Below are 57,671 nucleotides of genomic sequence, written 5' to 3' on the forward strand. Positions count from 1 at the left end.
TAAGCTTCCTGGTTTTTAGTTTCTTTTTCTGTTTAAAAAACTAATTTACAAAACTTAGGAAGCTTATGCTTTTACAAACATACAGCCTAAAGGGGACTTTAAGCCGCCCCTTTAGGGGAGGTTTGGAGGGGTAAAACAGAACGCCAATTGCAATTTGTAAGTTTTAAATTTCGCTGTGAGCCTTTTGGACAACCTCTTGAATGTGCCGGTTTGAGACGCAAAGCATTGCGTCTCTACAGGGCCGGTTCTGCCTGTGGACTGCTCCAACGTTTGTTCAGCCAGCGCCAGGTGAGGATGAAGAAGCCCAACGCTACCAGGAGGACAACACCGTAAATTAGATTATCACCGATACTGTCGCTAAGCGATTCATTCGTGTCAGTCGCATTTATCATGGCAATATAACCTATCAGGTTGTTGACGAAATGTATGAGCATTCCGGGTATGATCGAATTGGACTTCCAGTAAACCCAGCCAATGACCAATCCCAGTAAAAGCGCTCCAACTCCCTGCCACGGATTTAGGTGAGCAACGGCAAAAATAGCAGCTGACCAGATGATAGCTTTTGCCGGGGAATAGTTCTTTAACAAACCTTCCAATATCACGCCACGGAAAAGAATCTCTTCCAATAACGGCGCCGCAACGACTATCGACAAGAAGAGAAAGAAGTTAGGTTGGTGAACCCCCGACATATATCTGTTAAACCAGTCGGAGCCGGGAATTAACGAGGAAACTGCTGAAATAACAGTAGAGGCAGCTATCGTCATCACGGCAATAACCAGGATGACCTGAAACGGCTCCCTGTTGAATTTCACCCGGTATTCCGGTATATCAAACTTTCGAATGCGTTTCAATCCCAATCGAACAACGATGTATAAACTTGCAACCTGGACTAACAATAAGAGAAACGATATCAAAAGCTGACCATGGGGTATCCCATATCGCTCGTTTAAAATCAAGACAATTCCAAAAGGAATGGAAAATAAAATGGTAATTAAAATCAGCCGGATAAGTAACCGGAACGACTGCCCGATGTTGGGATAAAAGCTTTGAGGAACTTCGGGTTGGGGGCTTTCTCTAAACATGACAATCAATCATTTTAGGAGGTTAGGTTGTCGAGAAGTTATCTGCAACGTCCCGACTGTTCTCGTAATGTTCTTTCAGTATTGCTTCACTTCGCTGTATTAAAACACCATGGTCAGCCCGACGCCGTTGCTGTTGACGCCAATTCTGAGTTCGGGATAGTATCCTACGGGTTTTAATCCGTCGTTATAAATCTTCACTGCTTTTTTAGCATGCCGGTTAAAAGCAGCGGAAAACGGAATGGATATAGCGGTTAGCCCGGCTCCTACTGCCGCCAGGTTCCAGTCAAAATCCCGGCCGCCAATCGCACCTCCAATGGACCATCCAATCAGAAAGCCTCCGGCAAAGCCGAATATCGCTCCTGCATCGTAATTGCTCCTGGCAATCTTCATTTCATTGTAGGCATCCGGATTAGAATAGGTGATATCCAGGAGCTGATTGGGTCGAAGTCTTTTCCCATGATGAAGATAGATGGTTCCCAACGCCTTTTTTACCTGAATTGAATCGGATTGATACTGCCCAAAAGAATTCAGGGCAACTAACATGAATAACAGCGGAATCAGTAGTTTTTTCATCATAGGGGTAGCTTTATTGGGGTAGAGACGTTGCATGCAACGTCTCTAATTATTTATTCAATGTTCATTCACAGCCGTCACGTATGTCTTACTGAGGATACGTTTCCTAATCCTTACATAGGCCCAGGGACGATAGAACCCCAGGGTAACGATGGTCAGCAACCACTGTCCCCAGATGAACAGGAAATCAGCGCCCGGCTCGATATCGTATCCGAACACATAGGCTCCATCTTCCTTTTGAGCAGTGGTCCTTGCTGAAAAATAAGTGTATAACCGCAGGAAAGCCATCGGCAAATAGATTCCCAGCGTGATGACCGTCAGGAGTACCTCCAGTGCAATTTTGCCAATCGAGTGATGCCATTCCGTATTCCACTGAATATGGTAATCTTTATAATTGATGTTTACCAGCCAGTTGTAATACAAATAGTAGTAAGGAATGGCCAATATGAGCATGAATAAGATCGGGGTAATGTTCAGGACGAGTGGTCCATCTTTGACGGTATAAAGGAGCGCCGCAAATATAAAAAATAGAATAACCGGGATGATTATTACCAGGAGAACGATGACAAACAAGGTACTGCCGCTCCCCTTGAACCTGAATTCGTTTCCGTTGTGCGAACTGTTATCGATAAAAAAGCGGCTGATGTCCCGCGCGAACCAGGCACCGTAAATACCAAAGGTGATAACTGTTAAAAACAATCCCAGCAACACCTTTCCGGCGAACGTCCAGAACCTTCCATCAAAGCGAAAACCGGTCTCGCCATACCGAACATGCTCAATAGTGAGCCGGGCGATAAGATAATAGATGAGTAACCCGGAAATCACTGAAAACCACAATAGGAGTCCAAGATAAGGGTCTTGAATTCGATGGGTGCCAGGTGCATATTTTTCATAGTAATAAACGCCCATCGGAATAATAGCAACCAGATAGTACAATAGCCAAATGGGCAGGAACTTCTTTCCGGTTAGGGTAAATTCGAAATAGTTCTTCATTCAATTAAGTTTTGTAATATATATTGATTGTTGGTTAATCTGTCTGTCTAATCGATAGCTAAGCAATTCGTCTTTTCTCTGTTAAATTGGCTATTGGTTTCCCAAATTAGCAAAAAGGTGCAAATCTTATTGTTCATCAGCCCGGGTAAATCGGTCATACCAATTAGCCCTATTTCCGTTCATCAGAAAATTTGATACGTTCACCATCAAAAATTGAACGTTCACCATTAAAATCGAACTATTAAGAATGGATATAAATTAGAAAGGAGACACCAGATGTTAGAGGAAAGCTGAAGAGGGTTTTTGTTGTTGCTATCGTTAGAAAGGTTTCAGGTTACAGATTCCAGGTTTCAGGTTTGGCTTCGAGGTTACTGTGGTTACTGTGGTTAATGTGGTTGAAAGAAGACCGTTGTGTAAACCTTAACGTATACTCTGATTAATCCAAATTTTCAGGCTACTTTTTTGTCAGCTATTCTGGGATCAAGACACAAGTAGTTTATATCATACTTTTGTCCGGATTCCAGGATCGCATAAATTATTCTCAGTAGTTTGTTGGCTACATTATTTAGTACTAAATAAGAAGGTTTCCCTTCTGCTTTCTTTCTGATATAATAGTTTTTCATCTCTTTGTTGTAAGTGATCGCAGATGTTGAACATAAATACAGAAGTGTTTTTAATGATCGATCACCCATTGAACTTATTCTGTGCTTTTTTACCATCTTGCCACTACTGTTAGGGAAGGGACAAATTCCTGCAAAAGAAGCAGCCTGGCGGGCTGTTCGGATCTTTGTAAAGTTATGTGTCTTTATGATTAGCTCATTGGCTGTAACAGGTCCTATTCCCTTTATACTGCAAATAAGTTCACTGTTCTGAGCATATTCCTGGTTGGCGTTGATTATTTTCTGTATTTCTTGCTCAACTGAACTGATTTGTTCACTTAGATCAGCGATCACCTCAGTTGCGATATAGTGAGCTCTTAATGACTTGAACGGAAGCCTGCCTTTGTCTTTCCCTTGCGTTAAAAGTATCTTTCTGTTTTTCACCAACACTTGCCGTAAGTTGTGTAACTCACGAAGTTCATGGATGGTCTCATCTGCATATTCAGCCGGTCTTAGTTTATCAGAAAACCGTTCCCCATACTCTCTTATCCTGGCTGCATCTACCGGATCACTTTTCCCTTTTTGAAGACCAATGAGTGCTTAATCTCATAGCCAGAAACAGCACTGATGCTTACTTCAAAACAGTTAGCAAGAAAAATAAGTAAGTCACCATAAATGCCTGTATGTTCGATGCATAAGGTTGAACTTGAAGGTAAATCAGATAAAAACTCACAAATAGAATTGTAGTTGTTTTTAACTTCCAATTCTTTAATAATTCCCTCTTCAGAAAGAAAATTCACATTAAACTTTTCCTTTGAAAGATCGATACCATAAATTTGTCTCATAGTGTTTTATTTATAGAGGCTCCAATTGAGTGGCAAAAACCGTGATAATGGGTTATACCCTAAATACTCTCTGGCTTTAACTCAAACGTATGTAGTTCTTAATACGCAAATTAGGTTTAAAACCTGGTCCTTTGCTAAAGGTAACGCTACATACGGGAGTCTCTTATTTATGCTATGAGTATAACCAAACTTACTCCTCTATTAAAATGCAAGTCTAACGGTCCTTTGTGGTAAAAATGTAAACCACAATGAATACAAAGGAGGCACAGAGGTTGACAATGGTTCTCCAATTCCCCTTTGACTGTTCTATATCCGTGGTTATCTGTCAATTTCATCTCGGTCCATCTGTAGATGATTCTCCCACTCTCCATTTCTCCCCCTCTCACCTTGGTTACACCGGAGACGGGAAATCAACGACTACGCGGGTTCCGACATCGACGGTGCTTTCGACCTGAATGGTTCCGTTGTTCTTCCGGACGAACTCCTTGCACAACGCCAGTCCTAGTCCGGAACCGCTTTCACCGTCGGTTCCTTTTTCTGAACGACTATTTTCCAGTTCAAAAATTTGCTTCAACCGATCGGGCTTGATACCAACACCTGTGTCCTCAACGACCAGACGGACGCCGTGCAGGTTGTTTTGGGTCGTGATGGAGATCGTGCCTCCGCGGGGTGTATACTTGATAGCATTGGAAACCAGGTTGCGGATAACCGTTTCGACCATCTTGGCATTCCCGCCGATATACGCCGCTTCTCCGTTATGAAACTCGAGTCCGATGGATTTCATCCGGGTCAGGCTTTGGAAGAATTCGATATTGGAAGTAACCAACTGATTCAGTTCAATCAGCTCTTTCTCAAAGGAGGTCAGATTTTGGGATGTATGGGCCCATTCCAGCAGATTCTGCAACAGATGATAGGTTGACTGGCTCAACGCCTCCATCTTCTCCATAAAAATGAGCTTCTCCTCCTCCTCTAAATCCTTCTCGGTATTCATCAAATTCAGGAAGTTCATGATGGTTCCCACCGGCCCTCTTAGGTCATGAGCAATAATCGAAAAGAATTTGGTCTTCGATTTCAGCTGTCCTTCCAATTCCGTGTACAATTGCATGTTAACGGCCGACAGGAAGCCAAAGGTCAGCGCGGTCATAATTCCCCCCGAAATTCCAAAGGCAATTATCCAGAGATTGCCCACCTGGATATCGTTGAACGAACTGCGATGTACCACCAGGAAGATGCCGGCAACCAGAACCACCAGGAATGTACCGAAGAATATAGCGTTTAGCTGGAAAATCCGCTTAAGGTGGCGGCTTTGCTCGTCTACTTTGAGCATTTCGTAAATGGAAAAGACATTGCACAAAGCCAGAATGAAAAGGTGCATGCCAACCCGGGGGAGTTGCAGGCGAAACACATAAAAGAATACCAACGACTGCACAATATCCAGTGCCGGGAAGCCTATAACGATCCATCGGATAACGGGCTTGTCTTTAAATATCCGAATGCCGGCCAAATAAATATACAAACCAACGGTAATCAACAACATGGGCACAACAGCTGCCAAAAAACCATTGGCGGGTGGAACTAACCGGAAAAGAAACCCGATGCCAATTAGCAGGTTTCCTGCGGCCCAGAACACTGGCCCCTTCACCCGGGCTGTATTCCAGTGAATCAGCAACATGTAGAAGCCCATGATAAGGCTTATTCCTGCCGCAATGACAACAATTATTTTGAGACTGAACGGTTCCATTTTCGATGTTGCTTACAGCCTCGCAATTTAATTATGAAAATCATTTATCCTATGGCCTTCGTCAAATTTTAAGAAATGCGACGATAGGCCAAATTCAGCCGGTTCCTTCATTGAATTAACTTCCGGAGCTGACTTTCAGTTATCGTGCTGCCGGGCTCAAAAGCATCAGACTGCATGTAATCAACAATCGAATGGTAGAGTTGCGTTGCTGCCGGATCATCCGGGAGCTCATCCAATCTTGACATGCAAACCAGTAATTTCCCTTTACCCACTTTGTATTCGAATATCAATCCAAACTTGTCGTTGCGCTGCAGGTTGTCGATGACCTGAACGATGGGCCGGTAGTCTTTGTCGGGTTGATTCAGATTCAACGGATGGCTGTGCTTGATGATGGAAAACCACTGCCAATCGGTATGAAACTCCGTCGGGAAATGGTTGAACAGCGGATGGTCCGGATTGGTCAATATCCCCAACGTACCCGGCGAAACCGGTTTCTTATTCCCTTCGCTAATCTGCTTAAACATTTCGTAGTTCCAGAAATCGGGCGGGAACAGACCATCCACGCTGTTTTTCTTCACCTCCTCCTTTGAAGGGAAGAGCAATACTTTTTCTCCCTTGTCGAGTTTATCGAACAGTTCTTTGTTCAGCCCCGAAGTGACGTAAATATCCGCTGCCGGCTGTACCTTTTGGGGTTCCGGATACACCCACACCGGATAGCTGTTCCGGTAACCGGTTCCTTCGATGCTTAAGGCAACGGTTAATTTCTGAGGCACGGTTATCTCCGAAAGCGGAATATGAATCTCTCCAACGCTGTCGACTCCTCCCATGGAGATAGCCGGCTGTTCGAAGCGACCCGATTTGACGATCTGCCCTTGCTGGTTCAATACTTTCCAACTTAACGGCTGTTCCAAATCCCGGTTCGAATAGTTGGCCACTTCCACTCCGGCCGAGAACGTTTCGTTAACCGTCCAGCAATACTTTTTAAACTCCAGTAACGGAACCACATCATTGCAGAAATTCCGCCACTCGTTGCGGTCAATTACATGCTTACTGTCCATAAAGGCGTCCAGAATACCCACCAAAGCCGTTCCCTGTCCGGGATAATCCTGCAGATCGAGTAGCTGGAAGCCGGCCAGTCCCTTGGTGCGCAGTGCTGCTTCAATTTCATCGCGGTAGCACAATGCCGACCAGGCACCGGAAGCCATTGTGAACAGACTATCCTGATCCAACATGCCGGCTTTCTTTAACCGGTTTCGGAAAACTTCCAGGTTGCGGGGTTTCAAAATGCCCGTGTATTTCTTGATCTCACTATAGTTGGGATAAATCTGGTATTGCCCCACTTCATGGCTAATCAACGGAATCTTTATCTGTGACACCGGATAGTCGAAGTTCACCATCGTCGACGGCTTTTCGGTATTCAGGATTCCGCCGTCGCGGGAATCGACAAAAGCCTGTGTTAGTCGCACATGCGTCAGGGTCGTATCGTGGGCATAAGGTGTACGGGCTGCTACGTGGAAATCCTCAACGGGCAGTGGCCCCGAATAACCAATGTTATCATTCGAGCCTTGCGTGTATAACGGACGACCGTCCGCCTTCTTCAGGTCAGCAATCAGTTTGCCTACTTTGTCGAGGTTGCCCCACAGCTCGTTTCCGGGCGACAGCATCACAAACGACGGATGGTTAGCAAAGTTCTTCAGCAAGGCTAAACCTTCTGCTTTGAGCCGGTCGGCGAGCGTATCCGATTCCAAACCGCCCCAGAAAGGCAGTTCCGGCTCCATGTAAATTCCCAACCGATCGGCTGCCTCGAAAGCGGCTTCCGGCGGTGACCAGGTATGAAAGCGGTAGTGATTAATGCCATACGATTTGGCGATCTTCATCACGTGCATCCAGCCTTCCACATCCATGGGCGGATATCCGGTTAACGGAAAAACACAGGCATCATGTTTTCCCCGCAAAAACGTAATCCGACCGTTGATGGCAAACTTAGTTCCCTCGGTCGTAAACTTCCGCATCCCGAAAGGAACCTCCTTGTTGTCTTTGATATCGTTCTGGCTGATAATGGCATTGAGATGATAAATCGGCTGATGGTACTCATCCCATAAATCCATCTTATCGCCCAGCGTGTATTCCAGGTTGATGACCGAATCACAACTCACCTGAAAGTGTGCTGTTTTCAGTCGGGTCTCCTTCCCGTCCAGCGTTTTGGTCACCTGCAAGGCAACATCTACTTTATCCAGGTTCAATCCGTTATGGATGCCCATCTTCACCTTGATCTTCTTATCCTTGATATCGGGATACACCTGCAGGTCGGAGATATACGTTTTCGGGGAAGCTTCGAGATAAATCTTCCCAATGATGCCGTTCCAGTTGGTCTGGGTGTCATCTGCATAGGCATGCACATTCCCGTAAGGCGTCAGCTTCCGATCATTATCAACCCGAACGGTGATTATGTGTTTTCCGGGAGTCAGAAATGCCGACACATTATACTTCTGCGGCGATTCCAACAGCAATGAACTACCAACGTAATGGTCATCAATCCACACCTTCGAAGGCTTGGTCCGCTCCATCACAAAACGGATATGCTTCTCATTCCAGTTCTCCGGAATATTGACCGTCTTCCGGTACCAGGCCGGCCCTTCGTAACGGTATACCCGGCTCAAATGCATCGTAGTGGAATCGGTGTTAAGAAATCCTTTGTGGTTGGTATCGGTCGTACCCGGAAGTTGAACAGAGTCGTTTAACGCCGTGGCATACCACTTCCCTTCCACTCCCCGATTAGCTGAATCCAATCGGAACTGCCACGTTCCTGACAAATCGATGTCCAAACTGTAGTTTTTGGTTGACGTGGAGCATGAAGAAAGAATGCTAACAAAAAGAGCAAAGATGAATGCGCTAAAGAGACCTTTCATGGGATTGATGATTTTTGGTTTGGAAGTCAGATATCCGGATACCATCAGACCTTCCTGTCAGTTTTACAAAATGCATCCAAATATAGGGAAAAGATACCAAACCAAGTAGAGACAAGACAATGCCTTGTCTCTACAAACTCATCATATCATTCAGCTGCTTGTTTCTTTAATTGAATGGTTTTATTGGCGATTAATGGTTTGGCCCAGATACTGATGAACAACAGGTAACCAAGCGTCAGGTACAGAACAAACATTCCCTGCCGCAAACCAATCAGGTCTTTCAGCCCACCAATCAGTAACGATACCAACGCCCCGCCGGCAATACCACTCATCAGTATTCCTGAAAAGGTGCCATGATACTTCGCCACACTATTCAGCGCCAGCGAAACCGTTATCGACCACATCACCGAAAGGGTGAAACCCAGTGCCGGGAAACCATAAATGGCCATCTGTTCGCCACCAAACAAGGTCACCGTCAGGATGATCATGGCTGCAATCACAAAGATGCGCAGCACCAGTTTACTGTCGATAAACTTCAGCAACAGCATCCCCAATAAACACCCGATGGTCAGCATTCCCCAGAACCAGCCGACGGCCGCCGCACCTTCCACTTCGGGGCGCAAACCGTGATAGGTACGCAGGAATTCCGAAATCCAGTTGGCAATGCCCTGTTCCGTTCCCACATAAGCAAAGATGCCGAAGAAGAACAGGATAACCGTTTTGTCTTTTAGCAACTCTTTGTGGATGGCCCACGCTCCCGTTGTTTCATCTTCTTTCCGTTCCACCTTCGGGAAACGTGAAGCCACAATGATCACGATCATCAGCAGCGTAATGACACCAAACACCCAGTAGAGCGATACCCATGGCAAATGTTCCGGCGTGATGTTGGCCAGAATCTGCAGGAACCAGTTCGATTGTGGTCCGCTCTTGTCGAGGTTGAGCACCAGGTACGAGTAGACATACGGGCTCAGGAACGAAGCACCTCCAAAAACCAGCTGTGCGAACACCGAATAGAAAGCGAAGTGCTCCTCCCCGCCCGATACCCGCAACAACGGATTGATCACCACCTGCATCAGGGCCATGGCCGCGCCGATGAAAAACAGCGAACCGAGAAAGACCGGATAGCTGGGAAACAGGGCAAAAACAAACGCTCCGATGGTTGCTACGATCCAGCCACCACTCATACTGATTTTCTCTTTGTACTTCTCCACCAGCATCCCCGACGGGATAGACATCAAACCGTAGGCGATGAAGAAAGAAAAGGGCAACAAACCCGTCATCGCACCGCTCAGGTGAAAACTATCGGACACATTGGGATTGATGGAACCCAGGATGTTAGTAATAAAGGAGATCACAAAAAAGACGATGAACACCAGGGCCACCATGTAATAGTTCCGTTTCATAGGCATCTTTTGTCTATTGAGAATACTGTATTAATTTCGATTCTATCTGTTATAGTGTATTGTAACCTTTCATCTCAATTACCGGTTGTTCGCCGTTCAGGTCTTTGGTGTTCATCTTCACCGTCAGTTCCCGCTCTTCTCCCGGAAGGAGAGAAATGTAGTTATCATTCCAGAAAACCGGCAATACCATTTCATGCGATTCACTAGTTTTGGCTTTCAGGCCAATGAAGAACGCCAGCTTGTCCGAAGGATTCTTCAGCGTTACTTTCACCCAGGTTTGGTCGCCATGCTGTTCAACGGTCTCTGTTTTCTCCACTTTCACTTTCGGCAACTCGGTAAGAGCTGTGAAATCGGCATATTCCTTTATCGGGGTAACGTACCATTTTGTGTTTTTGAAATCGGGCACATCTTTCTTCTGCGACAGCCAGTAAAAACTGTGGGCTATCTCTTTTCCTTCCGGGGAAACGATGCGTAGATCGGCAAAGTAAACCGGCGTAGTACCGCGCATTTCCGGCAACGACAACAGTTCTTTCGACGTGTATTCATCTACCGAGAACGGAACTTTCTTATTGAGGACCACTTTCGAATGCAAATCCAGCACCTTTACTTCGGCCGTTAGATCTTTGAAACCATGCCGGTAATCGTTGGATATGTAGATGCCGTGGTTGCCGTAGTTGTATATGATGTTCAGCGGTTTTAAGGCGTTCTGTGTGCCGAAAAAAGCTCCGTTGGGTGTGAGGTAGTAATCGTACAACTGCCAGTAGAGCTTCGGCCAGGGTGCATTCAGCATCCACTGAATGACGCCACCTGCATTGGCTTTGTTTACGGCAAAGGCTTCGAACATGGGCCGGATGGCTTCGTAATTGGCCATCTGGGCTTTCATCTCGAAATCGTCAATGTTCTTCGCTTCTCCGTAACGATGATTCAATGCTTTGAGGTAGGTATCGATGTTGTGAAACTCACCGCGGCCACAGTGGTAATTCCAGATTTCGTTCACCGGCCAGAGCTTGTCAGCCGGGAACATTCTCTTCAATGTCTCAATCGGTGGAATCTGCGGACCGGGACCTGTCTCAGTATTGAACCCGAAAGCGCCGCCATTTACGGTATCGATGTACCAGTAGTTCGGCGACACGTAATCGTACGGGCCATTCATCTTCACAGCTGTCGGGCCGGTTACCTCACTCGTGCGAACCGAGCAGGCCGATAATGTTGGGCGGGTCGGATCGGAGACTTCAAGGTTCTTCAGATATGTTTTCTCCAACGCCGGGCGCGGCAGCATATCGCTTCCCAGTACCCAGACGAAGATGCTGGGATGATTGCGCAGCCAAAGCACCTGGTCATCCAACGAATTGCTGACGAGCTTTATCTCTTCCGGCGTCTGCACACCACCAAACTCATCACATTTCTTGCCTACATAATTTTCCCACTCCCACTCACAGCTCCAGCCGACCATGATGAGAATACCATTTTCGTCGCAAAGCTTGTACAGCTCATCACTTTCGCCCCAAAAGCCTTCCAGCCGGATGGTATTCAGGTTCATCAGTTTGGTATATTCTACCTGTGCTTTCAGGTTGTCCTTGTTTTCGCGCAACAACAAGTCGTCGGCCCAGCCGCCACCGCGTATCTGCAGGTCACGTCCGTTGATCTTATAGGCTCTTGAACCGGCTTTGTTGATGTAGCTGGTTACCTCGCGAATACCAAATTCCTGAGAAAGCTTATCGGATATTTGATTGTCGACCTTACTGCTTACGTTCAGTGTATAAAGATTGGGATCGCCCATGGTCAAGGGCCACCAGAGTTTGGCATTTTTGAAATTCAACGCCGGATATTCCTTCGGCGTCCAAACCACCATCCTCTTTTCAAATGGCTTTAACGCCACCTTTTTCTTCACCGTAACATCACCAATCTGCGCCTCAACCGTAGCTTCTAATTTCATTCCCGAGTGGTTCACCACCTGCGTTTCGATGGTCAATGCCGCTTCCGAGTCATTGGCCGTATTCACCTTCGATTCGACAAACGGATGCTCAATCGAAACGGGTCCGTTGAACCGGAGCTCTACACCCCGCCAGAGTCCCATGTTTTTGTCCGGTACCTTGGGCGTCCAGTCCACAAAGCCGACAGTGAAATCACCGGGCTGCGGCGGATAAACATCGACCTGCAATCGGTTGCTCTTCTTTTTCAGCTTTCCGGTCACGTCGATTTCGAATCGCTGGAATGCACCTTTCAGCGTATCGGCCGAAGCGATTTGCTTCCCGTTCAGGAAAACATCAGCACTGTAATTGATACCGCCGAAACAGAGGCGGGAATATGTGCCGAGCAGATTCTCAGGAATATCGAATGTTTTGGTATACCGCCATTTATTGTTGAACCACTTACGTGGCACCTTTTCGAGATTTTCGGAAAAGAAAGGGTCTTTATACTTCCCGTCCTTCACCATGGCGGCAAAAACAGTGGAGGGAACATCGCAGGTGAGTTCGTTTTTCGATGAATACACATCGGGCTTGATGAGTTGGCCGTCGTCACTCCATTCGCCGTATGGCTGGAGGGTCCAATTCTTGTCGAGTTTCAGCGTGGCTGACTGCTCCTGCACGTAGCCACAGCCTGACATCAAAATGAGAACCAACAGACTCATGATGGTTTTCAGATTACCTTGGAATTGCATGTTGTCTGGAATGTTAGTTTATGATTACAATGAACGATTTCATTTTCAACACATAGAGCACAAACCTACCGGAAAAGCAAGTGTACCCATTCAACGAATCGCTTAAATGTATTCATTTTTGCGGGAGAATCTAAAAGTGTTCAAAAGTATTCAACGAGATGTCAGATTTTAGAAGAGAGATGGTAGACGTGAGACGGTTTCAGGTTAGAGGATTTCAAGTTTCAGGTTGCGCTCAGAAATTGCTGTAACTGACATTGTTCCTGTCGTTACTGTGGTTACTATTGTTGTGCCCTAATCAACGGTACGACCATTGCGGTCGAAACAGCATCTGTGTTTCAATCAAATCCGGCTCGCGACCGCTCTGTCCGCGAACATCCCTATCCCGGGCTATTAAGATTATACCCCTCCGGGGCAATTTTAGTATACGTTTAATTGATTAGCCGAATACGGGAACCAGCGTCAACAGGATCGCCAGCAGAAAACCTAACCAAAAGAGTATTTTCATCAGGGTCTGGACAAGTTAATGATCGCTTTAGTTAGAAATGCATATCGGTGTAAAGACAGTTAACGATGAAAATACCCTTACTCACGACGATTTTTTTTATCGGGAGATTATGCACTCAAGCTTCCACTCTAGCTAATATCTTTCAGCTCGATGATTTTATCATCCCGGAAGGTGAAAACTGATTTTCCTGTCATGGCAATCCGGTCGCCGGCTTTCAGTTCTTCGGAGAAGTCGATGGCCAGCGTGGCGCTAAAATCGACATCCACTTCTACCTCCTGTTTATGGAATTGAAAATTCGAAATAACTTGTTCCCGTTCGCTGAAGACTTCAGCTGCTTCCCTGGCCTGTTCCCGCAAAGCAGCCTTCCCCTCTGTCGTCAAAGTCACTTCACCCTCTGATATATTTTCAAAACGAGCCTCTTCGTCAATGTCGGCCAGCATCCGATCCACATCGAAGTGATTATAGGCATCAACATAGTTCTCAATGATTTTCCGGTAATCGTCCTGCGTCATAATTGTGATGTTATTTGATGTTGTACTTCTGTACTAGCTCCCCGATTTGTTTTTCTATCTCATGCTCTTTCTCCATCCTGGTTGCAAATGATGATCACATTTCCGGTCTTCTGGCCGGTGAGCACATAACGGAAAGCTTCGGCAATGTCTTCCAGCGGATAACGACGATCGATGACCGGCCGGAACTTTCCTTCCTCCAACAGCTTTTTGATAAAGCCGATACTGCCTTTACGGTCAGTCGGCAACGGAAAGCGAACCTGCTTACCGCGTGTGACGGGTGTCCATAGAGCGAGGAACGGATTCTCTCCGTTGGGACCCAACTCCGACGAGATGTACACACCACCAGGCTTCAAGATGGATTTACACTTCCCGAACGTACTTTTTCCAACCGCATCGAAGACAAAATCGTACTGCTCGCGGTCCTGTGTGAAATCTTCCGCCGTGTAATCAATCACCCGGTCGGCTCCCATCGATTTGAGCAAATTGAGGTTGGGCGTATTGCCAACGGCCGTTACCTCGGCTCCGTAGTATTTCAACATCTGCAACGCAGCCGAGCCAATGGCACCGGTAGCACCGTTCAGCAAAACCTTCCGGCTACCTCCCAATGGCACCTTCTTGATGAAGTTGTAAGCGTAATGTGCGCCTTCGATGCTGGCAGCAGCCTGTTCATACGTAATTCCTTCCGGGATGATTTCTATCGCTTCGTTTTGCGGAACCACCATATATCCCGCATGCGAACGCAGTCCGGCATCGTTGAATCCCCAAATCTTGTCGCCGGCTTTGTAGGCCGTTACCTGACTTCCCACGGCGACCACTAGCCCGGCAAAATCGGTGCCGGTCGTTGCGTCTGAGGGTTCCAGTAAACCGGAGAACAAACGGATGACGGCGGGTTTTCCGGTCAGAATGCCACAGTCGGTGCGATTAACGGTCGCCGCATACACTTTCACCAATAGTTCGTTTTCCCGGGGAATAGGTTGCTGAATTTCCTCTACGGTTAGCACATCGGGGAAGCCATATTGCGTTCGAATCGCTGCTTTCATGAAGTCAGGTTTTGGTTACAAATGCAGTCGATAAGTTACTGAAATTTTGACAAATGGATGGCTTCGCCGGTTATAGTTGTTTCTGTTGTTAGAAGAGTTTTAAGTGTTAGGTGTTAAGAAAGAAGACTCCAGAGGAAAGACATGAGACGAAAAACATTTCAGGTTTCAGGTTTCGCAACTTGCGACTTTTTCCTTTTTCCTTTTGCCTCCTTCTGAAGCATCACAGGAGCATTATTTTCAATTCTCTCCCAATGCTTCGGGACTCCATTAACCGTTGTAACCGTCCTTAAATTCAACCTTCAACTTTATCCTTTAACCTTGTTTCATTTGTTCGGAGTTTTATCGATCCTTTACATCGCAGGTTCTGAATTGCTTCGTCCCCAACATCGCCCTTAGGCGATCAAGGCGAGGGCCGGTCAAAGTAGCCCGGGCCAGCGAAGGCGGGAATGGTTTTGTGCGGGTATTCAGGGATGTGGGTTTGAAAAGACATAACCATGACGCGGGTTGAAGGATCACTTTGACTTGACTTTTTGGTACTTTTGTGTCAAGACAAAAGGACAGATAGAATTCATTTCTTCTTATTAAACAACTGTTCCGCGGGGCATCCCAGTTCGCGCTGTTTACAATGCTTGCAGGTCAGTGTGCCGCGAATGTAGTTATTTCCGGAGGTGGTTAACACCACCAGCACCGCCAGGGCGATTAACACGGCCCAACTGAATTGCACGATAAGCAACACGATTCCTGCGACGAACGGAATCAGCGACACCAGTATGTCCGGAATCAGGTCTTTCCAAGCCATCTCCTTCCGGCAGAAGTTGGCTGCTTCTCCTTTTGGAAAAAACAAGCCACTCAAACGGCCTTTCCCGAAGCCGCACGTTCTGCCCCAGTAGTAGCAGTTAATGCAATCGTAGCGTATCAGTCGATATTCCAGAACAAGGATGTACAAGAGGTAAAGCCACGCCAGGGCCATTCCCACCCGAAACATGATGAAGAAGCCGAGTCCGTATATGCCCAGCGATACTAGGCTGGATTGTATCACAACACCCAAAGGGAAATTTTCGTAGGTTTTGATGGTCTCCATGTTGCTGACGGTTTTCTGAATGAAGTGTAATTCCCGTTTATCGTAATTCAGTTGCCACTTTTCCTCCCATTTACTGGAAAGAGGAAGTACGGAGAGAACATCGTCACCGGTAGTCCGGTGATCTATAGACAAGTTACGGAAGAATGAAACGAGTACAATGAAAAATGAGTAATGAGAAATGAAAAATAGATACTCAACGGTCCACTCTCTTGCTGCTAGTCCAAATTCCGGCAACGCCGGATACATATTCATCACCTCCAATCAATTTTAGGGCTGGGCCTTACTCCCGTTCACCACCCCATGGGTCAAATATTACAAGGTTACTGCACGGTACATCATTCATTGATGTCTTTGAGCACTTTGTGCTTTCCTCGTGTACATTGTGGTTCATGTTTTTTTACCACAAAGGCCACAATGGTTTTTCACGAAGACCACAAAGAGCCCTCATCGAAGCCGAACAATAAAAACAACAGAAACCACAGGAACTACAGTAACAAAGGCTCCCAGCATGAAACCTGAAACCTATTGTTCATTTCTCATTGTACATTGTTCATTGCCTACAGGTTCTCATCCAAACAGTACACCAAATACCATTTCTTCCCGATTAGTTCGAAACGGCACTTGTTACTGAAGCCGGTTTTGGGGAGCCAGACATGCTGGGTAAACTCCGTGGGTGTTTTGTGGTAGGTCACCTTGTATTGGGTGGTGTCGATGTCGTAAATCTCCGTTTTCATGATGTGCCAGTTCTTCTTCGTCCACGGGGTGGTACCGTCCACGTCAACGGCAGCTCCCCCGATGGGAAACTTCAGGCGTGACATCTGAAACGTACTGTCGTTATGGAAACGGTTGTAGAACTGGTCGAAGTCCTCCACGGCTTTACTTGTGCTCTTCGTGGTTGCGGTCTCTTCCGGGTTGGCTTTCGAGGTGTTCACGGCCTCTTTCTTCGTGTGACATCCCGGCAGGCTGAGCCACAGCAAGCCCACCAATATCAACAAGGTTACGGGGAGATGGTTAGCAATCTGTCTCTTCATGTAGTAAGGGTTTTTGTTGGTCTGTTAAACGTTACGGTATTTGTTTTACATAGTTACAAAAATTTTGGGCAGACTGAAAGCAATCATCTCTAATTCAACATTCAATGAATCATAAAAGCAAGCGGCCGTCATCTGATACAAAAAAGGACAGACCTTGCGACCTGTCCTTCTGTCCCGGGATACCGGTAATTATTTATCCGCAAACGGCTGTACAGGCGACCAATGAGTCTGGATGATTTTCCAATTTCCATCCTCTTCGAGCCGGTACACTTCGGTACAATTCCATCGCGAGGCCTTTTCGCCCTGATACGACACCAAGTTAAAGGTTAGTACGGCCATTTTTTCCGTCGACTGAACCAATGGATGAAGCATCTCGTACCGGTCGACATGAATTTGTCCCTTTACCGGTTCGTAATACTTCGTGAGGGCTTCAATTCCGTTCAGCCGTTGCGGGAGTGGCGGATCGAAATACACCACATCGCTTGCCGACAGAGATAAGTAACCACTCGGATCGCCACTGTTCCACTTTTCCAGCGCGGCTTTTTCCAAAGCGATAATTTTAGCCGACACACTATCGGCTGCATGTGCATAGGAACTGGTAACTAACATGATCAAAAGAAAGATTAGTGTTTGTTTTTTCATGAGAAATCGTTTTTGAATAGTTCAAAGGTAGTGAGGACCTGAACTGTTTCCCAAGAGCAAACAAAGGGCAAAATGTCACTTTTCGCGGATTTCCTTCTTCCGGAAACGGAGGGGTGTCGTATCGGTACTTTTGCTAAATGCCCGAACGAAATAGTTCGTACTCGCGTAGTTTAAGTGGGCAGCTATTTCATCGACGGTCATGGCTGTATACATTAGCAGGCGCTTTGCTTCCAGCATGGTGCGATGCAATATGTGCTGCTTGGCGCTGGTGCCCGTTTGCTTCTTCACCAAATCGTTGAGATGCCCCGGTGTGATGTGCAATTGTTCGGCGTAGTAATCGACCGAACGGCTATTGAGGTAGTGGATATTGACCAATTGGATGAAGGCATCGACATACCGGTTACCCGGTTTGGAGGCCAACAACGGGTTTTGCGCCAGGCAAATCCGGTTCAATAACATGAGCGTCTGGTACAGCAACGCCCGCAGGATATGCTGGTCTTTGGTCTGGTACCGGCTCATCTCATCTCTGATGTTCTGCATCAGCCGGGTTAACTGACTGAATTCGCCGGAGGCCGGATCCAACGCCACAGCAGCTCCACTGCAGTTGAAACATGAGAGTTTTTTCACAAACTGCGAATCGTTGAAGAACGCGCACAGGAATTCTTCTTCAAATATCAGGGCATAACCTTCCGGGATGCGGTTATACTGCCAGCTACGCACCTGTCCCGGGGCCGAAAAGAAAATGCGACCGCGTTCAACCGGTTGTGTATTGTTGTCGATGCTGAATGTTCCCTCGCCGTCCAGGATAAGTGTCACATCATAGTAGTCGAGGCGATGGGTCGGATCCTCCAAAAGATACGGCTCCAGACTTTCCAGCCGGATCAGGTCGATGAGTAACTCTTCGCCATACTTGGTCTTATGGAAATGGTATTGTTTCATCATCTCATTTGCCTCACATTCAGCATCCGAAAATTAAAAAACGGTCAGGAAATGTCCTAACCCTTTTACCGAATATCTGAATATCCTTTATCTTCTTCGTCCGAACAACCGCAGCAGGAGCAGGAACAGGTTAATGAAATCGAGATACAGGATGAGTGCCCCGACAATGGCTTCCTTCTTATCCTCTTCGGTTCCTTCGTTCCCGATGACGTTCATCTTTTTAATCTTCTGCGTATCGTAAGCCGTCAGTCCCACGAAAATCAGCACACCGGCGTAGGTGGTAAACCAGTACAGGGCCGGACTATGAAAAAACATGTTGACCACCGAGGCAATGATGACCCCGATGAGCCCCATGAACAACAGGCTGCCCCAGCGGGTCAAATCGCTTTTAGTGAAGTACCCGTAGGCGCTCATCGCCGCGAAGGTACCGGCTGTGATGAAGAACGTCGATGCGATGGAACCAGCCGTGTACAACAGGAAAATCACCGAAAAGGTCAGCCCGTTTAACACGGAATAGAGCACAAACACCAGCGTGGCGGTTTGCGCCGACATCTTCTGAATCCATCCCACCAAGTAACCGACCATCAGGAACTCGCCGATAATCAATCCGAAGAACAACATCTGGTTCTGAACAATCATCCGCACGATATCCACATGCATGGCTGTCCACATGGCGACCGCCCCGGTCACCAGCAGGGCGAATGACATCCAGCTGTATACTTTTACGAAGAACCGTTGCGTTTCGGCCAACGCCTCTTCCCTCGAAATTCCAATGTAATTGTCCATTCGTATTCTATTTGGTTAAATAATTCTCATTTGTCAATGCCGAAAATAGAAAAACGCCGGAAGAAATCTATACGTTAATCACCCTTGTTTTCGACAGCGTATCGTGCCAGCCGGTTTTACTCTCCCCTAAAAAGGAAAAAGCTTCGAAAGGAATGAAACGACACAGTGTGCGGATGAGGATGGTCTTAAAACCGGGTTGCTCCCCCTGCATATTAACGACCTTTGTCTTCGTGATGAATTTGGCAATGGACCTTCCGGTGGAATATTCAAAAATGACGTAGTAGATGGTGATCACCGTGTATGCCATGGCATAGTTTAATAGTACGTTTTCCTCTTCGAAAACAGAGAGTAATGATGGCGAAACGATGGACAAAAGGGACATAAAAAGCACGATGAATACCACACCAAAAACAATAAATAATACTGTATCCAGAAGGTAATTGGCGAACCGCTTGCTGAGACTGGCGGTGTTGAACAGGATATCTTTACGAACTTGTTCTGCCGCTCGTTTGGCTTTCAGTTCCGAATCTTCGGAATAGTGTTCGCAACTGTTTCCAAAGTTGGCGAGTTGGCTGGTCAGTCCGCAAACCAGCCCCAGCTGGCTGTCGAACTTCCGGTTTTGGCAAACCGTGCAAAATTTGAGGTGTTCTTCTCGTGTCATGATGGATGTTATTTAGTTAGATGATTCTACTGTACAGACAAACTTGTCTTAACTAAAGCGGACTAATATCTATAAATTCAATTTCTCCAATGAATTAGTTTTCACTGTACTTGCTAAAAAACCTAATCGTGAAAATTGCAAATACTGATTGAACAATAAAGTTGATTATATAGTTGATAATAGGCTTGCCGTGAATGACAGGTATCAAACCCAATAAATATTGAAACAGCCAAACTAAACCAGCAGCCAGAACAAAGATAACCATGATTCCAAGCAGCGTATTTTTATCCAAATCATCTATCCCAAATGGAGCAAACGGAAGTATCAATAATAATATCAAAAGCGCATAAGATGATGTAACAGTATGCCAAAACGGAGACCTCACCTTAATTTCATTTTTCTCGTTATCTTGTTTTGTTTTTGGTGCGATGTGGTCAAATTTTTCACTATCAACTGTTTTTCCTTTATTTTTTAATGTATCGACAGAGATCGTATTCTGACTATATTGGTTTTGAGAAAATAAATTTAAAAAGAGAACGAAAATATTCTCTCTATCAACAATTCTTTTTTCAATATTGGAGAGGTAGACATCAAGCGTCTTATCAGAAAGTCCATTCTCTTTTAAGCTTTCGATCTTTTCAATCTGACTAATCTTCTGATTAGTGGAATAATAAAAAGTAAAACCCAGTAAATTGTTTACCAAAAGAAGTACAGCAAGGATTAAGAAAATCCCCAAAACTTTGGAGCTCGTTGAATAAGTCTTATCTGTAAAAAAGTGTATTAAACCGCTGAAAAAGTCCATCAAGAAAAATTAGATAGATCAATAATGAATGAGAGTACTTAACTAAAAAATATCATATAGCGTAATCGCCTAAAATGGCAGATCTTCATCGTCATGTAATTCATTTTCATTATATACTATATATGAATCATGCCAATCAGATTTCTTCACAAATTTTAGCTTCCCTTCTTCATCAAATAGCGAGTTCGATATCTTGATTTCTATAAGATTCCGCTTAAATTCTTTGTTCCAGACCCAATACACTTCCTCCTCATCATCACTTTTCTCTAAACCATCCTTCTTAAAACCACGAGCAACTAACAAACGCCCCATATCTTCGACACCTTCGATATAAAAGTTGTATGGTATATCCAACAATGTTCTAAGATTCTCTACTAAAGGATGATTTATTGTTAATATTCGATTAATCTCTTCTGCTTGTCCTTTATTTTCATCACTTAAGTAATTAACCAATTTATTCAAAGTTTGGGCTGTTTTCTCTAGGTTTGAGATTATACTAACTTCCTTTATCCTTGTCTGTTCTTCTAAAAATCTTTGAAATAATCCAGCAAATTGTTCTTTTAAATATTTTGTTATATCTGCTGCGGTTTCGAATCCTTTAATATTATTATTTGTATTAAGTCCCTTAATTTCTTCTATAAATTTATATATTCTTTTATCATCTACATATCTAAACTTAACATCCGATTCTTTATTTAATAAGTAAGTTTCATATTCAGAAAGTACATTCTTTTCGATAAAGACATATATCTGTTTACTTTCCTTCTGTGCCGTTTTTAACTCAAGTTGGGAGATAGATGAATTATTTCTTCTTGATTCAGATCCAAAGCGACCTCCGACAATAGAAATCAAAATATCAACTCCTTTAATTTCTTTATAGCAATATTCTTCAAGTGCTTCCTCCTTTCCATATGGAATATCCCCTTCTTCATTCCTTACTGGTTCATAACCTAACCCCTCAATAAACATATCTAAGTCTGCCCGAACTTGCCTCAAATCATAAAATGTTGAACTAATAAATACTCTTGGTTTAGCCATAATTGATATCTTTAATTGTATCGAGAATCCTTTGCGATGCTCGTTCTTTCTATTTATCGATTTTTAAATCTTTATTATTTCTCATTCGAAAATAACGCTCCTATCCAAACTCTTATTGTTCAACAACATGTTTAACAAAATCCCGTCAAAGGCGATTTTCCATTCACATACCAGATCCGACCGTTCACGGAAGAAATCGGTACGTTCACGGAAGAAATCGAACTATTGAGAATGGGTATAAATTGAAAAAAGACCCTAGACGTTAGATTTTAGAGGAAAGACAAAAAAAGTTTCTGTTGTTACTGTAGTTTCTATTGTTCCTATTGTTGGTCGAGTTTCGGGTTGGCTTGATGGTGTTGGACGTACCTCCAAAGGTCATTTCGTTCGGGAGGTGTTGGACGTACCTCCACGCCTCTACTTTTTGCCGGGGAACGTTTGGACGAACCTCCAAAGCTTCACTTTTCAGTTCGGCACGGTTTGGACGTACCTCCAAGCCTTCACTTTTTGCCAGGGAGCGTTTGGACGAACCTCCAAAGCTCATTTTTCAGGTTGGCAAACGTTGGGATAACTCCCAAGGGTCCACTTTTCGTCAGGGAGGGTTTGGGACAACTCCCACGGTGCCTGCCGCCCGGAACCGGATGATGGTTTGCCCATAAATCGGTATATTCGGTACACACAGTCAAACCGCATGCAATTATCGATCGTCATACCGGCCTACAACGAGGAAGAGGTGCTTCCCCGAACCCTCGAACGGATTCAGGTGGCTGTCGGGGCGCAACACCTCCCGCAAGCGGAGTGGGAAATCATTGTGTGCGACAATAACTCCGACGACCGGACCGCGGAGCTAGCTTCGGGGCTGGGCGCCCGGGTGGTGACCGAACCGCACAACCAGATAGCGAGAGCGCGGAATACCGGCGCGGCCGCTGCTTCGGGGAAATGGCTGCTGTTTATCGATGCCGATACCTGGCCCGACGAGGCACTGATGAAGGACGTGCTGGCCATCATCGGCGAGGACCAGTTGATTGGCTGTGGATCGACGATCAGGATCGAGGGAGGCACTTTGTTCAACCGCCTCCGGATGGAACGCATCAACCCGGTGTTCCGGATCCTGAACATGAGCGGCGGCGCTTTCCTCCTCTGCCGGAGAGATGCCTTCGATGCCATCGGTGGCTTCAGCGAGAACCTCTATGCCCTGGAGGAGGTCGACCTGCAGTATCGCCTGAAGAAGTACGGGAGGTCACTACACAAAGGTTTCAAAGTACTCCACGCCCACCCGGTAGCCACCTCCGGACGCAAGGGCGAGATTCGTTTTTCGTCCATCCTGCGGATGATCGTTTCCAATTTCATGGCGATTATCCTGTTTCTGCTCTATTTCATCCTCCCGAAGAAATACATCGGAAAAGTAGGCCGGAAGATGTTGGGGTATTGGTATAAACGTTAAGAGTTTCAGGTTAGAAAGGTTACAGGTTTCAGGTTTCAGGTTACAGGTTTAGCTTCGAGGTTGCAAATGTTCCTGTGGTTCTTGTTGTTGATGTTATTTCTATTGCTGGGCTGCACTGGTGCTGTAGGGCCACGATATATCGTGGCTGTGCGTACCCCCTTATCAGGTTCGGCTTCGATGAAGGGCTTCTTCGTGTCCGCTGTGTAAAACTTAGTGTCCTTCGTGGTGAAAAATTAAACCACAATGAACACAAAGCAAGCACAAGTTCCACAAAGATATCGATGAATGAATGGCGGTCAATATGCGGTTTAGGGGACGTTCTGTTCAACGCCGGCATGTGCGGCGCAGGAACGTTTCCTTTCCAATCCTGTTTCGAACGTGCGCCTCCTTCCTATGCGGGGCATTCGCTCCCGGGGCGGCGTCGTACCTCCTTGCCCCGGGCTATGGGCTTTCAGGCCTTCAGCCTGACGAACAACAGCAAGCTTACAGCACAACCTGAAACTTGAAACCTGAAACACCGTTTCCATTGCGGGACTCATTTTTTGTCTGTAAAAAGTACAATATGTCCCTGTTTTTTGGGTGAAATGATTTATATTCATGCCGCGTTTTAAGCCTTTGGCGGAAAACATCGAGTTTAATCATCCTAATCAAAACACCACAAGCATTCAACATGAATTCAACTAACAAGCACCTATCCACCTTTTCGGATTCCAAGAGCCACTATGAGATTCTCGACGGGCTGCGCGGCGTGGCCGCGGTGATGGTGGTCATCTTCCACTTTTTCGAAACCTTTAGCGGAGGTAACCACCTGAAGCAAATCATGAACCACGGCTACCTGGCGGTGGACTTTTTCTTTGTCCTTTCGGGATTTGTAATTGGTTATGCTTACGACGACCGTTGGGGCAAAATGACGTTAAAAGACTTTTTCAAGCGACGTCTGATCCGCCTTCACCCGATGATTATCATGGGGATGATTATCGGCGCCATCGGGTTTTATTTCAGCGCATCGCCCATCCTTTTCCCGGGGATTGCGAGTGTTCCCGTATGGAAGTTACTGCTGGTAATGCTCATCGGGTTTACCCTGCTGCCCGTACCGCCGTCACTCGAAATCAGGGGCTGGGGCGAGATGCATCCGCTGGATGGCCCGGCCTGGTCGCTCTTTTTCGAATACGTCGCCAACATTCTGTATGCGCTGTTCATCCGGAAATTCTCGAAGAAGGCGCTGGCTGTGCTGGTATTTCTGGCCGGCGCTGCGCTGATTCACCTGGCAGTTACCAGTCCCAACGGCGATGTGATTGGCGGCTGGTCGGTCAACCCCGAACAGTTGCGGGTAGGTTTGACCCGTTTGATGTACCCGTTCTTTGCCGGACTGTTGTTGTCGCGCATCGCCCAACCAGGACGCATCAAATACGCGTTTCTGTGGGCCAGCCTGCTGGTTATCGTGGCCCTGTCGTTTCCGCGCGTGGGTGGAAGCGAGCACCTGTGGATGAACGGCCTGTACGATTCGCTGACCATCATCTTCGTTTTCCCGCTGATTGTGTACATCGGCGCCAGCGGTAAAGTGACCGGGAAGTTTGCGACCAAAATCACGCGGTTCCTGGGCGACCTTTCGTACCCGCTGTACATTACGCACTATCCGCTGATTTATATCTTTACCGCCTGGGTAGTCGACAACCAGGTACCCATGTCAAAAGCTTGGCCGGTGGGCGTGCTGATGATTGTTTCGGCTATTGCCATTGCCTATGGTGCGTTGAAACTGTACGACGTGCCGGTAAGAAACTGGCTGGCCAAACGGTTTATGCACAAGACGGTGAAATAAACATATTGGTAGAGACGCGCTATAGCGCGTCTCTACCATTAGTGTGGATTATGTAATTGTTTATGAATCTGACAAGGGCCTTTTATTGGGCTTCGATGAAACCGTCGACATCGTCTTTTTTGCTCTTAACTCCGCGTTTCTTCGCGTCTTCAATGGCCTTGTGGCGTTGTTGTTGCAATTCTCTCCGCTGATCGTTGCCCCACACCACCAATGCCGGCGGAATGGGTCCGAAATTGGCTTTATAGGTTTCAATCGCTTTGGTCATCTCCTTCGCTTTCTCAGGATACTTGTGAAACAGGTCGGTCGTTTCCGACGGATCGTCCTTCAGGTTGAAAAGCAACGTATCGTGCGCAGCCGTACTGGCCCGCCAGAAGTTTCCCACGATTTTGTCCTGCGGCAGGGTGATTTTCCAGTCACCTACCCGAAGACTGGTGACATCTTTATTATTGCGGAAGTAAGCGTACACATTGCCTGGACTCTTCTCACCACGCAACAATACCCCCGAGATATCGTAACCATCGAGCCGGATGCTGTCGGGAACAGCAACCCCGCAGATATCGGCCAGGGTTGGGAACCAGTCGAGGTTCCGGACCACGTCATGATCGGTGCGCGGCTTGATTTTTCCTTTCCAGTAAGCGATGAGCGGAACCCGAACGCCACCTTCGTAACTGGTGGTCTTCCCTTCCCGCAAGGGTTTCGCCTCGCCTCCCAGCGGCCCTTCCTGTAACCACGGGCCGTTATCACTCGAAAAGATGACCAGCGTATTGTCCAGCAAACCTTGCTTCTTCAGCTCGGCCATCACCTGCCCGATGCTCCAGTCGACTTCGAGCACGGCATCTCCGTAAAGGCCCGCGCCCGATTTACCGCGAAACTCGGGCGAGCAGAATATCGGAACGTGCATCATGTTGTGCGCCAACTCGAGGAAGAACGGTTGATCCTTATGTCGATCGATGAATGAGATGGCTTCTTCGGTGTATTTCTTTGTCATGTGCGACTGGTCGATGTGGTACTGCACCACATCATTTCCGCGCAAATAAACCTGTTCGGCCATATCGTTGCTGTACGGTATCCCGAAGTATTCGTCAAATCCGTTTTGCAGCGGAAGGAATTTTTCGCGGCTTCCCAGATGCCATTTCCCAATAATTCCCGTTGTATAGCCAGCTGTTTTCAGCAATTCAGAAATCAATAATTCTTTTTGTGGAATGCCTGTGTAATTTCCAGGAAAGAACACCTGCTGAATGCCCATGCGTGCCGGATAACGTCCGGTAAGCAAACCTGCCCGTGAGGGACTACAAATAGGCGAAGCAGAATAGGCATCGGTAAACCGGATTCCGTTTTCCGCCAGTTGATCGATATTGGGTGTTTTCCATTTCTTCTGGCCATAACAGCTAATGTCGGAATAGCCCATGTCGTCGATGAAAAAAATGACCACATTGGGTTTCTTCTCGACAGCCGGTGGTGTGCCGGCATGAGCCAACAAAGGCGTTGATAACGCCATGCCGAGTAAAAGATTTTTTGTTTTCATAGAACCGGATTTTATTTTACGATTTGGTTTTACAGGTTGAGCAGGTACATGGATTCCTGCAGGTTAAGGTTCTGAAATTAATGATTTTCAGCAACAATATCCTGAAATTCCACGGTTTGGCTTTTATCATTTTCTGTTAAATAACAAATCATCTCTTCCCGGCAGCTTTCCGTCGTTGACTCACTTTCTTCAGCAACATTTCCGGCGCATCGGTCGTAATGAAATCGACGCCTTGACGCAAAAGCTCATCCATCACCTCCGGCTTATCCACCGTCCAGGCATTTACTTTCAATCCGTTGCTATGAGCGACCTCCACCAATTCCGGATTCTTTTTGAAAGCGCCGTAGTAGAAATCGATGCCCCACATACCATCTGCTTTCATCTGATGGATGTTCACGCTTTTCTGCAATGGCATCAAGCGTGCACCGGGTTCCAGCTCATGAATCCGCTTCAGTATATCGTAACTAAAACTGATGTAAACTATCCAATCCTGCGCATGTAGTTTTTGAACCATTGCCACAACCTTATTGGCTAATTCGATGGACCGTTCTTTACTGATAACGGAAGGTTTCAATTCGGCGATCAGCCGGGTGCGGTGCTGCGTCATACCGGTTTTGATATATTGTTCCAATGTGGGAATCGATTCGCCGTTGGAGCGTTTGAACTTGAGTAAATCGGTGTAATTCGTCTTTTCAATGGTTAATCCGTTATAGGTGTTATCGTGGTGGATAACCAGCACACCATCGGCCGTTTCGTGAATATCAAACTCTGAGCCGGCAACACCCAGTTTCATGGCCTGCTTTAACGATGCGATGGAATTGGTCGGCAGCTTCTTTGCTTTCCAGGCTCCCCGGTGTGCTATGACACCATTCGTGGCAAAACCATCGTCGGTTTTTCGTCGCTCCTGCTTTTGCTTTCCGGCATGTTTCGTTGCCTGATTTTCACCAGTGGCAGCCCAGACATTCGATATTCCCTGCAGCATGAACACAACGAGGAATGACAAGAGTAATCGTTTCATTTTTTGATACTAGTTATGATGAGATTAGCAAATTAAGCAACTTAAATGTGGATTGTCTGTCCGATACATACCAAGGAGCCCCCACACTCTATTATACAATCCTCCATGAAAACTCACGTAAGCATCTTCATCATTTTGTTCAATTCATCCTGCCGATAAAAAAAACGGAGCCGCCTTTCGACGACTCCGCTGTGGATTTTGGGGTTAATATATTCTTTTGAACGTTACTTGTGGTAAGGATAGAGATAAAATCCGTATTGATACTGTTTATCGGAAGGCAAACGGTAAGGCGGCATAGCTCGTGCATTGCGGCTCCATGAATCGATACCACCAACGCCCATTTGCTTATCATCCAGATTGACCGTAATGAAATTGCGCACCGGCAAATCGTCGATGTGTTTGGCCTGTTCCAACTCCTGCAACGAATATGGCCACGCACTAACACTGAGTGGAGACAGGCCAACGACCATGAGTCCCTGACCATCTTTATCGGTAAACCGCACCCAACGTACTCCATCACGGTTACCGTTAGCCTGCGGACGCACATAATCGGTCCACAACGTGTCCACAAGACCGGAATACACGCCTACATTCGCCCCGGTTTGCCGGTCGGAATAATTTTCCCACGGTCCACGACCGTACCAAGTCATGGTTCCGTATTCTTTAGGAATCCTTAGGCTCATACCCACAACAGGAATGTCAGTCGGAACATCCCCAACCGGAGTCAACGTTTGATTCACCTGAACAACACCATTTTCATAAACCGTGTATTTTAGTTGCCATGTTGACTGACCAATCGGCAATGTTCCACTAATCGTCACAACAACGGGATGATTATCCGGCTGACTCAGCTTCACATCTGTTACTTTGCGTCCGGAGCCGGCGTCTTTCCAGGCATTAAGTTCTCCGCGCCAACCTGCTCTGTCGTTGTCGGTCTGTGCCCGCCAGAAATTGGGTTTCAGCGGGCCACTGATCAACGATTTCCCCTTCGAAGTATAACTTTCCAATGAACCGTTCACTTTGGATATGGTCATGGCAAAAGAAGCTCCCGTCAGCGTGATGGCATCATCCGTTTGCTTCACCTGAACGGCTGTTCCATTGGCTTTACCAGGCTTGGTGGCTGGCGCAACGGCCCATGGCATTTTGAACTGGTCCCAGGCCAATGTGAATCCTTTATCCGCCCAGAACTTGTTCTTCTTCAGTGTCAGATTCAGGTTCAGCCAGTATTCGCTGCCTGCTTCCATTTTGGGCTGCTCAATCGGCAAATGAAGCCTTGTCCAACCGTTAGCGGGTGTTGTCAGTGTATCAATCACACCCGATTGGATGGTTTTACCATTCTGTGTCAGTGTCCATTTTACATCAAACTGACTGAGATTTTGGTGGTAATATCCATTGTGAACCATGACCTCTCCGTGGTTCAAATCACCAGCTTTGAAAGTTACATACTGATATACATGTTTCACCTCATAATAAGCCGGATTGGGCTTCCGGTCGGGAGAGACGAAACCATTGATATTGAAATTCGCATCGTTGGGATCGTCACCGTAGTCGCCGCCATAGGCCCAAAACATTTTACCTTTGGCATCCTTTTTATACAGCCCCTGATCGACCCAGTCCCAGATACAACCGCCAATCAGATTTTTGTAGTGATTAATTAAATTCCAGTAGGTCGTCAATCCTCCGGTGGAGTTACCCATGGAGTGAGCGTATTCACACATGAAAATCGGTTTGTGAATATTCGGGTCCGAAGCCAGTTGCTGTAACCATTGCGGTGTTGGATACATGTGACTAATCATATCAGCCACACTATTCATTTGTTCATAGTGAATCGGCCTCGAAGGATCAACCGTTCGGGCATACGATGCCATCTGGGCAAAGTTTTCGCCATGTCCCGCTTCGTTACCCAACGACCAAATAATGACTGACGGATGATTTTTATCGCGCGCAATCATACGGGCAATCCGGTTCACACAGGCGTGTGTCCAGCGGGGATCACTTCCCGGAAGGAGTTCCCGTTCCAGCATTCCGTGTGCCTCCAGATTCGTCTCATCGAGCACATACATGCCGTATTTGTCGAACAGGTAGTAATACCTCGGATCGTGCGGGTAATGTGACATACGCACTGTATTGACATTCGCCTGTTTCAGCAACTTCAGATCCTTCTCAATCCATTTGTAGTCCATGGCCCGGCCGTTAAACGGATCGTGCTCATGCGTGTTAACTCCTTTCAACTTAACCGGCACACCATTCACCATCAACACGCCGTCTTTAATTTCGATATTCCGGAAACCAGTCGTCGAACGGGCCGCTTCGAGAACCTTGCCTTTGGAATCTTTCAGTTCCAGTACGACGGTATAGAGATTGGGCGTCTCAGCCGTCCATTTCAATACGTTTGGAACTTTGGCATAGAGTTCTGCGATTCCATCGGTACCCGCAGGAATATCAGTAATGGTTTTCGACTGTGCAATCGGACCGTCTCCCACCAATTTCCCCTGTTCATTATACAAGTAGGCCACAACTTTTGCCGGCTGGTGATTTTCATCGGAAGAGTTCCGGACTTTGGCAGTAATATGCATGATCCCCGTTTCATAGCGATCATCAAGGCTCGAGCGCACGAAGAAATCCTCGAGATGCTCCAAAGGCGTGCTGTATAAATAAACACTTCGGAAGATTCCGCTGAAACGCCACATATCCTGATCTTCCAGGTAAGAACCATCGGACCAGCGATACACCTCAACTGCCAGAACGTTTTTTCCCTTTTTCAGGAAAGGAGTAAGATTAAACTCGGCTGGCGTCATACTTCCCTGGCTATAGCCAATCTTTTTCCCGTTCAGCCAGATGTAAAATGCACTCTTTACACCTCCGAAATGGATAAAAACTTCACGACCGTCCCAGTTTTTCGGAACATCGAAGGTGGTCCGGTACGAGCCAACCGGGTCTGCATTAGCATTAACCAACGGAGGGTGCGCAGGATAATCCGGATGAAACGGATAACGGTTATTCAGATAAATGGGCTTGCCGTAGCCTTCCAGTTGCCATACTCCCGGCACTTTAACGGATGCCCACTTTCCGTCATTAAAACTCGTTTTGTAGAAATCCATAGGCCGCTCAGCTGGGTTTTTCGAGAAATGGAACTTCCACATTCCGTCCAACGACTTGTAGTACGGTGTATGAATTTCCAGTGTACTATCGGCCAATGCACTCACCCGGTCGGGATAGTGCATAAAACTCAGATAAGGCGGTTCTTTGTTAATCCCAATGACCTGGGAGTTTTCCCAGTCGGGAAGATTCCCATAACTCGTTTGAGCAAATACTGAACTGCTGGCTGCAACTAGTATTCCGAACAAAACGAGTGAGGAAATCGAGTGTTTTTGCAATTTTAAAATCCAACTCTTCATCGATTCAATTGATTTAGATATTATTTGTTCAAATTGAAATAAGTTCTGTTCACCACACAGCAGATTTCCTACTTTTTCAATTCAACAAAAAAGAGTAATCTGTTTCGTGAGACAATGAATGGTTTCCGCCACTTTTTCTGCATTAAAACGACACAGGTTCAGATGGAAGCGGTTTAACTTTCCAGCTTCGACAAACTAGTTTTTAGCAGAATAATTAAGGTTAAAAAGGTTGGCAATTTATACTAAGATAGTATCTGAAAGGACAGACATTCCCGCTTATTCCGGTTGAATGCCTGTCCTGTATCAAACTATATATTATAAGTCAATCTCATGCTGCATTAATAACCCGGATTCTGAACAAGTTTGGAGTTCTTATTCATTTCGTCCCGACTGATTGGCAGGAAATAATCCTTCGGATCCCATGCACGCTGATCAACAACTTCAACTTTGTACGCAGGAGTTCCTACACCATACGTTGACGAATAAGATGTCGGACTTCCGTAAAGGATATTTATTCCCTCCACATCGGCATATGCGCTTGGACCAATCATCCAGCGCCGGATATCATAATAGCGGAGTTCTTCGAAAGCCAGCTCTATTTTACGTTCGTAACGCAAGCTCTTAACCAAATCCGGTCCGGACGTCGTAATAGCCGGCATACCCGCTCTTTTTCGAATCATGTTTATATAAGTCCGCGCTTCCGATTCCTGTCCCAAACCGATGCATGCCTCAGCATAGTTTAGTAAAACCTCCGAATAGCGCATGAATCTCCAGGGACTTGTTTGTTTAGCAGCAACGGGATCAATAGAAGAATCGACCCCTTTCTTGAGATAATACCCAGTCCATGAGCCGTTCCATGTATCCACGCCACCATTCGTTCCTCTTGTGTCCAATCCATCTTTGATGGTATTAGCATCATAGTAATAGTGTCCTGTTTGAATATCGCCATTCGGATCGCCGGCTACATCGGAGGGTCTTGCTCTCCAATGCGCACCATCGTACAAAACGGTTGCATAAAAACGCGGATCCCTGTTTTGATAAGGTGCTGCGGCTTCCGTTGCGTTATTCCAGCTAAAAGCACTACCATCACTCATTTCGTATGAGTCCACAAATTGCTGGGTAGGCGCGTCAGTACCCCAACCGTGATAACCACAAGGATTATGAAAAACGCCTGGATTATATGTAGTCCATGAGCCTTTGAAGTTTTGTGTATAATATCTTGAAAAGATATCTTCTGAAGTACGCATCGACAAAAACAGATTATAGTAATTGTCAGCAGCTTCCTGTGCATTCGCCGGATCGGGTTTGTAAAGCGAATACACTCCCAAATCCATTACCGCCTTGGCTGCATCTTTTGCCTTTTGCCAACGAGCTTGCCGGTCGCTTGCCGAAACATTGGTATACCCAACCAGCTCTGGATGTCCATAGCTGCCCCATACTGAAGGTGTATTGTAAAGATCGCTGGCTGCATACAGCAATGCCCTCGACTTCAGCGCCAGGGCAGCACCTTTTGTCGCTCTCCCCATCTCACTTTGTGTTAATGGGAGATAATGGGCAGCACTATCGCACTGGTCCGAAATAAACTGAATACATTCAGCATACGTATTTCGGGCAACGGAAAAAGAATCGGTCAGAGTATATGCAGTAGTAATAATGGGTACTCCACCGTACATGGATACCAAATTGTGATACAAATAAGCCCTCAGGAAATACACCTCTCCCTTCAATTCATTTTTCGTATCAGCATCAACGGGTGAATCGCCAACTTTTGACAAGAACAGGTTGGCAGCTCTAACCTTTTGGTAGGCACTTGCCCAGTTATATTGGCCATAATATCCTCCGGCACCAAAAGCCGACAAGTTGCTCGGAGACAACTGACTGAGCATAATGGACGTCATACCGGCCCAACTACCTGCATTCATGTGAGCTTCATCGGTAACCGAAGCCAACATACTCCAGTTATAACCATCGGGTATGCCTTCATATATGTTATTAACGAATGCTGTCATTAATCCGGCATCGCTTGAATTAAAAACGGCCGCGTCTGTAACCGAATCCGTAGGAGACAAATCCAACACATCTTTATTACAGGATGTCCCCAGTAATAAAATGGCCAAGAAGTATATTAAGTGAGATATTAGCTTTTTCATATTTGATTATTTTACTTGATTAATTAAATGACAACCAGGGATATTAAAATCCTACTGTCAATCCCATAGATACCACTCGCTCCAAAGGATAATTATATCCAGTTATACTACTGGCCGCACCATTGGCAGAAGTGTTGGCCCCCATCTCAGGATCAAAGTTTGTCATATCGGGAGCATAGGTCAGCAAATTGTACCCGCTTAAGTATACTCTTAACTTTTGGAGACCTACTCGCTTAACCATTCTCGTAGGAAGCGTATAACCGATTTGAAGTGATTTCAAGCGCACATAATTCGTTTTATGCAACCAATAGGTATTCGGCAAAGTAGCCCAATACCAGTTTCCTCTGTTAAATGTTCTTGGACCATTCGCTGTTGGATTGTCTGGTGTCCAGCGCGCATCGGCAAAGCTCTGGAGATAATTACCAAATTGTCCGGCTTCAGAGAATATGTAGGCCACTCCACCGGTAGCTCCCTGAAGCAAAGCAGACATATCGAACCCTTTATAATTCAGGTTAATATTTGTACCAAATGTAAATGGAGGAATATTATTCTTGTATATTCTCACCTGGTCGTCAGCATTGATTACGCCATCATGGTTGTAATCAACAAACTTAACATCGCCGGGCTGTGGCGTTGAACCAATCTCGTATTTTAGATTGTCAGCATTAATTTCAGCCTGGTTGTGGTAGATTCCATCGGTAAGGTAATACAGCCCCGATCCCATTGGATGTCCGGTTGTTTGTTGCCATTTGGGAACACCGGCAGTTTCACCCCATTGTATTACTTTGTTTTTGGCATATCCTGCATTAAAGGTTACCGAGTAACTGAATTGATTTCTCGTTTTGCTTCTGTAGGAAATTGAACCATCGACTCCCTGATTGGACACTTTACCATAGTTTACACTCGGCAGGCTAAGTCCTGCAGAAGTCGGCACATTAGCACTTTGTGGCCACAAGATATTGCTTCGCTTGTAATAGAAGTAATCGGCTTCCATGCTCAACCTGTCATTTAAAAACCGGGCATCAAAGCCAATATTGGCCTGATTAGCGACTTCCCATGTGATATTTTTATTTGCCAAAACACTCTCATACAATGTTTTCATTTCCGTTAACGCTGAACCGGAATAGGTTACAAACGGGATGTTATAGGTCGTACCTGAATCATATGTCTTTCCGTATTGGTACCCCATCAGATATGACGTTAAGTACTGATATGCGTTAACCCGGTCATTACCGGTTTGCCCAACAGAACCCCTCAGCTTAAAGTAGTTGATGAACCCAAGATGGTCTTTCCAGAAATTCTCCTGTGAAACTACCCAACCTAAAGAAACGCTGGGGAAGAAACCAAAGCGATTGTTTTTGGGGAAAATGTAGGAACCATCGTACCGGCCAATCAGCTCAATCAAATATTTATTGGCAAAACTGTAATTAAACCGGCCAAAATAACTTAACCGGGAATTTGTGCTACCTGTTCCATCGGTTGTTTGGTACGTCGTTCCTCCGGCAAAAAGCTCTTGAATGGCAGTCGAAAGGAAGAGGTCTCTGTATGCACTGAAATTCTCTGTATTCCCTTTTGAAATCTGTGAACCCACCATCAATTTTAAATGGTGTTTTTCGGCAATTGTTGTCTGATAATTCAGTGTTCCATACGCCAGTTTATTGTAATCACTTCTAAAATATTCCTTCAGGCTTGGCGTATTATTATATCCACCCCCGTAGGTTTTGTAATTAAGAACCGGATCTCCATTCGTGTCTAAAGAGGTTCCGTCCCATGTATACAAATTAAACGGCTTGCTAAAGGTTTTGGTAAAGTCGAAACCCTGGTCATACGAAAGATTTCCGCTAAATGACAGGCCTTTGACCCAAGGAATATTGATATCCAATTTTAGATTGGTGTTCAATTTATAATATTTATCTCTGTTATAACCTGCAGCATCCGTACTGGTTACGACAGAGTTTCTACCGCCTTCGATGGCCGGGCCAGGTTCTCCGTTAGGCCATACAGCAACCGAAGTTGGATAAGATTGTATCAGTCCCCGAAAAATATCATAGGCACTGTAAATCGGAAAGTTTTTGTCTTCCAGACGTCCAGCGACGTCAAATCCTATTTTAATGTCCTTTGTAACCTGACCGTCAATATTGCTTCTGAAGTCATATTGATTATAGTATGTAGCGCTATTGTAATAGTTTCCATCCTGATGTTTGGTGCCGATAGAAACAAAATACCGCATGGCATCAGAACCGCCTGAAAGAGAAACGTTGTTGCTGCTTTGAGCGGACATCGGTTTGATTACTTTTTTAAACCAATCGGTGTTGGGATAATGCAACGGATCGGAACCATCTCTGAATTTTTGTATTTGATCAGAGGTGTAAACAGAATTCATTCCCAACGAATTATCATTATAATACGCAACTTCATTTAACAAGGTGGCATAAGTAGCTGCATCTGCCATCTTAGGAAGTTTTGTGGGCTGGTTAAACCCGTAATCAGCATTGAATGTCAGTTTGGGTTTTCCCAGCTTTCCTCTTTTGGTCGTAACCAGGATAACCCCATTAGCTGCTCTTGAACCATAGATAGCTGCAGAAGCATCTTTTAAGACCGTAATGCTAGCAATGCTGTTCGGATCGATCCGGTCCAGACTTCTATCAGGGACACCGTCTACGACAACCAATACGCTGTTATCATTAAAAGTATTACTACCCCTGATGCGTAATGTCGTACCATCATATCCAGGCTCACCACTACCTGTTACTGCTACCAATCCGGGTGCCCGACCAGCTAAACTGTTACTAACGTTGGTAACAGGTACTTTCACTACGTCATTGCTTTTCACGGTAGCAATGGAGCCTGTCAGTGTTTCCTTTTTTTGCGTACCGTAACCAACAGCTACCACTTCCTGAAGCCCAACAGAAGATTCCTTCATGGAAACGTTGATTTCCTTTTTGTCTCCGACTGTCACACTCTGAGGAGCCATACCTACAAACGAAAACTCCAGAACACTCCCCTCGGGAACATTCGATAAGACATAGTTTCCGTCTGAATCGGTAATCGTTCCGGTAGTTGTTCCTTTGATAACAACGGTTACTCCGGGAAGAGGCCCCCCCGAAGTATCTGTCACCTTACCTTTTATTGATTTCTTTTGTTGTGGCTGAGCCGGGGCCGATTGTTGTTTCTCCTTGACAGCCGGATTCAGTATGACTAGATTTTTATCGGTAATCACATAATCCACGCCTCTTTCTCCGAACAATTGTTTCAGTATACTTTGCACGGATTCTTTCCGAACATTGATATTCACTTTTCGATTGACGTCAAGCCGTTCGTCCTGAACCAGGAACTTGAATTCGCTCTGGGCTTCAATCTGCTTCAGAACCTGCTCGATGCTCACATCATTCAGATTCAGTGTTAGTTTTGTCTCCTGTGAGTACACACTGGCAGATACTTGCAGTGTGGTAACGAAGATCAGAAAGGTAATAAGTCGCATAATACGCAACAGTTTTTTAAGGCAAGGGACTCCTAATCCCTCAACTTTCAGGTTTTTTTTCATAGATTTGAATGTTTGAATTATACTACTTAAAGCCTTTTTAACGAGGCTTTTTCAACCACCGGATGTGCCAGCATTCGGTGGTTTTTGTTTCCATTGATCTGTAGTTTTACTGATTAAATTGTTTTCACATTAGTCATTAAAGGATTTATGTTGTTTCTGGTTGTTGCGGGTTATTGTATACAGGTTGTCTTTCTTTGAAAATTGCAGGCCACTGGCAATGGAAATGGCATCCAATACTTCTTCAATATTTTCATTGCTGAACGTTCCGGTATAATGTACTTCTTCACCCAACTTCTCCGGCTCAAACGATATCTTCACATTATATCTTCGCTCCAGCTTCCGGGAAAGATTCTCCAGTGACTCGTTGTGCATATACATCAGATTCTTCCGCCAGCCTGAATATTCATCCGGGTCTACATTTTTTTTGGAGAAACTGGCATCAGCTTTATCATAGGTAATCAACTCCCCCGGTTTGACCATGTATTCGTCATACCCTGTCCTTTGGATGCTTATCTTTCCTTTCGCTAAACAGGTTTTGATGAATAAGTCATTTTGATAGGCAGACACATTAAAGTGGGTTCCGTACACTTTGATATTAAAGGGGCCGACATTCACAACAAAAGGTTTCTTGCTGTGAGCGACTTCAAAATATCCTTCGCCTTTCAACCTGACTGTACGGTTCTTTTTGTTGAAGTCACCAGAGTACTGAAGACTGGAACTGGAGTTTAACCAAACTCTGCTGCTATCAGGGAGATAAATAACCGAACGGTTTCCCAACTGGGTGGCAAATATCACATTGCCGGGATTTTGATTCCCTTCGGAAATACCTAAAAAGTTTGAAATTCCAAGCATCAACGCCAAACCTGCAGCTACACCTGAAAAACCAATCCAGAGTTGCTGTTTTCTTCTTCGCTTCTTTTCCTGAATTTTTCGGGTCAGCTCCTGAAAGGATCGTCGGGCATCATATTTTTTGTAGGAGCGAACTGCCTTACTTTCCTCCCAAATCTTTTGAATCTGGTTGAAAAGCTGACGATTTTCCTCCTCTTCCATTAAACCTTCAAAGCGTTCCTTCTCTTCAGCAGAAGCGCTTCCTGTCAGGACAGTATAAATTATTTCAAATGTTTCTTTCATATTTAAGTTCGCTCTCCGCCCGAACTTACTTAGTCAGTATTATTTAATCCTAACCGGCGAGATTCAATATATTGAGCAAATCGCATACATTCGAAAAACGCCCTGTTATTATCTAGGACAGTTGCCAAAAACAAAAGTCCTACATCTTTTTTTAGTTTTTTTGTGAAAATTCAGGATATACCAGTTCAACACAAGTTTTAATCAGCTTTAAAGCCTTTCCAATCTGTGCCTTAACGGTTTTAACAGAAATTTCCATTACACTGGCTATTTCTTGCTGTTTCAAATCTTCAAACCGACTTTTTTCAAAAACAATCTTACAGCGGGGAGGTAGTTTTTCGATGCATTCGAACAGGTAATTTCGAAACTCTTCCAACTCCAAATCGATATCACTGATCAGCTCATTTTGATTACTCCGAAAAGCACCTGTGTGTTTCCTTCGGAGCATTTCAGCATTCAAACGATTTAAGCTCCGGTTTTTAACGGCTGTATACAGGTAACTCTTTATTGAACCGGTAAATTTGATTCGGGTTCTTTCTTCCCAAACTTTCGTAAAAAGCTCCTGAACAACGTCTTCTGCAATAAAATCATCCTGCAGACGGGAATTGGCAAAATTGCACAAGGGTGAGTAGTAACGTTCGAACAATAACCTGAACGCATCGAAGTCTCCGACACGTATCTTATTCATCAATTGAACATCAGTCAGGTCAAAGTGCATAGATGATATTTAGTTTAATTTGCACACAGTTGGTGAACGTCACCACTGTCAACATAAACCATTTGTATATAACCAGAAGGCACACTTTTCATGATTCCGGCTTTCGTCCCCTCAGTGTGCCAAAATCTCAAATTTACACTTTTATATCACTTATGAATCATTTAATCGTCAAATTTCTACCGACCAGTACCTACCAGTATGTGTTTTAAGAGCATAAAATCCGCTATTCTGCCCCTGCGTGAGCAAACAACTCAATGGCCCGGGCAATCTGTTCTGGTTTTCCGAGAACATAAGCGATGTCTCCTTCCAGGAAGGTAATATTGGCCGGCGGATGTTCGTGCAATTCTTCGCCTCTCTTTAGCGCCAGCAAAGTCACACCGAATGTGCGGCGAAACTGCACTTCTGCCAGGGATTGACCGATAAGCGGAGAGATCGGTTCTACCTTTAACGCGATGATCTCGAGGTTTGGGATCTCATTCAAAATATTGTGCCGCTTGGGTACAAACACTTCAGCTTTTTCACGAAAGATGCCATAATGGTCATCGCGAATCTGGGCGACGGTACTTCTTATCTCGTTGTCCGGAATGAGGTAGTGCTTCAGGACCCGCTGGAAAAGTTCTATAGCCGTTTCAAACTCCTCCGGAATGACCTGATCTGCGCCCAGGTGATACAATTCCTCCAAATCATCGACATAGCGGGTACGCACCAGAATCTTAGCGTGTGAGTTTAGTTGCCTTACTTTATCGATGACCGCCATGGCCGTAATCACATCGCCAATGGAAATAACAATCAAATCGGCCGTATCGATATGTGCCTTTTTCAGAATGGGCTCATTCACGGCATCTCCGTAAATCACCGTTTCGCCAATCAATTGTCGCTGGCGGGCGACAGCCGGGTCAAAAACAATGGCTACGTAGGGTAGTTTCATGTGGCTGGCCATTCTCGATAAACTCAGTGCCCGCGAATCTTTTCCAATAACGATCATATGATTCTTCAAATGTGGAATTTCCATCTGCGGAAGCGGGAAAAGTCCATCCACCAGAAAACGGGGAATTGGCCATTTCAGCAACCACTCGCCTACCGGATGAGCCATTTGAAGCGTAAACGGCGACAGCGACATAGTGACTACAGCAACCGCCAGGAACAGCTGATAATAGTAAGTGGAAAGAATACCGTAATCGACTCCTTCCTTTGCCAGGATAAATGAAAACTCTCCCACCTGACTCAATGCCACTCCGACCATAATAACTCCCCGGAATGTATGCCCCAGCAGAAATGCGGTAAAACCCGCCACACTGAATTTCAAAATCAGCACCAGCAGAACCGTCAGAATAACAACTACATAATGATTCATCACAAAGTGTAAGTCGAGGAGCATACCGATGGAGACAAAAAAGAAGCTGGTGAACATGTCTTTAAAGGGAATCAGGTTGCCGAATGCCTGGTGGCTGTATTCCGATTCCGATACCATCAATCCCCCCAAAAAGGCGCCAAATGCCAACGACAATCCCAGCCAGGATGAGAAGAGTGCAACCGACAGACAAATGAGCAAAATACTCATCAGAAACAACTCCTGGTTACGTGTCATCGCTACGGCATGAAGCAATTTCGGCATCAGCCACTTATTCCCCAAATAAACCAACGCGATGATAAGAACCGCCTTAAGCAGCAACAACATGACATCGGAACCAACATCGGTCCTTGCGCCGGATAATAAGGGCGTGAACAGTAACAATGGCACCAAAATGATATCCTGAAAAATCAGGATGCCAAGTACCGTCCGACCATAGTTGGATGATAACTCAGAACGTTCCTGCAAAACTTTAAGAACGACTGCAGTACTGCTCAGGGCAACCAGGAAACCAACAAAAAGGGAGGCCGCCCACGACAGCTGGTAGGCCATCGCCACCAACATGGTAACGCCGGAAGTGACCAGCAACTGTAGAAATCCTCCGACAAACACAATCCGGCGAATGCGCAGCAAATGCTTTAGCGAGAATTCCATGCCGATGGTAAACATCAGCAAAACAATGCCGATTTCTGCCATCAGTTCGATTTCATGAATAGACGAAATGAGCGAAAATAGATGAGGGCCGGCCAGTACTCCGGTAAGCAGGTAACCAATGATGGTAGGCACACGGATTTTAGTGAAAATAAAGTTCACCACCGTGGAAAGCGCGAAGATGATGAGTATGTCCTTCAGAATTGAGATGTCCATAACCCGCTATCGTTAAAACCGGCTTGTATACTCAATTTACTGCATTCCCGCGAGATGAACGTCATGGGAGGTAAGATTTCTGCCACCGGCGGAAAACAACAAAGGGACTGTCCGAAAAACGGAAACAGTCCCTTTTATTATGCTTTAACTGGCATGTAACCAGCGAATATTCCATCAGGCAATTTCTGCCAGAATCGCTTTCTTCGATTTTACACCGGTTATCCGCTTTTCCGCTTTTCCGTCCCGGAAGAGAATCATCGTCGGGATGTTCCGGATATTGTACTTCTGAGCCAGTTGCTGTTGTTCGTCCACATTCACCTTGGCGATTGTGACATTGCTGTTCTCTTCTGCAATTTCGTTCAGCGTAGGCGCAACCATCTTACAGGGGCCACACCAGGGAGCCCAAAAATCAACTAACACAGTGCCTTTGCGAACTACTGTTTTGAAATTCTTATTGTTCAGAATCTTAATCTTTTTGCTGGGAGGTACATTCTCCAGATTCTTCATCTTTTTAAAGCCATATATCAAATAGGCAATAAACAATACTGCAATACCTCCACCAATGTACAGAAACATCATTTTACCACATCTTTCTATTAATAACGAAAACCGCTTTCTTCAACCAGTAAATGGCATAATAACAGTTACGTCATCATTGGGTTATCACTAAATTCCCACAAATATAATACATACATAAAAACATCTATATTTTTATATATGAAAGATTCATTAAGTCGTGGGACACTAAAGTTTTTAGCTTGTGCAAACAACAAAACCGGGCAAGTGAAGTTAAAATAAATGCCCATTTATACTCTCCACTGTACCCGGTCGATTTCTGTTATCTAAATCTATACCTAAACTGACTCTGTAATATTCCAGACAAAAGCCCGAACGCCCACCTCATCATTGATGGCATCCATGCTTTTTACTTTTTCCAACAGCTGTTCCACTTTCTCTTCGGGAACAACCGTCATGACCGCCGAATTCATTTCGGGCCAGGTGTGCGTTCCCAAATGAGGAGGTCCCGAAACCGAGCCTCTTCCCCGAACGTCGACCCACTGCGTGTAGCCCCTGATTTCGAGGCGGTCGAGCATGTACTCTACCCGTTCGGTATTGGCCTGATTATAAACGATAAATACTGCTTTCACTTTGTATGCTTTTTAATTTGTTCCTTCAATCACTCATTTTTCCGGTTAAACCGGGAAGACAAATACTGCAACTACTCAGCTTTCATCTTCCCGGATAAAGGTTAACCATATGAATCGTTGGACAAACTCACTGTTACTTACAGCGAATTATTTTTTATCCATGAAGATGAATTTCTTTCTTAACGCGGTTTTCTTATCCCGCTCTCCTTTTTTGGAAACCACGGCATAAAGTACCGGCACAATAATCATGGTAATGAAGGTCGAGAAGACCAAACCACCGATTACTGAGATTCCCATGGGGCGCCAGATTTCTGCACCTTCACCGCCGCTGATAGCCATTGGCAACATACCCAAAATGGTCGTCAGGGCTGTCATCAATACCGGACGTAAACGCGATTTACCAGCTACCCGGATGGCATCATACAACTCCATATCGCGGTCACGCATGAGGTTGGTGTAGTCAACCAACACGATGGCGTTTTTCACCACAATACCAACCAGCAGAACCGCTCCAAGCGCCGCTACCAGGTTCAAATCAGTTCCGGTAATTAGCAATGCCAGCACTACTCCGGCAAAGGAGAATGGAATGGAGAACATGATAATGAACGGCATTTTAAACGACTCGAACTGCGACGCCATCACCAGGAATACGAGAACCAAACTGAGCAGCAGAAGCAGTCCCAAATCGGTAAATGATTCCTGCTGATCTTCGTACGCACCTCCAACATCAATCATCACTCCGGTTGGCACATCCAGCTTATCGATCTTCTGCTGAATTTGTCCGGCCAACTGGCCCAGTGACGTTTTGTACGGGGTAACCGAAACTTTCACCACGCGTTCGCGCTGACGGTGCTCGATGTTCGGCGGCGACCAGTATTCTTCTACCTTGCCAATCTCCTTCAGTTTAATGTATTTACCGGCCGGCGTCATGATGGAAATATTTTCCAGATCGGTAATCGAGCTGCGATACTTCGGCGAATAACGTACAATCACATCGTACTCATCGCCCTGCTCGCGATACTCGGTAGCCGTCAATCCTTCTACCCGGTTCCGAATCATCGCTGAAACCGAAGCAGTACTCAAGCCATGCAAAGCCAGCTTATCGCGGTCGAGAACCACTTTCAGCTCGGGCTTCTCTTTATCCCGACTAATTTGCACATCGGATGCCCCTTTGATTTCTTTTATCCCGCTGGCAATTACATTCGCCAGGTGCGAAGTTGTATTGAAGTCGTAACCGTAGATGTACACATCCACCGTATTCGAAGCTTCCATTCCACTGGTAAAAGTGAATGAATAGTTTTCCACTTCCGGAATTTCATCCAGCTGTTTACGAAGTGCCGCTGCGACTTCCCATACACTGCGATGCCGCTGGCTGGGTTTATCGAGCGCCATCATCATGTTGATGATGTTCGAACCGGTTTGACTGAACATGGAGATGAAGCCACCGGAATCATCAGAACCGGTAGAGGTACTGATCAACTTTACTTCCGGAGCCTTCTGATGGACAATCCCTTCCACTTCACGGGCCACTTTATCTGTCACTTCGACACGCGTACCTGACTGCAATTCGATTTTCAACTGAATCCGGCTCTCATCGGTCTGCGGCATAAAGTCAGTTCCCAGGTTTTTCGCCAGGTACATTGAGGATAAGAAAATGGCCAATGCTCCCAGAAGTATCACTTTCTTATGGTGCAAACTCCACTTGATGGCTTTTTCATAACCCCGATCCAACGCGTTGAGCGCACGGAGGAACGTATTGTCGTAACTGAAACGGGACGGCTTCTCTTTCTTCGGCTGCAGCTTCAGCAATTTCGAACTCAACATCGGCGTCAGCGTAATAGCGGCCACTGTTGATGTAACTACCGTGATGGTGACAATCCATCCCAGCTGGCGGAACATCACACCGGTCATTCCCGAAACCAATGTCAGCGGGAAGAATACGGCCACAATCACCAGCGTGGTAACGATAACCGACAGCCACACCTCGTTGGTTGCGTAAATAGATGCCTCCCGCGGGCTGCTCTTTCGCTCGATGTGCGTAGATATATTTTCCAACACCACAATGGCGTCGTCCACCACCATACCAATCGCAATGGAAAGTGACGAAAGAGAAATGACGTTGATGGAGTTCCCCGAAATGTAGAGGTAGATAAACGCGACAATCAGCGATATGGGAATTGTGAGCGCCACAATAAATGTTGCCCGCCAACGCCCCAAAAAGGCCAGCACCACCAATACCACGAAGAGCAGTGCGAACATCAGCGTTTGCGAAAGGTTCGATACCGAATCCTTGATAAAGTCGGACGAGTCGAAAATGGTTTCAATTTTCACGTCCGGCGGAAGCGTTTTTTCCAGCTCTGCCAGGTGTTTCTTGACTTCCCTCGCAACTTTCACCGTGTTGGCTCCCGACTGCTTCATGACGAACATCCGGAGTCCCCGTTGTCCGTTGATGCGTTCGTGAAGTCCTGTATCTTTCAGGGTATCTTTCACGGTAGCCACATCGCGCAGGTAAACCGGATGGCCATCACTGGTGCCCACGATAATGTTGTTCAACTGACGACTATCGGTAAACTCACCTTCCACGCGAAGCTGGTAGTCCATTTTCCCCATTTTCACGTTACCGGAAGGCGTATTTTGGTTTTCCGCCCGGATGACATTGCCAATCTGACCGATGGTCATATGATAGGCATCCAACCTACTCGGATCTACATTGACATAGATTACCCGGTTAGGCTGGCCGGCCAAACCTACCGAACCGATTCCGTCGACCCGGTTGAGCGGGTTGATGATTTTTTCGTCCAGTATTTTCTCCAATCCAGGATAACTCTCTTTCGCGTTTACAGCGTAAAAGAGAACCGGCATCATACTGGAATTAAACTTGAAAATAACCGGTTTCTCACAACCATCGGGCAACTGCTTCTCGATCAGGTCGAGAGCGTCACGTATGTTATTGGATGCCTCATCGAGGTTTGTTTCATACTGAAACTCAAGTGTTACTACGGATAGGTTTTCGTACGATACCGACGAAATATCTTTCAGCCGGTCCACCGAGTTCATCCCGTCTTCAATCACCTTCGAAACGTTCGTCTCGATATCTGAAGCACTGGCTCCCGGATAGGTGGTCATCACCGTGATGGCAGGAAACTCAATTTCCGGATATAAATCCACGGGTAAGTGCACCACCGAGTAGATCCCCATGACAATAATCGCCATGAAAATCATCAACGTCGTGATGGGGCGCTTCACCGCACTTTTATATATACTCATTGTTGTTGCTTTTTAATTGATTTCTGATTCAGGCAAATGGGATCACTTTACAACTTTGACTTCGTTGCCATCCACCAGGTTCGCCTGTCCTACCGTAATAATCTGGTCTCCGGTCTTCAACTCGTTCGAGAGCACTTCCATGTCGGCATCGAAACGCTCACCAATCTGAACATCAACACGCTTTGCTTTGCCGTTCACATATTTAAAGATGTAGCGTTGGTTGGTTCCTTCCTGCTTCAATACAGCAATGGCCGGTACCAGCTTGGCCACATCAGTTCCCACATGAATAGATACCTTGCCATACATTCCGGGACGAATTTTCTCATCCGGGTTAGGAATGGTAATTTCTACCGTGAAAGTCCGGGATGCCGGGTCGATAGCCGGATGGATGCGGAACACTTTCCCTTCGAAAACCTTACCGGGATAAACATCCACGGTCACGTCCACCTTCATTCCTTTGCGAATGCGCGGGAAATCCTTTTCGGTAACATTGATAATGGCTTTCAGCGGATTGAGCTGCATCAGCGTCACAATCGCTGCCTTGCCAACCGACGTGTTCGGTGAACCGGAATACATTTCGCCGTCTTCGAAGTACTTGTTGGTAATCACTCCGCTGAGCGGTGCCCTGAGTTCCGTATTCTGTTTCAGGAACTGAACGTTTTCTTTGGCTACCCGGTACTGTGTCGCCAGTTGGTCGTAGCTTTGCTGGGTTACTGTACCCGTCTTCTGCAGTGTGTCGAGACGACCAAAATCGGTCTTCAGATTCTCGAGTTGCAACTCGGCCTGCTTCAGCTGCGTGCGATCCATTTGCACCAGCAGCTGACCGGCTTTCACATGATCACCTACTTCTACATATATCTTCTCAATCCGGCCCGGACTGGCAGAGGTCAGGTAGTTTTCGTGGTAGGCCACAAATGAAGCTGTCTGGTTAATAGTGCGGCTAACTTGCTGCGGCTCGAGTGATATGACCTTTACCGGCCGCACTTTCACGCTATCCTGTTTCACGTCGCCGGCCTTCTCACTGCCTTTATTTCCGCATCCGGCGGCAAAAAGCGTAGTAGCGGCCAACAGCATGATTAGTTTTATTCTGAAATTCATGATTATCTGTTTAGGATTTATTTTATAGATCATTCAACAACTTTTCCCAGGCTACATATGCCTGAAGCAACTCCATGGTGGCTCCCACAAAATTGTTCTCAGCCTGTAAATAATTATCATTGGCCTGCAAACGCTCCAGACTCGATGCGACGCCATGCTCGTATTTCAAATCGAAATTCCGGTTAACCCGAAGAGCAACTTTCACATTCTGTTTCTGGCTGTTATACTTATCGAGCGCATTATGCAGGTTAAACCGCAATTGTTTTTCCTGAATCTTCAGCTGGTCTTCCAGCAAGTCCTTCTGGTTTTCGGTCTGTTCCAGACTGATATTCGCCTGACTCACTTTCGACTTCCTGAGTCCGCTGGAAAAAATCGGAATACTCAGGTTCAAACCGATGACATCTTTCGGCGATGCATCAAAGTTCGGTTTCAGAATCTTCTCGGTATGACTGTAGTAACTGCTCAGTGTCGGCAGGTAAGCTGATTTCTGTAGCGCCAGTTGCTTCTTCGACAACTCGACCTGCGTTTCCATCAGTTGATAGTCCAGATTCCTCTGAACCGACATCGAGCTATCCATCAGCGCCGTAAAATTGATGCGGTCAATGATTCCGTCGAGTGTTTGCGTCAGTTGAATTTTCTCATCACCCGGAACTCCCAGCTGAAACCGAAGCATGTTGTAAGCCATTTCCACCTGCCGGTCTGCCGAGCGAACACCGTTTTCCAGCGTCGATACCGAAACGGATAACTGATCAACATCCGTCGATTCCGCCATACCTACTTTTTCCATCTGTTTGGTTTTGGCCAATGTGCTGCGCATGTTCTCGAGGTTCTTCTTTAAGATATCGCGCGTTTGCTCACTAACCAGAATCAGGTAATAGCTATTGGCCACCTGCTCCTTGATGTCCTGTTTCGACTTCCGGTAATTGGTTTCCGACAACGACTTGTAAATTTTCGCCGTTTGCAGTCCCACGAGATAACTTCCGCTAAAAAGCAACTGCGACACCGTTGCCGATACGTTGGAAGTAGTTGCAAACGGTATTTTTGTTGGCGGGCTGTTCGGATCAAACTGAATGGTCATCGAGGCTCCCAAATAATTTGAATAGTCAGCCTTGGCATCAATCTGTGGTAAGCCCGATGCAATGGATTCCCACACTTTCTTCTGTGCCGCGTCTACATCAAGCTTCGCATTCTTCACCTGCTTGTTGTAATCCAACGCGTGATCCTGTGCCTGTTTCAGCGTAAGCTGCAATTCTTCCGGCGGAAGTGCAAATGCTGTCGTCAGACCAGCAATCAGGAAAGTCGCAATCAACACTACTTTTCTCATACACTATCTATTTTATACTCTATATTTCTGATTATTTATTCTTGAGAACTCCTTCAAAACTTTCCAGGTACTGGTCGATTAGTTTCCGGCCTTTGTCGGTACTGATTCCCCTGAGATAGGGCATGAACAAATGGAAGTGCCACTCTTTTACCGACCAGGAATCACTAATCACGTCGTTCTCCTGGGTGTTCTGGGCCAAATCGACCAGCTGCATCCACACCGAAGCTACAATGTCCATGTTGATATTCTTTTCAAAAACGCCCTCTTCAGCGCCCTGCCTGAATAACTTCAGCATGAACTTCCTGGACTTCGCTGTGTAGTCACGTGTGACCAACGCCAGGATTTCAGGATAATGCTTCTTTAAATCACTGAAGAATCGCGGATTGATTTTCTGCATTACCTGGTGATTCTCTTTTCCAATCCGGTACAGTGCATCAATCACATTCGGGGAATTATTCACGATTTCGTTCAACGTTTTCCCATGAACCTCTCCTCCCGCAATGATGCCTTCTCTCAGTAATTCTGTTTTATCCTTGAAATTCTCATAAATGCTTCGCTTGGAAACGCCTAACTCGGTAGCAATCGCATCCATTGTCACACTCCGGATACCATCCCTGGCAAACAAGTCCATCGCTCCCATCATGATTCGTTCACGTGCATTCATCTTTTCTGATTTTCTGCAAATATTGAAAACTATTTCGGTTTATTTAGTTTTCTCAATGTGATCTAATCGTTAAATTGAAAACTATATTGGTTTTTTTAGTTTTCATTTATGTACAATAACAGCTTCGCCAATCTTGTTGTTGTTTTCACAAAGAAAAGCGTCCGGTTATTTTCATAATTTAAATATGCTGCTAATTTTGTATGGGTTAAGCATAGCATGCTCAACCAATTAACTAATCATTTACCTAATCTGTTATGAAACTAAACACTCACTTGATGAAATCAGTGGGACTGCTGCTACTGGTATTCCTGCTATCCGGCCTTTCTTCCTGCAAGCAAACTCAAAAGAAACAGGAAAAATACATTGGACTTCAACTCTGGTCCGTTCGCGACCACATGAAAGATGACGTTAAAGGCACCATCGAAGCAGTTGGCAAAATTGGCTACAAGTTTATCGAGGCTGCCGGCTATGCCGATGGAAAATTCTACGGCATGGAGCCCACTGCATTTGCTGATTTGGTAAAAGCCAACGGAATGGACTTCCTTTCGTCGCACACCGGACAGGCGGTGCCCGATTCAACTAACCGGGACGAAGTAATGGCCTGGTGGGACCAGTGTATTGCGGCACACAAAGCGGCCGGCGTGAAATACATCGTTCAGCCATTCATGGATAACGTCGGTTACGAAAGCATCGAAGGCGTGCAGCGCTACTGCGATTACTTCAATGCAGTTGGTGAAAAGTGTAACGCAGCCGGTATCCGCTTCGGTTACCACAACCACGACGCCGAATTCAAGGACATCGACGGGCAAATCATTTACGACTACATGCTCCAACACACCGATCCGGCCAAGGTCTTTTTCGAAATGGATCTGTACTGGATTATGGAAGGAGGCAAAAACCCGGTGGACTATTTCAACCAATACCCCGGACGGTTCCTTTTCTGGCACGTGAAAGATAAAACCGAGCTGGGTGGCGATGACAGCGTAATGGATTTCAAACCCATTTTTGCTGACGCCGAAACAGCGGGCATGAAATATATTGTGGTGGAAGTGGAAGAGTACAACTTCGATCCGCTGAAAAGTGTGGAGAAGAGTCTCAACTTCCTTAACAATGCACCATATGTGAAATAGGTTGTTTATGAACTACATCCTGAGGGGAGATTCGCATGCCGGCTCTCCCTTCTTTTTTGCTTGTTTCTGATTATCACCTACCGGGACAAATAAAAGCTGTTCCGGAACGCTCGCGCCGAATAGCTGTACAACATGTTCGACTGATTTCTGACCCGAATTTCCTATCTTCATCGAACAGAGTAAACCAAAAAATCAGACCATAATGAAGTCAGCTACCGCCCCTCACGTGAGCGTGGTTTTTCGGGACGAAGATTTCTCCAATCAAACTTTTCGTTTCGAGGAATTTGAAGACTGTCTCTTCGAGAACTGTAATTTTTCGTCGTGCGATTTTACCCGCACTGTATTCCTCAACTGCCGGTTCGATAACTGCGACCTGAGCAGCAGCCGTTTTCAGCAGTCCAATCTCGAAGGCGTTATTTTCGACGGCTGTCGTTTAATCGGTATCGATTTCACCATGATAAGCCGCGTCAGGCTGGATATGACTTTCAACGATTCCGAGCTCGAGATGTGCAACTTTACCGGCCTTTCCCTCGAAGGAACGTCTTTTGAAAGGTGTCGCATCGATGAGTGCGAGTTTGTGGAAACCAATTTGAAAAAGGCTAAGTTCAGGGAAACCGATCTAACCGGAACGTTCTTCCGGCAATGTGACCTGACGGAAGCCGATTTCCGCGGAGCCAAGAACTATCGTTTCAATCCGTGGGAGAACCGCATGACCAATGCCCGCTTCTCTACACCGGAAGTACTGTCGTTTCTGTCGCCGCTGCAGATTTTGGTCGATTGATAAAACGGACACCTTTCTGTCTGAAAATCAAATTTAACTGGTTAGCTTCTTTTTTGTAACTTGTGGATTGTTACATCCATAAAAGGCTAAACCATGTCACATATCCTCATTATGCTGGCCCTTTTGTTCCAGGGACAACCGGCCGCCAAGACATTCGAAACCGATACGTTTCAAACCGATAAAGGAAACCTCGCTATCACATTCATCGGGCACGGCACCCTGATGATGATGTGGGACGGGAAGGTCATACACATTGACCCGGTCAGTCGCGAAGCCGATTATTCAAAGCTTCCGAAAGCCAACCTGATTCTGGTTACCCACGAACATGGCGATCATCTCGACCCGGCAACCATTGCCCAACTCCGGCAAGGAAATACACAGGTCGTTGTCAGCAAAAGTTGTGAAGGGAAAGTGCCTGACGAAACCGTTCTTACCAACGGGCAAAGCATAACGGCCGATGGTATCCAAGTGGAAGCGGTGCCGGCCTATAACCTGGTGCATAAACGCTCCAACGGACAACCATTTCACCCGAAAGGAAACGGTAACGGCTATGTGCTGACCATGGGAGGTAAACGTATTTACATTGCGGGTGATACCGAGAATATACCAGAGATAAAGAACCTGAAGAACATCGATATTGCGTTCCTGCCCATGAACCTGCCCTATACGATGACACCGGAACAAACCGCTGAGGCAGCCCGCAGTTTCATGCCGAAGATTCTTTATCCCTATCATTTCGGGCAGACCGACCCGCAAAAGCTCGTGAAGCTGCTAAAAGGAACATCCATCGATGTTCGGGTGAGGAAAATGGAATAACCACCTAAGACATTTTGCGGTGAAGTATTTCATTATGTTTTTTTGAATCCTGGAGCGCGTTCTTCCGTATAATCCGGCAGTCGACCTTTACCATACCTGGCCGAAGAACCAAAATCAGCCTGACATCTTTTCGTCATGCTTGAACCAACGCACCGGTTTGCTGTTGATCGGCAGGGGTACCGGAAGGCACCTTGACCATTGACCAAAAGACATGAGCCCGAATCAGACTGTACATAAGAACAATCCGCTAAGATTAAAGCATAACAACCCGGGAAAGGTGGTATTGCTCCTGTTGCCCATCCTGATTCTCGGGGTGATCAGCTATTGGATTACCGACAAGAATCCGCAGGAAACAGCCAAACAGAAGACATTGATCTCGGTAGGCAAATCGGCCCAGGCATCCATTGCGAAAGGATTTGCACCGACCATCAGCAATCCGACGACACCACCCGGAACGGCTCCCGACGGAATGGTGTGGGTTCCCGGCGGAACGTTCTCGATGGGGGCAACCGATCCAACCACGTTACAGGATGGCGGACAAGAGCCCATGAATGATGCGCGTCCGGTTCACCGCGTTTATGTCGATGGTTTCTGGATGGACAAAACGGAGGTTACCAATGCCGAATTCCGCAAATTCGTTGAAGCGACGGGTTACGTTACCACAGCCGAAAAGAAACCGACACCGGAAGATCTACCCGGCGTTCCGGCCGATCAACTCGTAGCTGGATCGATTGTCTTTTTCCCTCCGCAACAGCAAGTGCAGTTGAGTGATTATCGCCAGTGGTGGCGGTTCGTTCCCGGTGCCAACTGGAAACATCCCTTTGGTCCCGGAAGCGATATCAAGGGAATGGACAACTATCCGGTGGTGCATGTGACCTATGCCGATGCGGAAGCTTATGCCAAATGGGCCGGTAAGCGACTGCCCACCGAGGCGGAATGGGAATTTGCCGCCCGCGGAGGATTTTCAGGTAAACCGTACGTGTGGGGCGACCAGTTGACGCCCGATGGCAAATGGATGGCCAACATTTTCGAGGGCCATTTCCCCGAATCCGACGATGCAGCCGACGGTTACGCCGGTATTGCCCCGGTAGCCCAATATCCGGCCAACGGTTACGGGCTGTACGACATGGCCGGCAATGTGTGGGAATGGTGTCACGACTGGTACCGCGCCGACTATTACCGCCAACTGGCGATGACCAACGATGTAACGAACAATCCACAGGGGCCGGATACGTCGAATGATCCAAATGAGCCCGGCTTACAGAAACGCGTGCAGCGGGGCGGTTCATTTCTTTGCACGAATCAATATTGCACACGATATATGGTGGGTACCCGCGGAAAAGGAGAGATTAATTCCAGTACCAACCACATTGGCTTCCGGTGTATCAAATCACCCGGTACCCAATCCCCCTAGGGAAAGGTACGAAACACCGGAAACAGGCCTGTAACGAGCATCAGGCCTGCCAGACCGGAGAGTATGTCTTTGACATGTCTCCGGTTTTTTCTTGCGACTTGCCCGGCTAACCCCCTTTTACAAACAGCTCATCCGGGAAACCGGTATTATTGAATATTGTCGTTCGAATATGTATCTTCCTCCCCGATTATTTAATACCTAAAACCAGAATTCATGCAGGAAGCCTATTCCTTCGGCCTGCTGGCCCTGACTTCGTTCTTCACGCTTATCAATCCGTTGGGAACGATGCCCATTTTTGTGTCGATGACTTCGGAACTTCCGGAAGAACAAAAGAAAAAGACTGCCCGGAAAGCCGTCTTCGTCTCGTTTATCACCATCCTGATGTTTGCGTTTTCCGGCCAACTGCTGTTCCGCTTCTTCGGTATTTCGGTGAACAGCTTTCGCATTGTCGGAGGCGTTATCTTCTTCCTGATGGGACAGGATATGCTGCAGGCGCGTCTGGGAAAAATCAAAGTGAGCGAGAAGGAGTCGGAGATTAATGCCTACGTGAATGACATTTCCATCACGCCGCTGGCGATTCCGATGATTAGCGGGCCGGGCGCCATTACCAACGGGATTGTGTTAATGGAAGATGCCTCCACCTTCGGGAAAAAGTTGCTGCTGATTGCTTCCATTACGTTGATACTGTTTCTGACCTACATCATTCTGATTAGCGGAACGAAGATTACCAAAAAGCTGGGCGAAACCGGCAACAAAGTGCTGATGCGTCTGATGGGACTTATCGTGATGGTCATCGCGGTGGAATTCTTCTTCAGCGGACTGAAGCCCATTGTTCAGGATATGATCAAATAATTATTCCATTCTTCCGCTGCAGCGGGAAACGAAAAATCCCCTGAAGAGACTGTTGGCCAGTCCTCAGGGGATCGTCAGCGTTCGTTGGGATTAGGTATATCGATAGTTACTAATCACTTTCTTATTCAATTTGGCTATGCATTTTTGAACGCGCTCTTACCGGCAAAGGCAGCGCTGTTGACCAGCTCCTGCTCGATGCGCATCAACTGGTTGAACTTCTCGATGCGTTCGCCTCGGCAGCCGCTGCCGGTTTTCAGGTGACCTGCATTCACGGCAACGGTCAGATCGGCAATAAACGTGTCGACGGTTTCGCCGCTGCGGTGTGATACAAAAGCGTTGTACCCGTTTTTGTACGCCAACTCAATTGTTTCGAGCGTTTCGGTTACCGTACCAATCTGGTTCAGCTTGATGAGGATGGAGTTCGCCACTTCCTTCTCAATGCCTTCCGCCAGGATAGCCTTGTTGGTGCAGAAGAGGTCGTCTCCCACCAACTCGATGCGGTTGCCCAGTGTTTGGGTGAGATTCTTCCAGCCTTCCCAGTCATTTTCAGCGAGACCATCTTCCAGTAACACAATCGGATACTGGCGGGCCCAGCTATCCCACTGTTTCACCATGTCATCGCTCGTGATAAGCTCTTGTGTACTTTTGAAGAGCCGGTATTTGCCATCTTCCCACAACTCGCTCGACGCCGGGTCGAGGCAGATGCTCACATCGTCGCCGGGCTGGTAGCCGGCTTTCGTAATTCCTTCGAGGATGACTTCCACTGCTTCTTCGTTGGATTTCAAATCGGGAGCGAAACCGCCCTCGTCTCCTACGCCGGTGCTGTATCCTTTCTTCTTCAGCACCTCTTTCAGAGCATGAAACACTTCGGTGCCCATCCGGATGGATTCCCGGAAGGAAGTAGCTCCGTGCGGCGCAATCATGAATTCCTGGAAATCGACGTTGTTGTCGGCGTGGCGGCCACCGTTGATGACGTTCATACATGGAACCGGCATCAGGTAGGCATTGCTGCCGCCCAGGTAACGGTAGAGCGGCGTGTTGGTCGCGGTAGCCATGGCACGGGCAAAGGCCATCGATACCCCGAGGATGCCGTTGGCTCCCAGGTTCGATTTGTTTGCAGTTCCGTCCAGTTCGAGGAGCAGCAAATCGAGTTCGCGCTGGCTGCCGAAACAACGACCAACCGTTTTATTCGCGATGACGGTGTTCACATTGTCAACGGCTTTCAATACCCCTTTTCCGCCGTAGCGTTTCGGGTCGCCGTCGCGCATTTCGAAAGCTTCGCGCTCGCCGGTGGAAGCGCCGCTGGGCACCATGGCCCGTCCGGTGGTACCGTCTTCCAGTTTCAAATCGACTTCAACAGTCGGGTTTCCCCGCGAATCGAGGATTTCCATTGCTCTTAGCTTAGCAATCTTCATATCATCAAGGTTTAAAAGTAAAATTCCCGTTTCTGTCCGGCTTTGTTCAGCAAAACCGTCACCTCTTCCACCGTTACCAGGCAACCGTAGCGCATAGCCTCCAGGTCTCCTTTAATCGTCTCGTAAAACGCCATCACCTTATCCTCCTCATCGATAATCTCCACGACGGTGGGAAGCTTTTCAGCCACCTCCCAGAATTTGTACGAGTGAATTACCGAACTGGCCCCGAAGCCCATCACGCCTTTCACGACCGTGGAGCCTGCCAACCCGGCTTTTTTTGCTTTGAATACCAGTGATTCGTACAGACTATCGTTGCCCAGCTTATCGGTAGAGCCGATGAAAATCCGTAACAGTAGTGTTTTGTTTGATTTTTCCATCTTATACCAGTTTTATCGTCATTCGTCCAATGTTCACCGCCACCAGCCCCAGGGTGAAGCTCAGTGACGCATACGTGATAAACCGAAGCCACTCGCGGCTTTGGAGTAGTAGAAAGGCATCGTCGGTGATTGCCGGGAAAGTGGTAAATCCGCCGCAGATGCCCACCGTCAGAAAAATGCGAAACTCCGGCGACAGCCAATCTCCTTGCCCGGTTAAACCGAAAATAAAGCCTGTCAAAAGGCTGCCCGGAATTGTTCACAATCAACGTCCCCCCAGGGAAAGACCGTCGGTGTGTGAATTTGAATGTAGCGGGAGACGGCGAACCGGAAGGCTGTTCCGACAAACCCTCCCATGCCTGCAATCAGTAATGACTTCATCATACAATCGAAATTTTAGTGTCCAATTTCACATTGCAGAAGTCATTAGCCTTTGGGAGACGGTTAATGGCAGACTTCATTGCCCATATCAAATGTACGGATTAATCAGGCTGGTTATCCTCCCGGTAGCTTTCATTAACAACTTTTATGATTAGAAAACGTCCCGAAAGGAGGAAACAACCGGGCGGCTATCACCCGATACGGGCAAACAAGAAAAAAGGTGAAGCACGCCGGTTCTCATCACAAGAGGCGGGCACTTCACCTGGTATCTTTGCTTGATGGCTGTTGAAAAAGTTCGGGGAGTAACACCTACGGAGTAAAGGAGCCCTGTGCGACATTTCTGCTACAACTACTAAAATACTTGATGCCCTACGGGCAATTCGGTTTATTAATTGAATGGGCGTTTCATTATTAGGATCGAATAGTTCACGCAAAGGCCGGCGACTGTAACCACCCCAAACCCCTGAAGGGGCTTCAGAACTGTGACTAACTATTGCAACAGTACTTTTTATTAGCCATTTGACAGGAATAGCGGTAATATCCAAACGGTAACTCGTGGCACAGGAAAAAACGTACCGCCCCAAAGCTCCCTTCAGCATCCCGGGACGAAAAAAGGATGTCATCCCTCCGAGGGATGACATCCTTAGGTGTTACTTGCTTTTGTTTTCTTCCGTTTCCTTACTCTTCCCTGATCAGGTAGAGCCGGTTGTCTTCCACGCGGTAATACATGGGAGCCACGGTGACCTTCGGGTAGCGGTTCCGCAGGCGTTTGACTTCGGTTAATACGAAATCGATTTCGTTGCCGATCTCGAAAAGCGGGGCGAACTGATTGAAATGCTCTTCGGCAAACGAACGTTCCCAGCCGGCTTTGTCCACCAGGCCACCAATAAAATTTTCTTTTTTCGATGCCAGGTTCACCATGCCGCAGTTACTGTGCCCGATGATGGCAATGTGCTTCACATTTCCTATCGCGATGGCAAACGATACCTTGAATTCGCTGTAACGGAGATTGGCACCACCCGCCCTGATGATGAAAGAGAAATTGTCGGGGATGTTCAGATGCTTCCGGTTGTCCATACACATACCGACCAGCAGCTGCGCTGAATCATACGAATCGAAATCCCTGCCGAGATCATGATACTCCAACAAATCACCAATCGGCGTATCCCGGTACTCCGGGAAGATGTCTTCTTTTGTCTTAATCGGTACAAGTCTGTTCATAGCTTTCGTGTCATTTTTGCCGGATGATTTACGTTCATTTATTTCCGGCCTTCGTTTTAAATGAATGTCTTTATGATGTCCTCCGTATTTAAAACGGTGGCGAATTCTTCGTTCAGGCTGGCCAGCGCCGTTTCATGCAGTGTCCTGGCCGAATAGTGCTTACCGTCGAAACCGGTTTTCGGAAACGTGGCAGTGGCATCGTTCACCACGTAGGTGTCGAAGCCGAGGTTGCCGGCCATGCGCACGGTCGTGGAAATACACTGATCGGTCGTGAGGCCAACCACTACCAACTGACGAATGCCTTCGTCGTGCAGGCGTTGCTCCAACCCGGTGCCAATAAAAGCGCTGTTGACCGTTTTCCCGATAACAGGCTCCCCTTCTTTCGGCTGCACCACCGTCTGAATGGCATTGCCGGGCTTTCCTTCAGCCAGCGGCGATTGCGGGTTGACCGAATTGTGTTTCACATGAATAACGGGAAAGCCGCGTTGGCGCCATACCTCCAACAACCGGGCTGCATTTTTCTCCGCGTCGGGATGATTGCGTTTGCTGCCCCAGTAAGTCGGGTGGTCAAATCCTTGTTGAATATCGACCAGCAACAAAGCTGGCTGTCCGTCGGGAATGAACGGCTGAAGCGGTTCGTTGGTTGATGCCTGCTTGTTCTCCATGTTTCGTTATTTGGTATCGATGGTTTCGACCTTTTCTTTTATAGCCTTCACGCGGATGCGTTTGTAATCGATGTTCCATTTCCCGTCGACAAAACAGATCGGTTCAATCCGTTCCTGAACTTCGGCTTTGATGGCCCGGGCATCCTCATCACTCACGCCATCGAAGAATTGCTTGCCAAACATCGCCATCCAGTCGGCAATGCCGGTCTCTGCATCCGCCAGTTCCGTGGGGCGGTCGAAATGTTCGGCCCTGGTTACCCGGAATCCGGCTTTTTCAAGCTCTGTGGCATACTCGCCAATCGTCGGGAAATACCAGAG

At 46.5% G+C, this 57,671-nt stretch carries 46 protein-coding genes and 1 riboswitch (1 of these 47 running past the window's edge); of the genes, 7 read left to right on the forward strand and 39 right to left on the reverse strand.

The features are described from left to right. Positions 1-233 precede the first annotated feature (233 nt). The 19 genes from CLV93_RS06785 to CLV93_RS06875 all read right to left on the reverse strand — a co-directional run bounded on the left by CLV93_RS06785 (position 234) and on the right by CLV93_RS06875 (position 21,844). Entirely contained in the window at positions 234-1,082 is an 849-nt protein-coding gene (locus tag CLV93_RS06785; RefSeq protein WP_106541437.1) for a CPBP family intramembrane glutamic endopeptidase, read from the reverse strand. 99 nt (positions 1,083-1,181) lie between these two features. After that, positions 1,182-1,658: a hypothetical protein gene (locus CLV93_RS06790; protein ID WP_106541438.1), complete on the reverse strand. Its 477-nt coding sequence runs from the start codon at positions 1,656-1,658 to the stop codon at positions 1,182-1,184. A 54-nt stretch (positions 1,659-1,712) separates the two neighbouring features. Further along, positions 1,713-2,648 (reverse strand): DUF898 family protein, encoded by a 936-nt coding sequence (locus tag CLV93_RS06795; RefSeq protein WP_106541439.1) that lies wholly within the window; start codon positions 2,646-2,648, stop codon positions 1,713-1,715. 449 nt (positions 2,649-3,097) lie between these two features. Next, a complete protein-coding gene (locus CLV93_RS06800) occupies positions 3,098-3,691 on the reverse strand; it encodes a transposase (protein WP_170108883.1) in 594 nt (197 codons plus the stop codon). Positions 3,692-3,807: 116 nt separating this feature from the next. Further along, entirely contained in the window at positions 3,808-4,092 is a 285-nt protein-coding gene (locus tag CLV93_RS06805; protein WP_106541441.1) for a hypothetical protein, read from the reverse strand. A 391-nt stretch (positions 4,093-4,483) separates the two neighbouring features. Further along, positions 4,484-5,833, reverse strand: coding sequence for a sensor histidine kinase (locus CLV93_RS06810; protein ID WP_106541442.1), 1,350 nt, complete (start codon positions 5,831-5,833; stop codon positions 4,484-4,486). A gap of 107 nt (positions 5,834-5,940) precedes the next feature. Beyond that, complete coding sequence (locus tag CLV93_RS06815; RefSeq protein WP_106541839.1) at positions 5,941-8,742, reverse strand: sugar-binding domain-containing protein; 2,802 nt, start codon at positions 8,740-8,742, stop codon at positions 5,941-5,943. A gap of 146 nt (positions 8,743-8,888) precedes the next feature. Continuing rightward, a complete protein-coding gene (locus CLV93_RS06820) occupies positions 8,889-10,145 on the reverse strand; it encodes an MFS transporter (RefSeq protein WP_106541443.1) in 1,257 nt (418 codons plus the stop codon). Between the two features lie 49 nt (positions 10,146-10,194). After that, on the reverse strand, positions 10,195-12,807 hold the full coding sequence (locus CLV93_RS06825; RefSeq protein ID WP_106541444.1) for a glycoside hydrolase family 2 protein: 2,613 nt from the start codon (positions 12,805-12,807) through the stop codon (positions 10,195-10,197). A 633-nt stretch (positions 12,808-13,440) separates the two neighbouring features. Next, positions 13,441-13,824 (reverse strand): nuclear transport factor 2 family protein, encoded by a 384-nt coding sequence (locus CLV93_RS06830; RefSeq protein ID WP_106541445.1) that lies wholly within the window; start codon positions 13,822-13,824, stop codon positions 13,441-13,443. Between the two features lie 59 nt (positions 13,825-13,883). Then, the gene (locus tag CLV93_RS06835; RefSeq protein ID WP_106541446.1) at positions 13,884-14,864 is read right to left on the reverse strand and encodes an NAD(P)-dependent alcohol dehydrogenase; all 981 of its coding nucleotides are present in this window, start codon (positions 14,862-14,864) and stop codon (positions 13,884-13,886) included. A gap of 568 nt (positions 14,865-15,432) precedes the next feature. Next, positions 15,433-16,200 (reverse strand): hypothetical protein, encoded by a 768-nt coding sequence (locus tag CLV93_RS06840; protein WP_211297768.1) that lies wholly within the window; start codon positions 16,198-16,200, stop codon positions 15,433-15,435. Between the two features lie 302 nt (positions 16,201-16,502). After that, a complete protein-coding gene (locus CLV93_RS06845; protein WP_106541447.1) occupies positions 16,503-16,976 on the reverse strand; it encodes a DUF4348 domain-containing protein in 474 nt (157 codons plus the stop codon). A gap of 189 nt (positions 16,977-17,165) precedes the next feature. Further along, positions 17,166-17,618 carry a YybH family protein gene (locus CLV93_RS06850; protein WP_211297769.1) on the reverse strand — a complete coding sequence of 151 codons (453 nt, stop codon included), beginning with the start codon at positions 17,616-17,618 and terminating at the stop codon, positions 17,166-17,168. A 75-nt stretch (positions 17,619-17,693) separates the two neighbouring features. Next, complete coding sequence (locus CLV93_RS06855) at positions 17,694-18,560, reverse strand: AraC family transcriptional regulator (protein ID WP_106541448.1); 867 nt, start codon at positions 18,558-18,560, stop codon at positions 17,694-17,696. A gap of 84 nt (positions 18,561-18,644) precedes the next feature. Next, positions 18,645-19,343, reverse strand: coding sequence for a Bax inhibitor-1/YccA family protein (locus CLV93_RS06860; protein WP_106541449.1), 699 nt, complete (start codon positions 19,341-19,343; stop codon positions 18,645-18,647). A 67-nt stretch (positions 19,344-19,410) separates the two neighbouring features. Further along, positions 19,411-20,004, reverse strand: coding sequence for an RDD family protein (locus CLV93_RS06865; protein ID WP_106541450.1), 594 nt, complete (start codon positions 20,002-20,004; stop codon positions 19,411-19,413). Between the two features lie 94 nt (positions 20,005-20,098). After that, the gene (locus tag CLV93_RS06870) at positions 20,099-20,806 is read right to left on the reverse strand and encodes a hypothetical protein (RefSeq protein WP_106541451.1); all 708 of its coding nucleotides are present in this window, start codon (positions 20,804-20,806) and stop codon (positions 20,099-20,101) included. Positions 20,807-20,875: 69 nt separating this feature from the next. Beyond that, complete coding sequence (locus tag CLV93_RS06875; protein WP_106541452.1) at positions 20,876-21,844, reverse strand: DUF4062 domain-containing protein; 969 nt, start codon at positions 21,842-21,844, stop codon at positions 20,876-20,878. A gap of 688 nt (positions 21,845-22,532) precedes the next feature. Between CLV93_RS06875 and CLV93_RS06885 the strand changes: the two genes are divergently transcribed. After that, a complete protein-coding gene (locus CLV93_RS06885; protein WP_106541454.1) occupies positions 22,533-23,285 on the forward strand; it encodes a glycosyltransferase in 753 nt (250 codons plus the stop codon). 670 nt (positions 23,286-23,955) lie between these two features. Next, a complete protein-coding gene (locus tag CLV93_RS06895) occupies positions 23,956-25,104 on the forward strand; it encodes an acyltransferase family protein (protein ID WP_106541456.1) in 1,149 nt (382 codons plus the stop codon). A gap of 82 nt (positions 25,105-25,186) precedes the next feature. On the opposite strand, the gene CLV93_RS06900 is transcribed toward CLV93_RS06895, so the two are convergent. The 14 genes from CLV93_RS06900 to CLV93_RS06970 all read right to left on the reverse strand — a co-directional run bounded on the left by CLV93_RS06900 (position 25,187) and on the right by CLV93_RS06970 (position 48,304). After that, positions 25,187-26,629 carry a sulfatase family protein gene (locus CLV93_RS06900; protein WP_106541457.1) on the reverse strand — a complete coding sequence of 481 codons (1,443 nt, stop codon included), beginning with the start codon at positions 26,627-26,629 and terminating at the stop codon, positions 25,187-25,189. Positions 26,630-26,777: 148 nt separating this feature from the next. Then, complete coding sequence (locus CLV93_RS06905; RefSeq protein WP_106541458.1) at positions 26,778-27,647, reverse strand: glycerophosphodiester phosphodiesterase; 870 nt, start codon at positions 27,645-27,647, stop codon at positions 26,778-26,780. Between the two features lie 224 nt (positions 27,648-27,871). Further along, the gene (lacZ, locus tag CLV93_RS06915) at positions 27,872-31,045 is read right to left on the reverse strand and encodes a beta-galactosidase, LacZ type (protein ID WP_106541460.1); all 3,174 of its coding nucleotides are present in this window, start codon (positions 31,043-31,045) and stop codon (positions 27,872-27,874) included. A gap of 338 nt (positions 31,046-31,383) precedes the next feature. Continuing rightward, a complete protein-coding gene (locus tag CLV93_RS06920; RefSeq protein WP_106541461.1) occupies positions 31,384-33,195 on the reverse strand; it encodes a RagB/SusD family nutrient uptake outer membrane protein in 1,812 nt (603 codons plus the stop codon). Between the two features lie 43 nt (positions 33,196-33,238). Then, positions 33,239-36,739, reverse strand: a complete 3,501-nt coding sequence (locus CLV93_RS06925) for a TonB-dependent receptor (protein WP_211297770.1) — start codon at positions 36,737-36,739, stop codon at positions 33,239-33,241. Between the two features lie 129 nt (positions 36,740-36,868). Continuing rightward, positions 36,869-37,870, reverse strand: coding sequence for a FecR family protein (locus CLV93_RS06930; RefSeq protein WP_106541462.1), 1,002 nt, complete (start codon positions 37,868-37,870; stop codon positions 36,869-36,871). A gap of 151 nt (positions 37,871-38,021) precedes the next feature. Continuing rightward, positions 38,022-38,585, reverse strand: a complete 564-nt coding sequence (locus CLV93_RS06935; RefSeq protein WP_106541463.1) for an RNA polymerase sigma-70 factor — start codon at positions 38,583-38,585, stop codon at positions 38,022-38,024. 223 nt (positions 38,586-38,808) lie between these two features. Then, the gene (locus CLV93_RS06940; protein ID WP_106541464.1) at positions 38,809-40,803 is read right to left on the reverse strand and encodes a monovalent cation:proton antiporter family protein; all 1,995 of its coding nucleotides are present in this window, start codon (positions 40,801-40,803) and stop codon (positions 38,809-38,811) included. 174 nt (positions 40,804-40,977) lie between these two features. Then, the gene (gene trxA / locus CLV93_RS06945; protein ID WP_211297771.1) at positions 40,978-41,382 is read right to left on the reverse strand and encodes a thioredoxin; all 405 of its coding nucleotides are present in this window, start codon (positions 41,380-41,382) and stop codon (positions 40,978-40,980) included. 275 nt (positions 41,383-41,657) lie between these two features. Then, complete coding sequence (locus CLV93_RS06950) at positions 41,658-41,951, reverse strand: PG0541 family transporter-associated protein (protein WP_106541465.1); 294 nt, start codon at positions 41,949-41,951, stop codon at positions 41,658-41,660. Positions 41,952-42,098: 147 nt separating this feature from the next. Next, positions 42,099-45,218, reverse strand: coding sequence for an efflux RND transporter permease subunit (locus tag CLV93_RS06955; RefSeq protein ID WP_106541466.1), 3,120 nt, complete (start codon positions 45,216-45,218; stop codon positions 42,099-42,101). Positions 45,219-45,260: 42 nt separating this feature from the next. After that, complete coding sequence (locus tag CLV93_RS06960; protein WP_170108884.1) at positions 45,261-46,316, reverse strand: efflux RND transporter periplasmic adaptor subunit; 1,056 nt, start codon at positions 46,314-46,316, stop codon at positions 45,261-45,263. Positions 46,317-46,338: 22 nt separating this feature from the next. Then, entirely contained in the window at positions 46,339-47,640 is a 1,302-nt protein-coding gene (locus CLV93_RS06965; protein ID WP_106541468.1) for a TolC family protein, read from the reverse strand. 31 nt (positions 47,641-47,671) lie between these two features. Beyond that, positions 47,672-48,304 carry a TetR/AcrR family transcriptional regulator gene (locus tag CLV93_RS06970; protein ID WP_106541469.1) on the reverse strand — a complete coding sequence of 211 codons (633 nt, stop codon included), beginning with the start codon at positions 48,302-48,304 and terminating at the stop codon, positions 47,672-47,674. 275 nt (positions 48,305-48,579) lie between these two features. Here CLV93_RS06970 and CLV93_RS06975 point away from each other — a divergent pair, with 275 nt between their 5' ends. From CLV93_RS06975 to CLV93_RS06995, 5 genes are all read left to right on the forward strand, one after another. Beyond that, complete coding sequence (locus tag CLV93_RS06975) at positions 48,580-49,434, forward strand: sugar phosphate isomerase/epimerase family protein (RefSeq protein WP_246187265.1); 855 nt, start codon at positions 48,580-48,582, stop codon at positions 49,432-49,434. Positions 49,435-49,636: 202 nt separating this feature from the next. Further along, a complete protein-coding gene (locus CLV93_RS06980; RefSeq protein WP_106541471.1) occupies positions 49,637-50,215 on the forward strand; it encodes a pentapeptide repeat-containing protein in 579 nt (192 codons plus the stop codon). 93 nt (positions 50,216-50,308) lie between these two features. Beyond that, positions 50,309-51,031, forward strand: a complete 723-nt coding sequence (locus CLV93_RS06985) for an MBL fold metallo-hydrolase (RefSeq protein ID WP_106541472.1) — start codon at positions 50,309-50,311, stop codon at positions 51,029-51,031. A 211-nt stretch (positions 51,032-51,242) separates the two neighbouring features. Next, a complete protein-coding gene (locus tag CLV93_RS06990) occupies positions 51,243-52,445 on the forward strand; it encodes a formylglycine-generating enzyme family protein (RefSeq protein ID WP_106541473.1) in 1,203 nt (400 codons plus the stop codon). A gap of 213 nt (positions 52,446-52,658) precedes the next feature. After that, positions 52,659-53,297, forward strand: coding sequence for a MarC family protein (locus tag CLV93_RS06995; protein ID WP_106541474.1), 639 nt, complete (start codon positions 52,659-52,661; stop codon positions 53,295-53,297). A gap of 134 nt (positions 53,298-53,431) precedes the next feature. Here the strand turns inward: CLV93_RS06995 and eno are convergent, their stop codons facing one another. From eno to CLV93_RS07025, 6 genes are all read right to left on the reverse strand, one after another. Further along, positions 53,432-54,712 carry a phosphopyruvate hydratase gene (gene eno, locus CLV93_RS07000; RefSeq protein ID WP_106541475.1) on the reverse strand — a complete coding sequence of 427 codons (1,281 nt, stop codon included), beginning with the start codon at positions 54,710-54,712 and terminating at the stop codon, positions 53,432-53,434. An 11-nt stretch (positions 54,713-54,723) separates the two neighbouring features. Then, entirely contained in the window at positions 54,724-55,089 is a 366-nt protein-coding gene (locus CLV93_RS07005) for a DUF190 domain-containing protein (protein WP_106541476.1), read from the reverse strand. Position 55,090: 1 nt separating this feature from the next. After that, complete coding sequence (locus tag CLV93_RS20445; RefSeq protein WP_246187266.1) at positions 55,091-55,327, reverse strand: fluoride efflux transporter FluC; 237 nt, start codon at positions 55,325-55,327, stop codon at positions 55,091-55,093. 169 nt (positions 55,328-55,496) lie between these two features. Then, positions 55,497-55,560: riboswitch (Fluoride riboswitch) on the reverse strand. Positions 55,561-56,145: 585 nt separating this feature from the next. Then, the gene (locus CLV93_RS07015; protein WP_106541477.1) at positions 56,146-56,688 is read right to left on the reverse strand and encodes a carbonic anhydrase; all 543 of its coding nucleotides are present in this window, start codon (positions 56,686-56,688) and stop codon (positions 56,146-56,148) included. 56 nt (positions 56,689-56,744) lie between these two features. Continuing rightward, positions 56,745-57,353, reverse strand: a complete 609-nt coding sequence (locus tag CLV93_RS07020) for a cysteine hydrolase family protein (protein ID WP_106541478.1) — start codon at positions 57,351-57,353, stop codon at positions 56,745-56,747. 6 nt (positions 57,354-57,359) lie between these two features. Next, positions 57,360-57,671, reverse strand: partial view of a class I SAM-dependent methyltransferase gene (locus CLV93_RS07025; RefSeq protein ID WP_211297772.1) — the final stretch only. It continues 663 nt past the right edge of the window; 312 of the gene's 975 nt are visible here — the last part of the coding sequence; its start codon lies off the right edge, out of view; it ends in the stop codon at positions 57,360-57,362.

The sequence above is a fragment of the Prolixibacter denitrificans genome (assembly GCF_003014495.1).
GTDB classification, from domain to species: Bacteria; Bacteroidota; Bacteroidia; order Bacteroidales; family Prolixibacteraceae; genus Prolixibacter; species Prolixibacter denitrificans.

Excerpts from the sequence above, each read along its gene's own strand:
- CLV93_RS06970 (WP_106541469.1), bottom strand. The coding sequence starts at position 48,304 with ATGAATGCACGTGAACGAATCATGATGGGAGCGATGGACTTGTTTGCC.
- CLV93_RS06805 (WP_106541441.1), bottom strand. The coding sequence starts at position 4,092 with ATGAGACAAATTTATGGTATCGATCTTTCAAAGGAAAAGTTTAATGTG.
- CLV93_RS06845 (WP_106541447.1), bottom strand. The coding sequence starts at position 16,976 with ATGAAGAGACAGATTGCTAACCATCTCCCCGTAACCTTGTTGATATTG.
- CLV93_RS07020 (WP_106541478.1), bottom strand. The coding sequence starts at position 57,353 with ATGGAGAACAAGCAGGCATCAACCAACGAACCGCTTCAGCCGTTCATT.
- CLV93_RS06985 (WP_106541472.1), top strand. The coding sequence starts at position 50,309 with ATGTCACATATCCTCATTATGCTGGCCCTTTTGTTCCAGGGACAACCG.
- CLV93_RS06980 (WP_106541471.1), top strand. The coding sequence starts at position 49,637 with ATGAAGTCAGCTACCGCCCCTCACGTGAGCGTGGTTTTTCGGGACGAA.
- trxA (WP_211297771.1), bottom strand. The coding sequence starts at position 41,382 with ATGATGTTTCTGTACATTGGTGGAGGTATTGCAGTATTGTTTATTGCC.
- CLV93_RS06825 (WP_106541444.1), bottom strand. The coding sequence starts at position 12,807 with ATGCAATTCCAAGGTAATCTGAAAACCATCATGAGTCTGTTGGTTCTC.
- CLV93_RS07015 (WP_106541477.1), bottom strand. The coding sequence starts at position 56,688 with ATGAACAGACTTGTACCGATTAAGACAAAAGAAGACATCTTCCCGGAG.
- CLV93_RS06860 (WP_106541449.1), bottom strand. The coding sequence starts at position 19,343 with ATGGACAATTACATTGGAATTTCGAGGGAAGAGGCGTTGGCCGAAACG.
- CLV93_RS06875 (WP_106541452.1), bottom strand. The coding sequence starts at position 21,844 with ATGGCTAAACCAAGAGTATTTATTAGTTCAACATTTTATGATTTGAGG.
- lacZ (WP_106541460.1), bottom strand. The coding sequence starts at position 31,045 with ATGAAGAGTTGGATTTTAAAATTGCAAAAACACTCGATTTCCTCACTC.
- CLV93_RS06925 (WP_211297770.1), bottom strand. The coding sequence starts at position 36,739 with ATGAAAAAAAACCTGAAAGTTGAGGGATTAGGAGTCCCTTGCCTTAAA.
- eno (WP_106541475.1), bottom strand. The coding sequence starts at position 54,712 with ATGAAGATTGCTAAGCTAAGAGCAATGGAAATCCTCGATTCGCGGGGA.
- CLV93_RS06855 (WP_106541448.1), bottom strand. The coding sequence starts at position 18,560 with ATGATGAAACAATACCATTTCCATAAGACCAAGTATGGCGAAGAGTTA.
- CLV93_RS06830 (WP_106541445.1), bottom strand. The coding sequence starts at position 13,824 with ATGACGCAGGACGATTACCGGAAAATCATTGAGAACTATGTTGATGCC.
- CLV93_RS06905 (WP_106541458.1), bottom strand. The coding sequence starts at position 27,647 with ATGAAACGATTACTCTTGTCATTCCTCGTTGTGTTCATGCTGCAGGGA.
- CLV93_RS06960 (WP_170108884.1), bottom strand. The coding sequence starts at position 46,316 with ATGAATTTCAGAATAAAACTAATCATGCTGTTGGCCGCTACTACGCTT.
- CLV93_RS07005 (WP_106541476.1), bottom strand. The coding sequence starts at position 55,089 with ATGGAAAAATCAAACAAAACACTACTGTTACGGATTTTCATCGGCTCT.
- CLV93_RS06975 (WP_246187265.1), top strand. The coding sequence starts at position 48,580 with ATGAAATCAGTGGGACTGCTGCTACTGGTATTCCTGCTATCCGGCCTT.
- CLV93_RS06965 (WP_106541468.1), bottom strand. The coding sequence starts at position 47,640 with ATGAGAAAAGTAGTGTTGATTGCGACTTTCCTGATTGCTGGTCTGACG.
- CLV93_RS06955 (WP_106541466.1), bottom strand. The coding sequence starts at position 45,218 with ATGAGTATATATAAAAGTGCGGTGAAGCGCCCCATCACGACGTTGATG.
- CLV93_RS06935 (WP_106541463.1), bottom strand. The coding sequence starts at position 38,585 with ATGCACTTTGACCTGACTGATGTTCAATTGATGAATAAGATACGTGTC.
- CLV93_RS06785 (WP_106541437.1), bottom strand. The coding sequence starts at position 1,082 with ATGTTTAGAGAAAGCCCCCAACCCGAAGTTCCTCAAAGCTTTTATCCC.
- CLV93_RS06815 (WP_106541839.1), bottom strand. The coding sequence starts at position 8,742 with ATGAAAGGTCTCTTTAGCGCATTCATCTTTGCTCTTTTTGTTAGCATT.
- CLV93_RS06835 (WP_106541446.1), bottom strand. The coding sequence starts at position 14,864 with ATGAAAGCAGCGATTCGAACGCAATATGGCTTCCCCGATGTGCTAACC.
- CLV93_RS06895 (WP_106541456.1), top strand. The coding sequence starts at position 23,956 with ATGAATTCAACTAACAAGCACCTATCCACCTTTTCGGATTCCAAGAGC.
- CLV93_RS06820 (WP_106541443.1), bottom strand. The coding sequence starts at position 10,145 with ATGAAACGGAACTATTACATGGTGGCCCTGGTGTTCATCGTCTTTTTT.
- CLV93_RS06900 (WP_106541457.1), bottom strand. The coding sequence starts at position 26,629 with ATGAAAACAAAAAATCTTTTACTCGGCATGGCGTTATCAACGCCTTTG.
- CLV93_RS06810 (WP_106541442.1), bottom strand. The coding sequence starts at position 5,833 with ATGGAACCGTTCAGTCTCAAAATAATTGTTGTCATTGCGGCAGGAATA.
- CLV93_RS06850 (WP_211297769.1), bottom strand. The coding sequence starts at position 17,618 with ATGAAAAAACAAACACTAATCTTTCTTTTGATCATGTTAGTTACCAGT.
- CLV93_RS06930 (WP_106541462.1), bottom strand. The coding sequence starts at position 37,870 with ATGAAAGAAACATTTGAAATAATTTATACTGTCCTGACAGGAAGCGCT.
- CLV93_RS06920 (WP_106541461.1), bottom strand. The coding sequence starts at position 33,195 with ATGAAAAAGCTAATATCTCACTTAATATACTTCTTGGCCATTTTATTA.
- CLV93_RS06870 (WP_106541451.1), bottom strand. The coding sequence starts at position 20,806 with ATGGACTTTTTCAGCGGTTTAATACACTTTTTTACAGATAAGACTTAT.
- CLV93_RS06990 (WP_106541473.1), top strand. The coding sequence starts at position 51,243 with ATGAGCCCGAATCAGACTGTACATAAGAACAATCCGCTAAGATTAAAG.
- CLV93_RS06795 (WP_106541439.1), bottom strand. The coding sequence starts at position 2,648 with ATGAAGAACTATTTCGAATTTACCCTAACCGGAAAGAAGTTCCTGCCC.
- CLV93_RS06940 (WP_106541464.1), bottom strand. The coding sequence starts at position 40,803 with ATGGACATCTCAATTCTGAAGGACATACTCATCATCTTCGCGCTTTCC.
- CLV93_RS06995 (WP_106541474.1), top strand. The coding sequence starts at position 52,659 with ATGCAGGAAGCCTATTCCTTCGGCCTGCTGGCCCTGACTTCGTTCTTC.
- CLV93_RS06790 (WP_106541438.1), bottom strand. The coding sequence starts at position 1,658 with ATGATGAAAAAACTACTGATTCCGCTGTTATTCATGTTAGTTGCCCTG.
- CLV93_RS06885 (WP_106541454.1), top strand. The coding sequence starts at position 22,533 with ATGCAATTATCGATCGTCATACCGGCCTACAACGAGGAAGAGGTGCTT.
- CLV93_RS06865 (WP_106541450.1), bottom strand. The coding sequence starts at position 20,004 with ATGACACGAGAAGAACACCTCAAATTTTGCACGGTTTGCCAAAACCGG.